Raw genomic sequence first — 55,753 nt, 5'->3', positions numbered from 1 at the left:
CCCGTCCGGTTACCGGCCGCAGTTGCGACGTGCCCACGCGCCCCTACACAGCGGCTACCGCACCCAGTCCAGGTCGGCACGTATCCTGATGGGCGTGTCGAAACAGAAGACGATCGCCTGGCTCATCGGGTGCTGCCTGTTGGCGGGCCTCCTGGTGGCCGGAGTCCTCTTCCCATTCATCGGTGGGGCGGGCCTGGTATCCAACCGCGCTGCGGACACCGTCGACAACATCTCGTCCGAGTTGCTCCAGGGCCAGGTGCCCGAGGTGACGACGGTGACCGACAGCACCGGTGCACCGATCGCGTACCTCTACGACCAGCGGCGCGTGCAGGTTCCGTTCGATCAGATCTCGCCCAACATGGTGCGCTCGATCATCTCGATCGAGGACAAGCGGTTCATGGACCACGACGGTGTCGACTGGCAGGGCACCGTCCGCGCGTTCCTGAAGAACTCGTCGGCGGGCGAGGTACAGCAGGGCGCGTCGACGCTCGACCAGCAGTACATCAAGAACTACCAGCTGTTGGTGCTGGCGCGGTCGGATGCCGACCGGCGCGCGGCGACCGAGACGACGCCCGCACGCAAACTGCGCGAGGTGCGCATGGCGCTCACGCTCGAGCGGACACTCGAGGAGCAGGCCAAGCAGGAGAAGCACGTCGACGACGCGCAGGCCAAGGTGATCGCCAAGGAACAGATCCTGGCCCGCTACCTGAACCTGGTGCCGTTCGGCAACGGCGCCTACGGCGTCGAGGTCGCAGCGCAGACCTACTTCGGCAAGCACGCGTCGCAGCTGACCATCCCCGAGGCGGCGATGCTCGCCGGCATGGTGCAGTCGAGCTCCGCGCTCGACCCGTACACGAATCCGCAGGGCGTGATGACACGCCGCAACACGGTGCTCGACACGCTGATCCAGAACTTCCCCGACAAGGCCGCCGAGTACGAGCAGGCCAAGTCGACCCCGCTCGGCGTGCTGCCCCATCCGAACACGCTGCCCAACGGCTGCATCTCGGCGTCCGGCAACCGGGGCTACTTCTGCGACTACGTGCTCCAGTACCTGGCCCAGGCCGGGCTGTCGCAGGACCAGGTCATGCGCGGCGGGTACACCATCCGCACGACGTTGGATCCTCGGGTCCAGAACTCCGTCCAGGCCAGCGTGGTGGACGCAGCGAGCCCCACCCTGCCGAACGTCGCCGAAGTGCTGAACATCATCAAGCCCGGCTCGAAGTCCCACGACGTGCTCGCCATGGTCTCCAGTCGCACCTACGGTCTGGACGCCGACAAGTACCAGACAGTCCAACCCGAGCCGTTCTCCCAGGTCGGTGACGGCGCGGGATCGACCTTCAAGATCTTCACCGTGGCGGCGGCATTGGAGAAGGGCATGGCCGCCGACACGACGCTGGACGTCCCCTCGTACTTCTCGGTCAAGGGGTTCGGAAACGGTGGCGCCGAGGGCTGCCCTGCCGACTACTACTGCGTGCACAACGCCGGCAACTACGCGTCGTCGATGTCCCTGACGCAGGCACTGGCGACGTCGCCCAACACGGCCTTCGTCAAGCTGATCACGCAGGTCGGTGTCACCCCCGCCGTCGACATGGCCGTGCGGTTGGGACTCCGGTCCTACACCGAGCCGGGTAGCTCCGGCTACGGCTCCACGAGCCTCGCCGACATGTTCAAGAAGCAGAACCTCGCGTCGTTCACGCTGGGCCCGACCGCCGTGAACGACCTCGAGCTGTCGAACGTGGCGGCCACCCTCGCATCGCACGGGGTCTGGTGCCCCGCCAACCCGATCCAGTCGATCACGCAGGTCAAGCGCAACGGTGACGGCTCGCCGGTCCTGGACAAGAACGGCGTGCCGGACACGACACCGGTACCGTTCCAGTCGCAGCCGTGTGAGCAGGTGATACCCAGGGGCCTCGCCGACACGCTGGCGAACATCTTGAGCCAGGACCACCTGGGCGGCGGCACGTCGGCCGGCTCCGCGAGCCGGGCCGGATGGACGCTCCCGGTCTCGAGCAAGACCGGCACCACGGAGACCTACCGCTCCGCCACCTTCCTCGGCTTCACCAACACCATGGCCGGCGCGAGCTACGTGTACAACGACGGCAACTCCCCCGGCCCGGTCTGCACGTCGCCGCTCCGTTCCTGCGCAGACGGCAACGTCTACGGCGGCAACGAGCCGGCGCTCGCATGGTACGAGGGGATCAAGCCGATCGCGACGATCTTCGGCCCCGTGGCCCTGCCGCCCGCCGATCCGCGCTACATGAACGGCTTCGGGCCCGGCAAGATCCCCAACGTCGTCGGCCTCGATGTCGCTAGCGCCACACGGACGCTGGCCGCCGCCGGTTTCAAAACCACCACGAACTACACCGACAGTTCGTCGGCCGCCGATACCGTCGTCTCCACGACCCCGTCGGGCTTCACAGTCCCGGGCGCGACGGTGACGTTGACGCTGTCGAACGGGATCGCGCCGTACACGCCGCCGCCGTCGCCGCCGGTCGTGTCGGCACCGTCGGGCCCCGCTATCCACACCAACCCGCGGGGCGGCACCACGTTCACGATCCCCGGGATCGGGCAGTTCACGGTGCCCGGGCGGCCGCAGCACCGCTGACGGTAGCGTGTCTCGGGACGAGCGCCCGTCGCCTGGTTGAGCGCGATCGGTAAGGCGCGCAACGCAGGTCCGGAGGGAGCAGACAAGACATGCAGGCCTACTTCGTACGCACCGGCCGCGACACGTTCCGCGCCACCGAGCACGTGGGCGGAGCCTGGAACACCGATGAGCAGCACATCGCTCCGGCGCTCGGCCTGCTGGCACACGCGGTCGAGACCGATCGGGACGCGCGGCGCGACGACGGCCTGGTGCTCGCCCGGCTCTCCTACGACATACTCGGCACGCTCCCCGTCGACGAGGTGGCCACGACGGTGACGGTGCTCCGCCCGGGCCGGACGATCGAGCTGGTGGAGGCGACGCTGGCACACGGGGGCCGCGACACGGTGCGGTTGCGTGCGTGGCTGATGCAGCCCCGCGACACCGCCGCCGTGGCGGGCACCGCGCTCGCCCCGATCCCCGGGCCGGCCGGCGTGCCCGAGTGGGACGGATCGACTCTCTGGCCCGGTGGCTTCATCGCGTCTGCGCACATCCGGCGACAGCAGGACGAGCCGGGTCGCGCCGTCTTCTGGGTCCGCACCGACCTACCGTTGATCGCAGACGAGGCGGTGAGCGGAACCGCCACCGCCGCAGGGCTGTTCGACATCGCGAATGGGATGACGGTGCGCGCCGACCCACGCGCCGTCGCCTTCCCGAACGTCGATCTGACAGCGCATCTGTTCACGCCACCGCGCGCCGGATGGTTGGGCTTCGACACGCGCGTCTCGTTCGGCCCCGACGGCCTGGGGTTGACGCAGTCGGTCCTGCACGACGAGGCCGGGCCGATCGGGTCGCTCGCGCAGACCCTGACGGTCCGTCCGTGACTACTTGGGCGGCATCCTGATTCCGCCGTCGACGCGCACGACCTCGGCATTCATGTACGAGTTGAGCAGCAGCTCGAGCACCATCGAGGCCAATTCCTCGGGCTGCCCGAGGCGGTGCGGATACAGGACGCTCTGGCCGAGCTTGGCCTTGAACGCCTCAGCCACGTCACCCTGGCCGTAGATCGGGGTGTCGATCAGGCCGGGTGCCACGGTATTGACGCGGATGCCCGCGGCGGCGAGGTCCCGAGCCACCGGCAGCGTCATCCCGACGATGCCACCCTTCGAGGCCGAGTACGCCGCCTGCCCGATCTGACCGTCGAAGGCTGCGACGCTCGCCATCGACACGATCGCACCCTTCTCGCCCGTGCTGGTGGGCTCTCCGCGCGACATCGCAGTGGCGGCGATTCGGATCGCGTCGAAGGTGCCGATCAGGTTGATGGCGATCACTTTCGAGAACGCGGCCAGGTCGTGCGCCGACGAGTATCGGCCGCCGCGGCCGATGGTCCGTTGGGCCGAGCCGATGCCGGCCGAGTTGACCAGCACGCGCAACGGGCCGAGCTCGAGGGCACGCTCGACCGCGTCCTCGATCTGCTCGGTCTTGGTCACGTCGACGGTGGCGAATACGCCGCCGATCTCCTCGGCGAGCGCCTGGCCCTTGTCCTCCTGCAGGTCCGCGATCACCACGTGGGCACCCTTCGCGGCCAGCCCGCGAGCCACCGCAGCCCCGATGCCCGATGCCCCACCCGTGACCACGGCGCTGCCGCCAGCAATATCCATGCGGCGGATGTTACTCGACGTTCTCTTACTGACAACAGGATCGAGGCGATCCGTGGCGGTGTCGGGAGGAGCCGCGCACCTGGCCCACGCCGCCGAGGGGGCCTAGGCTCGTCACATGACCGGTCTTGCGAACCCGTTCTTCTCCTGGGTGTGGCCGAAGCTCGTGCGGCACGAGCCGGATTCGCTCGTAGCGCTGCGGGTGCGCAACCTGGCCGGGCTCTCCGGGCGGGTACTGGAGGTCGGCGCGGGGACGGGGTCGAACTTCCCGCACTACCCACCGGAGGTCGCCGAGGTCGTCGCACTCGAACCCGAGGCGGCGTTGCACGAGCTCGCGGCCGCGGCCGCCGCTGCGGACTCGCGGATCGCGGTGCGGCACGAGACGCTCGCGGAGTTCCAACCCGAGACCCCGTTCGACGCGGTGGTCTTCTCCCTGGTCCTATGCTCGCTTCCCGACCCCGCCGAGGCTCTCGGACAGGTGCGACGGTGCCTCAGCCCCGACGGTGAGCTGCGCTTCCTCGAGCACGTCGCCGCGCCGGGGCCGATGGGGGCGGCCCAGCGGGTCGCGGACGCCACGCTGTGGCCGCGGGTGTTCGGCAACTGCCACACCCACCGCGACGCGGCCGCCCTGGTGAGCAGCGCCGGGTTCGAGGTGCGCACGCGCACGGAATCGTGGCTGTATCCGCAGTGGGTGCCGATCCCGACATCGTTCGTGGTGCTCGGGCGCGCCGGCGCCGCGTGACCCGACCGGGGTACGACGTCCTCGCCGATCGGTACGCGGAAACCTTCCCCGACGCGTACTCGACGACGCTGGAGCGCCATGCGGTGTATGCGTTCGTCGACACGATCCGCGCGTCCGGCCGGACCGGCCCCGTGGTCGACGTCGGGTGCGGGCTCGGACATGTGGCTGCCGACCTGGCCGAGCACGGTATCGATGTCGTGGGTGTAGAGCCCAGCGCAGGCATGCTCGAGCTGGCGAAATCCGCGCATCCCGACCTGCGCCTGATCCGCGGCGATGCATTGCTCGACGGTGTCGATCTGGGTGCCGCATCGGGAATCCTGGCCCGGTACAGCCTGATCCACCTCCCGCCCGATGAGGTGTCGACGGTGCTGCACGACTGGAGCACGCGCCTTCGGCCGGGTACACCGGTGCTGCTGGCCGGGCAGGCACGGGACGCGCCCGGCGTTCAGGAGTTCGACCACGCCGTCACACGCGCGTGGCGCTGGCACCCGTCGACTCTGGCCGAGGCCATGCGCGACGCCGGCCTGACGGAGCTGTGGCGCACCGTTTCCCGTCCCGACGAGACCCACCGCTTCCCGGACTACCACCTACTCGCCGTCGCATCCGGTTCCGGGTAGCGCCGCCGGACCGCACCGGTGTCGGCCGGCCCGTCGATGCGTCGCTCAGTCGTCGCGGCGGCGTCACTCGCCGACTACCAGCACCAACCTACCTCGCACGTGGCCGCCCTCGCTGACGCGATGTGCGTCTGCGATCTCGGCGAGCGGGAAGACCCTGTCGACCGGAAGCCAGAACCTCCCCGCCTCGATCAGGTCGCCCACCTCTGCGAGAGCGTGGAAGCCGTGACCATCGGTGAATCCGTTGCTGAACCGCACACCGTGCTCATGAGAGCCCTCGAAGTCAGCGAGCGTCACCACATTCGCGGAGTCCCCGGAGAGTTCGATCAGCTGGGGCAGGACGCCGCTACCCGCGACATCGAGCGCTACATCGACACCGTCGGGGGCGAGCGCGCGCACCTGCTCGACCATGCCTGGACCGTAGGTCACGGGCTCCGCGCCCAACGAGCCGAGGTAGGTCTGGTTGGCGGCACTGGCGACGCCGATCACGCGCGCACCGCGCGCGACCGCGAGTTGGACTGCCGTACTGCCGATCCCGCCGGTGGCGCCGTTGACCAGCAACGTGCTTCCGCCCGCGACCCCGAGCTGGTCGAGCGCACGGGTTGCGGTTTCGAGGGCGACTGGCAGTGCCGCGGCATCCACGAACCCCAGCGACGGGGGGATGTGCGCGCGGTGGGTCAGCAGGGCCAGCTCGGCTGCTCCCGCGCCGTCGTCGGAGACCCCGAACACTCGATCGCCGACGGCTGCGTCTGTCACGCCCTCGCCCACCTCGTCGACCACACCTGCGACATCGCGACCCGTCGTCTGCGGGAGCCCTGCACCGAATTTCAGTGCGCCCGAGCGGATCTTGGGATCCGTTGCACTGATCCCGACCGCGCGCACGGTGATCCGCACCTGACCGGGACCCGGGTGGGGGTCGGGAAGATCCACGATCCCCAGGACCTCGGGACCACCGAACCGGCTGAACTGTACTGCTTTCATCATGATCCTCACTTCACGACGCGGGCGTCTGCCCGTCGACTCGAATCTGGGGCGACCGCCAACGGGCCGCTGCGGAACAGGAGGCCGGTCAGCACGGCGCCCCCGAGGAAGAGCGCTGCGGCGACCCAGAAGACCAAGTGGTAGCTGACGAGGGTCGCGTCGACGATCGTGGCCGGGTCTGGGCGAGCCGGCGTCGCGGCGTGCGTGTCGACGTAGTCCGCGATCGTCGTCACGCTCAGGGAGCTGAACACGGCCAGTCCGATCGAACCACCGATCTGTTGGGCGATGTTCACCATCGCCGAGGCGACGCCCGCCTCGTGGGACCAGACCCCGCTGGTCGCCGCGTTCTGTCCCGGGCCGAAGATCGATCCCAGCCCGAGACCGATCATGAGGAGCGCAGGCAGTACGCCTCCCGAATAGCTGGATGCTGCTCCGATACCGGTGAGCATCGCCATCCCGATCGCCGCGAAGAGACATCCTGCGGGCACCAGCGGACGCGGTCCGACGCGTGGCAGAAGCACCGTTCCGGAGACCACCGCACCGACCATCACCAGGCCGACCATGGGAAGGAATGCCACGCCGGTCTGCAGCGGCGAGAACCGCAACGTCTCCTCGAGGTAGTAGGTCAGGAACAGGAACACCGCGAAGCCGCCGATTCCCGAGATGCCGATCGCCAGATATGCCGCGCCTCGGTCACGGTCGAGGATCACCGGGAGCGGGAGCAGCGGATTCCCCACGCGCCGCTCGATCAGCACGAAGACGATCACGAGCGCGACTCCGGCGATCACCGGCCCCAGCGTCCAGAGGTCGTTCCAGCCCTTCGACGCGGCGTTGCCGAGTCCGTATGCGATGCCGACCAGGCCGAGGACCGCCGTGACCGTCCCCGTGATGTCGAGTCGCGTGTGCTCCCGACGACCATCGTCGGAGAGGAAGGTCAGTGCTCCGATGAACGCCACTACGGCGATGATCAGGTTCACGTAGAGACACCACCGCCACGACAGATCCTGGGTGAGGACTCCGCCGAGCAACAGCCCCAACGCACCACCGGCGCCTGAGACCGCGCCGAAGACTCCGAAGGCACGACCGCGCTCGTCGGCGTCGTCGGCGAAGGTCACCGAGACCATCGACAGCGCCGCCGGTGCGAGGATCGCGGCGAACGCCCCCTGGGCGACACGCGCGATCAGCAGCATCTCGAACCCGCTTGCGGCCCCGCCGGCCGCCGAGGCGGCCGCGAACCCGGCGAGCCCGATGATGAACAGCCGCTTCCGTCCGAAGAGGTCCGCGAGCCGTCCGCCGAGCAGAAGCAGGCTGCCGAACGCCAGCGCGTACCCGGTCACCACCCACTGCCTGTCGTCGGTTGAGAACCCCAGTTCGCGTTGGGCGGTCGGCAGCGCGATGTTCACGATCGTCGAATCCAGGATGACCATCAGCTGCGCGAGACTCAGAACGACGAGGGCGATCCATCGGTTCGCGACACGAGGCCCACCGCCTCCTGCGCCGGCGTCCAGTGCGCCGAGGGCGAGTCGCCGATCGGCTGCTTCCGATGAGGCCACCGTCCCCACCTCCTCACCATCGATACATTTATTGACTGCTGACACATTGACTTATCGTCGGTAAGTTACCGTACCACTGATATGTACGAACGTCACGCGGGTAAGCTCTACTTTCATGACCACCGGACGACCCCACACGGGCGGAACCCGACCACCGTCGGCCGACGCGGGCGCCGACGACGTCCTGTGGCTTCGCAGTGGGGCGGAGCGGTCGCCGCGTCGCGTCGCGCCACTCACCCTCGAGCGGATCGTCACCGCGGCGGTCGCCGAGCTCGATGCGCACGGCGCGGAACGGTTGACGATGCGTCGGCTCGCCCAGCGTCTGGGCGTGACCTCGACGGCGCTCTACTGGCACGTCGCGACCAAGGAGGACCTGCTGGACCTCGCGGTCGACAACATCGTCGGCGAGGTATCGATCCCCCAGCCCGGCCCCGATCCGCGCTCTGCGGTTCGTTCGTTGCTGGTCGGATGGCGCGCTGCGATGCTCGCGCACCCGTGGTCGCCCAACCTGCTCGGTCGTCCCCTTCTCGGTCCGAACGTCTTGGCACGGACCGAATTCCTCCAGGCGACGCTGACCCGCACAGGTCTGTCCGGTGCCGACCTGGCGGCCACCTCGCGGCTGCTGTCCAACTTCGTCATCGGAGCCGCGATGACCGATGCCACCTGGCGCCGACTGGACGATCCCACCATCGCCGAGAAGGCGCAGGCACACATCGTCGGCCTACGGGACGTCTACCCCACGCTCAGCACGTCGGGCTTCGCCGAGGGGACCTGGTCCGACGACGACCTCTTCGGTCTCGGCCTCGAGCGAATTCTCAGCACGCTGCCCCGGCCCTGATCAGCTGCTGCGCTGACCGGGTGCCCGGCGCGGCGTCGAGCGCTATCCCTCCCCCCGGACTGTGCCCGTCACCGCTACGTAGCGGGTCCCTGATTCGACTCGTGAACCAGCCTGTCTTCCGCGAGGCTCTCGCGCGCCCGGCGCATCAGAACGCTCCGCTCAGCCGCATTGCGGGTGCGACTCGCCGCCTCGGTGAAGGCCTCGCCGGCCTCGGCGTACCGTCCGGCCCGGAAGAGGAGATCTCCGCGCACGCTCGGGATCAGCGGGGAATCGCCGAGCGCTGCGGGCTCGAGTTCCGCCAGTACCTGCAGGCCGGCGTCGGGGCCGAAGGCCCGCCCGTGCGCGACCGCACGGTTCACGTCGACCACCGGTCCCGGAGCGGCATCGGCCAGGATATCGTACAGAGCCGCGATCCGAGGCCAGTCGGTGTCCGCGGCGGTGGTGGCACGGACGTGCTGAGCCGCGATCGCCGCTTGCAGGTAGTACCGCCCGACCGGTTTGCCGCGGGCGGCGAGTTCCTCTGCGCTGCGCAGCGCTCCGAGGCCCCGACGGATGAGCAGTTGATCCCACCGGCCTCGGTCCTGGTCCGCCAGCAGGATCGGTCGGCCCTCGGCATCGGCGCGCGCGTCCATCCGCGATCCCTGGATCTCCAACAGCGCCTGCAGGCCGTGGATCTCGGGCTCGTCGGGGGCGAGGAGGGCAAGCATACGAGCCAACCGCATGGCCTCGTGAGCGAGCTCGGGTCGCATCCAGTCGTCGCCCGCGGTCGCGGAGTAGCCCTCGTTGAAGATCAGGTAGATCACAGCCATCACGTCGTCGAGGCGACGCTCCCGGTCCTCGCCGCTCGGCAGCTCGAACTCGGCGCGGGAGGTGGTGAGGGTCTTCTTGGCGCGGGAGATCCGCTGGCCCATGGCTTTTTCGGTGACCAGGAAGCCGCGAGCGATCTCGCCGGTGCTGAGTCCGCCGACTACCCGGAGCGTGAGTGCGGCGCGGGACTCCGGGGTCAGCGACGGATGGCAGGACAGGAAGATCAGACGAAGGGCGTCGTCCTCGATGTAGTCCACCTGCTCATCGAGGTCCGGCATAGCGTCCTCCTCCCGCAGGGTGTGCCCGATCTCCGCGGTCTTGCGGCGGAGCGTCTCGGCGCGACGGATCTGGTCGATACCGCGGCGCTGGGCAGTGGTCATCAGCCAGGCCGCGGGATTGTCCGGCACCCCCGAGGCAGGCCACTGCTCGAGAGCGGCGACCAGGGCGTCTTGAGCCAGATCCTCGGCGAGTTGGACGCTGCGGGTCATGCGAGTGAGAGCGCCCACGAGGCGGGCCGATTCGGCCCGCCACGCGGCGGTGATCGCGTCGGCGGCGGTCTGCGCTGGCACCAGGCCAGCGTAGGACCACCGCGCGAGCACCGTCAGGGTGCGGGCTGCTCGGGCCCGTCGGAGATCTGCCGCAGAGTCGCGACCATCGTGACCTCTGGCCAGTACTTCGCGTGCAGGTCGGCGAACTCCTGCTGCTCGGCGACGGCCTGCTCGACGGTGTCGTACTGGAGGATCGCCCACCCGCCGACGATCTCCTTCGCCTCGGCGTACGGACCGTCGACCCGGGTGATCTCGCCCTTACGGACCACGAAGTTCACCGCGTCCTCGGTGCCGTACAGGCCGCCGCCGTCGAGGAACACGCCCTTCGCGGCCTGCTGCCCGATGTAGGTGTCCATCGCGTCGAACAGCGCCTGCGGCGGCGTGCCGACGTTCTCTTCCATCCGTACGAAACCCATGAAACGCGGCATGTCGATCAGTCCTCCTGTAGGTGTGGATCCTCTGCTTGCACGTACGTCGATCGGGCGGCACTCATTTCGACACGCCCCCAGAATCTTTTTCTGTCACCTGGACCTTGCGGAGTGACGCGAATCGAGGCCGGGCAGGTCAGGCCGTCCGTCGTTCGGACCGCGTGGCCGTGCAGGCCGGCATCCCGTTGGGACGGCGAGTCGCATGCCCCGGGAGGCACGTACTCGGAGCGGGGCCACGTGTCGAGAAATCTGACACGTTCTGAAAACGTGTTAGGTTTTCCGATCAATCTTAACGCGTTGTCCGGATGGGTTGAAGGAGCTGACACGTGTCCTGGAATCCGGAAGTGTCCTTCAACGACTTGCCGCCGCTCCCGCCAACCGGACTCGATCTCGAGCCCAAGCCCGTGCTCAAGGCCACCGTCGAGGCCCGGACCGCGCTGGCCACACTTGCTCAGGCCGGCCAACTGCTACCGAATCCCAACATCCTCATCCACGCTGTCCCGCTGCTCGAGGCGCAGGCGAGCTCGGAGATCGAGAACATTGTGACCACGGCTGACGAGCTGTTCAAGCACGCCGAGTCGGGTGGAGGGGACCACGCCACCAAGGAGGCGCTTCGTTACCGGAGCGCGCTGTTGGTCGGCGTTGATTCGATCAGAAGCCGGCCGCTTACAGCCACCACTGCGGCTCGGATCTGCACGGCACTGCAGGGGCGTGAGATGGACGTTCGTGCGGTGCCCGGCACCCGGATCGCCAACCCGACGACCAGGGATATCGTCTACTCGCCGCCGGAAGGGGCCGACCTCATCCGTGAGAAGCTCTCGGCGTGGGAGCGATTCGTCCATGCCGAAGATGACTCGATCCGCTGGTGCGGATGGCTGTGAGCCACTATCAGTTCGAGGCGATCCACCCATTCCACGATGGCAACGGGCGCGCCGGCCGTGTGATCAACATCCTGATGCTGATCGAGGCCGGCCTGCTGCGCGACCCGATCCTGTACCTCTCACGCGCCATCATTGCTCATAAGAACGACTACTACCGACTGTTGCGAGCGGTGACGGCCGAAGACGCTTGGGTCGAGTGGATCCTGTACATCCTGGAGGTTGTCCGCGAGTCGGCCACGTCCACGACGAGGAAGATCAGCTCCATTCGGACGTGTCAGAACGACATCGCCGACCGAGCTCGCGACGCGACAGCGGGGGGTCGCGACGCCCGATTCCTAGCGGTGCTCTTCGAGCAGCCCTACTGCCGCATCAGCACGGTCGTCGAGCGCTGTGAGGTGTCGCGCCAAACTGCGTCGGGCTGGCTGCACTCGCTGGTCTCGGCCGGCCTGCTCCGTGACGTCAAAGTCGGCAGAGAGATTCTCTTCGTCAACCACGAGTTCCTGCACGTCCTGACACGGTCCGAGTGATCGGCTCGCGCGATCTAGGCGTAGAGGCCTGACGCGAGACTGAATCTACTGCGGACCAGCTGCGGACTGGCTCCTCCGGAGCAGCCGCCGGCCCCGGGCACGAGTAAGGCCCCTGACCAGCATCTCTGCTGACCAGGGGCCCTGCCGTCGTCTCGACCAACGAGTCGGGGTGGCGGGATTCGAACCCACGACCTCTTCGTCCCGAACGAAGCGCGCTACCAAGCTGCGCCACACCCCGTTTTGCAACCTGGATGAGCTTACTACAGCGCTCGCATCGACCTGAAATCGCCAGGTCAGGACACCAGGTCGGAACACGGGGTCAGGACAGCGAGGCCGGCGCGGCGAGCTCGGGGCCGACCTCCGCTGCGACGTCCTTGACGGGCGCGCCGATCAGCGTCAACAGGGATGCCTCGGGCCGGCAGAAGGTGCGGAACGGCGCCCACGGGCTGGTGCCCAGACCGGCGCTCACATGCAATCGCATGTGCGAGCCCCAGGCCGACGCGCCCTTGACCCGCGAGCGGTCGAGCCCGCAGTTCGTCACCAACGCGCCGTACACCGGGAGACACAGCTGCCCGCCGTGCGTATGCCCGGCGAGCACGAGGTCGTAACCGTCCTCGGCGAACCGGTCGAGGACCCGCGGCTCGGGCGAATGCGTCAGTCCCAGGCGCAGGTCGACGCTGGCGTCGGCCCGGCCGGCGACGGTGTCGTATCGGTCACGCTCGATGTGCGGGTCGTCGACCCCGGCGACGGCGATCGTGACCCCGCCCACCGTCAGCCTGCGTCGCGCATGGGTGGCGTCCAACCAGCCCCGCTCTGCGAACGCCGCGCGCAGGTCCTGCCAGGGCAGCGGCTCGCCGTGTACCCGCTCGTGGTTCTTGTCGAAGTACTTCGCCGGGTTCTTGGGGGTGGGCCCGAAGTAGTCGTTGGAGCCGAACACGAACAATCCGGGCACGCTCAGCAGCCCATCGAGCGCCTGCACGACCGACGGCACCGCGCGCGGGTGCGAGAGGTTGTCGCCGGTGTCGACCACCAGGTCGGGCTCGAGCTTCGCGAGTTCCTGGACCCAGGCCTGCTTGAGGCGCTGCCCGGGCGTCATGTGCAGGTCCGAGATGTGCAGGATCCGCAGAGTGGGCGAGCCGGGCGGCAGGATCGGCATCGTCTGTTCCCGCAGGGTGAACGCGTTGCGCTCGAATACCGTCGCATAGGCGACGGCGCCCAGACCGGCACCGACGAGACCCGCGCCCGCCCGGGCCACGCCGGCCGGGAGTCCAGGAAGCGGGAGACTGCGCACAGAAACTGCCATTGCCCCAGGATACGCAGCCGGGCGCCACGCCACACCTGCTGCAGCGCCCGCGTACGGTTGAACCCATGTCTGAAGTGAAGACCGCGATCCGTGCCGACCTCAAAGAGGCCATGAAGGCCAAGGACACGCTGGTCACCGGCACGCTCCGGATGCTGCTGTCCGCGATCCAGACCGAGGAGACCTCGGGTACGGCCCACGCGCTCACCGACGACGAGTTCCTCAAGGTGGTGGCCCGGGAGGTCAAGAAGCGCGGCGAGGCGGCCGAGCTGTTCGAGACGAACGGTCGTCCGGAGCTGGCTCATCAGGAGCGCGCCGAGGCCGACGTGATGTCCCGCTACCTACCCACGCAGCTGGGTGACGACGAGGTGGCCGCCTTGGCCGACGAGGCCGTCGCGCAGGTGCGCGCGGAGCTCGGCGCCGAGCCGACGGTGCGCAACATGGGCCAGGTCATGAAGGTCGCGACGGCGAAGGCCGCTGGCGCCGCCGACGGCAAGCGGCTGTCTGCGGCTGTCAAGGCACGGCTGGGCTGATCCGTGGCCCGGACCCGACGGGGACCCGCCGTCCTGCTCTGGGTGCTCGTGTCGCTGGCATGCGGCGCAGGCTCGGCCGCGCTGGCCGTCGCCGGGATCGTGCAGACGTCGGCGCTGCTGGCGGCCGGCGGGCCCGACGGTGCCGCCGGGCTCGTCTCGTCGCCGCTGGGGGTGCGGACGGCCGCGGTGCTCGCGGTATGCATCGCGTCGCTCGTCGTATGTGCGGCGCTCGCCGTGCTGGGGCTACCCGGCCTGTTCGGCGTCCGCTGGGCGGCGGCACTGTTCTGGGCTGCGGCATTCGTGGAGTTCGCGCTGTCGGCCGGCCTGGTACTGCTGGGGTTGCGCCGCAGCTACACGGACGCGACGAGTGTGTACGCGATCGACCACAACGGCCAGCCGATGGCCGGGCTGCTCGCGGTGGCGGCGGCCGCGCTGATGGTGGGCTACGTGCTGGTGCTGGCGCTGACGCGGCGCCTGTACGCGTGGACCCTGACCCGCTGACACCGTACGACACACAGCGAGCCGCCCACCGGAGGGTGAGCGGCTCGACTCGTCGAGCGGACTAGACCGACGTGGTCAGATCGACGTCGATGTTCCCGCGGGTGGCGTTGGAGTACGGGCACAGCTCGTGTGCCTTGGCGACGAGCGCCTCGGCGGCGGCCTGATCGAGGCCGGGCAGCGATGCGGCGATGGCCGCGTTGATGCCGAAGCCCGTGTCGGTCTTGCCGAAGCCGACGGTGACCGACACCGTCGTGTCCGCGGGCACGGCGACCTTCTCGCCCCGCGCGACGGCATGGATCGCACCCAGGAAGCAGGCCGCGTAACCGGCCGAGAACAGCTCCTCGGGGTTGGTCCCCTCGCCGCTGCCGCCCATCTCCTTGGGTGGGCGCGTGTCGAGGTCGAGGCGGCCGCTGGCCGACTTCACGTGTCCGTCGCGGCCGCCACCGGTCGCGGTCGAGGAGATGGTGTAGACGACGTCCAGGCTCATGAAGGACTCCTTGTGGGTCGATGGTTCTCGATGGCTCAACTGATGCTCGGTTATCCGGCCCGTGGCGTGATGGCCCCGGCCGGCGCCTCCACCGTACCGCCGCCGTCGCCCACGGTCCGTCGGTTCGGGTCGGCCTGCGCTGCTTGGCATTCCGGGCACACTCCCCAGAACGTCACCTCGGCCTCGTCGATCACGAAACCGTGGTCGTCGCTGGGCGTCAGGCAGGGTGCCGCGCCGACGCTGCAGTCGACGTCCACCACGGCCGCGCATTGTCGGCACACCAGGTGGTGGTGGTTGTCGCCCACCCGCACCTCGTACCGGACGGCCGACCCTGCGGGCTCGATGCGCCGCAGCAGGCCACGCTCCGAGCAGGCCCGGAGCACGTCGTACACCGTCTGCGTCGCTACCGCACCGAGACCTGCCCGCAGGCCCTCGGCGACATCGTCGGCCGTGGCGTGCGGGTGCTCGTCCAGGAAGGTCAATGCGGCGACCCGCGGCGCGGTGATCCGCAGCCCGACAGCGCGCAGACGCTCCTCGGGGGAGCCGCCGGCTGCCGCGTCCTGCATGCGGCCACCATACGCCCCGGTCGCGCTACCTGGAATCGTTCCAGAGAATCCGATCCGATCCTGCGCCGCTGCAACACGGTTCACACGAAGGCGCTGAGGCCGGTGATCGCCTTGCCGACGATCAGGGTGTTCATCTCCCGGGTGCCCTCGTAGGAGTAGATGGCCTCGGCGTCGGCGACGAACCGCCCGACGTTGTAGTCCAGCAGGATCCCGTTGCCGCCCATCAGCTCGCGCGCCCAGCCGACCGTCTCGCGCATGCGCACGGTACACACGGCCTTCGCCAGGGACGAGTGCCGGTCCTCAGCCTCGCCGCTGTCCTGCAGCTGCGACAGCTGCGCGCACATGCCCCACGACGTGGTGATGTTGCCCAGCATGCGCACGAGCAGGTCCTGGACCAGCTGGAAGCCGGCGATCGGCCGGCCGAACTGCTCGCGCTCGACGGCGTAGCGGAGAGCGTTCTCGTACGCGCCGCGGGCGCAGCCGACCGCCATCCACGCGACGCCGGCACGTGTCAACCGCAGCACGGCGGCGGTATCGGCGAACGAGTCGGCGCCCTGCAACCGGTCGGCCTCGGTCACCCGCACACCGTCGAGCGTGATCAACCCGTTCTGCACGATGCGCAGCGCGAACTTGTGCTCCTGCTTCTCCACCGTGAAGCCCGGCGAGTCGTTGGCGACCACGAAGCCCTTGACCCGGTCGTCCTCGACGTCGCGCGCCCAGATCACGGTGATGTCCCCGATCGGCGCGTTGCCGATCCACTTCTTGGCGCCGTCGAGCACCCACGCGTCGCCGTCGCGGCGCGCCGTGGTCGTCAGGCCGCCCGCGGTGCCGGAGCCGACGGCCGGCTCCGTCAGGCCGAACGAGCCGATGAGCTCGAGCCGCGCCATCCGCGGAAGATACCGCTCACGCTGCTCCGGCGACCCACACAACGCGATCGAACCCATCGCCAGCCCGCTGTGCACGCCGTGGAAGGTCGCGATCGACGGGTCGGTGCGGGCGATCTCCATCGCGATCATGCCGTCGAGGAGATATCTGCCGCCGGGACAGCCGGGCTCCCGGTACGGCAGCCCGGCGATCCCCAACTGTGCGAATCCCGGCACGATCTCGGACGGAAAGGTCGCCTTCGACCAGTTCTCGAGCAACAGCGGCTGCACCTGCGTGGTCATGAACTCGCGGACGCGATGCAGCAGGTCCCGCTCCGTGGGGTGCAGGAGCGATTCGAAGTGGTAGAAGTCCTCGGCGTCGACGCCGATCCGCGGGGTGCGGCGGGCCGTTGTGGTCATGGGTCAGTCTCCTGGGGTGAGGCGGCCGCCGGCGAGCGGTCCACGGCGGTTCGCGGTACGTGGTGGTCCGAGGAACTCGTCGATCACGGGGGCGAGTTCGTCGGCGTCGGTGATGAGGTGGATGTGGCCGCCCCGGTGGCGGTGCAGCACGGATCGCGGCAGCAGACGATTCATGATGCGGCCGTTGATCATCGGAACGATCGGGTCGTCCTCGCCGAACACGAGGAGCGTGCGCTGGCGGATCGCCGGCAGCGCGAAGAGCGACGTCCACACCGCACCGGCCATGAGCTGATGCAGGTAGCCCGCCTTCGATCCCGCATGCATCTGGCGGACCAGCAGCGAGGTGAGCTCGCCCTTGTCCTTACGCGCGGTGCCCCCGTACAGCTGCCCTGCGATCGATGCGCCGTAGCCGGGATCACGGAACCGCCTGGGAGTCACCATCTTCGCCAGCACAGCTGGATTCCCCGGCACCATCACGGCGCCGGTGCCGGTGGAGACCAGGACGAGGCGCCGGCAGCGCAGCGGATTCTGGAACGCGAACTGCTGCGCCAGCGCTCCGCCCCAGGACAGCCCCAGGACGTCGACCACACCGATGTCCATGCGATCCAATACCCGGCCGAGAACCCATGCAAGGTAAGGGAATCCGTAGGGCAGCGCCGACGCCGGCGAGGCGCCGGTCCCGGGTACGTCGAACCGGAGCACCGGCCGCTCGGGGTCCAGTGCCTCCACGAGCGGATCCAACACCTCGAGGCTCGCGCCGATGCCGTTGCACAGCACCAGCGGAACGCCTACGCCGCGCCGATACCGCACGCGGATGCGCTGCCCGCCGGTAGCGATGTAACTGTCGGCGGGATCCGATTCGGTCACGTCAGCTCTCCAGAACGTAGGTGCCGGGCGCGGGCGCGAGCGGCTCGAATCCCGCGGCGCCGAGGGCCGTGGGGGCGGGCACCAGGTCCCCGCCGTGTGCGTCCAGCCAGGCCAGATGGTCGGGCCACCAGGAACCGGCCTGCTTCTCGGCGGACTCCATCCACTCCTCGGGCGTCAGCTCGGCGTCGACGGGGGCCGTGCGGTACGACGCCTTCCGGTTCCCCGGCGGGTTCACCAGCGACGCGATGTGCCCGCTCGACGACAGTACATAGCGATTGTCCTTGCCGCCCAACAGCGCCGCGCTGCGGTAGGTCGCCTGCCACGGGCAGATGTGGTCGGCGATCCCGCCGATCACGTACGAGTCGCAGGTGACCGCACCGAGGTCGACGGGGGTGCCGAGCATCTTCGCGGCGCCGGGTGTCACGAGCTCGTTGTGCAGCCCCATCATCACCATGTCGCGGTGCAGCGCGGCGGTCATCCGGGTGGTGTCGGCATTCCAGTAGAGCACGTCGAAGGGCGCCGGCGAGCGGCCCTGGATGTAGTTGTTCACCCAGTACCGCCACACGAGGTCGGTGGGCCGCAGCCAGGCGAACATCTCGGCCATCGCGCGTCCGTCGAGGTAGCCCTTGTGCGCCGAGGTGCGGATCGCGGCCGCCGCCGCGCGCTCGTCGGCAAGGGCCGAGGCGAACCCCGCGTGATGCTGGTCCAGGACGGTGACGCCGAGGGTGAGGCTGCCGACCCGGTCGCCGCGCCCACTGGCCGCCAGATGGGCGAGCGTCATGGCGGTGAGGATTCCCCCGGAACAGGTGGCGAACACGTTGACCTTCTCGCTGCCGGTCACCGTCGCCGCCGTGTCGAGCGCCTCCACGATCGCCTCGCCGTACTTGTCCATTCCCCAATCACGGTGCCGCGCCTGTGGATTGCGCCACGAGACGGCGAACACCTGCTGTCCGCCGCGCAGGTAGTACTCGACGAGGCTCCGGTCCGGGGCGAGGTCCATGATGTAGTACTTGTTGATCACCGGCGGCACCAGCAGCAGCGGCGCCTGCCGCACCTCCGTCGTCTGCGGCGCGTACTGGATGAGCTCGAAGACCCGGGTCCTGAGGATGACGGTGCCGCGCGTGGTGGCCACCGTCTCGCCCACGGAGTATGCGCCCGGGTCGACCATCGCGGGCACGCGCGGCCTACTCGCCATGTCACGGACGAACGCCCTGGCACCGCGCACCGCCGACAGACCGCCCGTGTCGATCATCGCCTTCCAACCGAGCGGGCTGAGCAGCGGGTTGTTGGTGGGAGCGAGACCCTCGACGAGGTTGTCGAGGGCGAACTTCATCTTCTCCGCGTCCTTGTAGCCGAGGTCGGCGTCGATGAAGAGCTGCTCGGCGACGTCGGACGTGGCCAAGTAGCTCTGCATGACCCGGCGCAGCAGCGGGTTGCCCTGCCAAGCGGGGTCGCTGAATCGGCGGTCGCCGCGGCCCGGCGCACGGTCGCTGCGCCCTGCGACGATCCGGGCGAGCTCGCCGGCCAGGCCCGCGCCACGCTCGGCGACGGTGACGGGCTGCCCGGCGAGTGCGAGCGTGAACCGTGCCAGGGCGCCGTTCGGCAGCATGCGCCGGGCGAACGACTTCGTGGAGTTGACCAGCAGCAGATCGAGCGGGGCGGCGATCTCGCCGTCGTCGGTGTCGGCGGTCGGCTGGGTGGTTGTCACTTCGATGCTCCTTCGGGAATCACGATGTCGCGCTTCAGGATCTTTCCGGTGGGCCCCTTCGGCAGGTCCTCGGTGACCCAGACGATCCGGGGGTACTTGTAGGCGGCGACGCGGTCTTTGACGTAGGCGCGCAGCTCGTCGGCGGTCGCCTGCGCGCCAGGCCTGAGCTCGACGGCTGCGGCCACCTCTTCACCGAGCGTGTCGTGCGGGACGCCGACGACGGCGGCCATCGCCACGTCCGGGTGCTCGTAGAGCACCTCTTCGATCTCCCGCGGGTAGATGTTCAGGCCGCCGCGGATGATCATCTCCTTCTTGCGGTCGACGATCGAGAAGTAGCCGTCCGCGTCGACGATGCCGATGTCGCCGGTCGAGAACCAGCCCTCCGGCGAGATCGCCGCGGCGGTGGCCTCGGGCAGGTTCCAGTAGCCCTTCATGACGTTGGGGCCGCGCACCTGGATCTCGCCGCGCTCGCCCGGCAGGACGGGCTGCCCGGCACCGTCGACCACCCGCATCTCGACGCCCTCGATGGGAGTGCCGATGGTGCCGGGCTTACGGATGCGGTGCGGGTGGTTGAACGCCGCGATCGGCGACGTCTCGGAGAGCCCGTATCCCTCGAGGATCGCCGCGCCGAAGGCCGCCTCGAAATCGTGCAGCACCTGCACGGGCAGAGCGGCACCGCCCGACACGCAGAGCCGCAGCGTGGGGTGAGCCGCCGCGCCACCCGCCTCCGCGGCTGCGGCGAGGAGCGCGGAGTACATCGTCGGCACCCCCTCGAAGACGGTGACGCCGTCGCGGCGCACGATCTCGAGCGCCTTCACCGCGTCGAAACGGGGCAGCAGAGTGATCGTGGAGCGGGACAGGACGGCCACGTCGAGACCTGCCGTCAGCCCGAACACGTGGAACAGCGGCAGGCATCCCATGATGACGTCGTCGCCGTCGGCCTCGAGCAGCGTGCGCGCCGCGATCTCGGCGTTGCTCCCCAGGCCGCTGTGCGTCAGCTCGGCCCCCTTGGGCTTCCCCGTGGTACCCGAGGTGTGCAGGATGACGGCGGTGTCGTCCGCCGCCCGGGCGACCGGTCCGGCCTGCGGCGCGACACCGTCCAGGAGGTCCGCGAGCAGGGCGTCGTCGATCAGGGCGCACGCAGCACCGACGGCCGCCGCGCCGGCCTGGGCGGCGCCGGCGAACGCAGGGGTCGCCAGCAGCCGGGCGGCGCCGGTGTTCCCGAGGTAGTAGGCCACCTCGCGCTCCTTGAGCAGCGGGTTCATCGGGACGGCGACCGCGCCGGCACGCAACACGCCATAGAACGCGACCGCGAACGCCGGGACGTTCGGGAGCATGATGCCCACCCGATCTCCCGGGCGGATCCCGGTGTCGGCGAGGAGGCTGGCGACGCCGGCCGCGGCACGGTCGAACTCGGCGTATGTGTAGACGAGGTCGCCGCACTTCAGGGCGACGCGGTCGGGAACCGCCGCCGCCGCGGCGACGAGGTTCTCCGCGAGGTTGGCGCTGGTGGGGATCTGCTCGGGTTCGATCATCGTGTTCTCCAGGATCTGCCGGGGCCTTCTTGGTGCCTACATCCAGAGTGGGCGCCGACACGGCGAAATCCGATGGTGACCGGAACAACGTCCGGCGCTCATGGGTGTCACGGAGCACAACCGAGCCGGACGCCGCTCCCGCGCGGGCTGTGCGCTCAGTCCCGGCGCAGGCGGAATCGGGTGGCCGCCTCGAACGCCACGCAGAGCTCCGCCACCTCGCGCGGCGCCGACGTCGACCGGCCGGTGAGTTGCTCGATGCGCCGCAGACGGTGCCGCACGGTGTTCGGGTGGCAGAACAGTCCCGCCGCGGTCGCGGCGACGTTTCCGCCGTTGGCCTCCCACGCCCGGAACGTCTCGAACAGCGGGCCCGCGTCGTCCTCGGCCAGATCGAGCAGTCCACCCAGCATGTTCCGCGCGAGCTCGATGACTGCTTCGGGCGCCGAGGCCACCGTGACCCCCAGCGCCGAACCGTCGAACACCGTGACAGCCTCACCCGGGCCGGCGAGCGCGACCCGCGCGAAGCGCAACGCCTGCGGCGTGGACTGCAGTTCCGAGAACGGCGCGCTGACCCCGACGCGGGTGGTCGCCGTGCGCCGCAGGAGGTCGATCACCTGCGACCGGACGGCCTCGCTGGGCGTGTACACGATCCCGATCTGCTGGTCGGGCAGCAGCCGCCACGCGGAGTGCACACCGAGGGCACGGAGCCGGTTGTCGATTCCCGGGAGCGGCGCGCGCCCCACCGTAGGGACCGTCGCCGCGATCACGAGATATGGTCCCCGCGTGGGGATGCGGAGTAGCTCCGCGATCTCCCACAGACTCTGGTCCGTGTCGATCCGGCCCTGCAACAGGTGCTCGGTGAGCGCCGCCCGTTCGGTCTCCTGGTCGAGCACCATCTGGGTGACCTGTTCGCGATGAGCTGCGGCCATGGCGTCGGTGAACACGTCGTTCGCATCCCACAGGCGGCGCGTCGCCGCAATCAGCGCAGCGCGGCTCACCGGCGGGTCCGCCTCCGTGAACGCGATGATCTCGCGCCACACCAGTGCCATCGTCACGCGGTAGGCGTGCATCACGGCCGGCAGCGGAACTCCGACCTGCGCGCGCGACGCTCCGGTCTCCACCGCAGGCGTCACATCGAAGGGCGACGAGGACCGCAGCGCGTCCGCCACGAACCGGACGTTGCGCTCGATGGTCAGCGTGGTCTGCTCCTCGCTGACGACGTCTGTCGTTGCGTAGAAAGGGATCTCGCGTCGGATCACCGCCGCCGCCTGGCGGGCGAGCGCACCGATCCGCTCGGCGAGTGCGTCGCCCACTCGCCCGACCTCGGCGTCGACCGCATCGGAATCCATCGTCGTCATTGTCACCCGGGCGCCGAAGGTTAGGCCTGCCAATCCGAAATACGTTCCCTTGCCCTATATTTCACTACATTCAGGTTGGGCTTACCAACGTTGCGGACCACCCGAATCGGACCTACGCTGAGCCGTATGAAGATGCCGGAAGCACTCGAAACGAAGTTCAACGACCAGATCACGCTCGAGTTCGAGGCGTCGCTGGTGTATCGCCAGCTGTCCATCGAGATGGAGTTGCGCGACCTGCCGGGGATCGCCAACTGGCTGCGAACGCAGGCCGAAGAGGAGATCACCCACGCGAACAAGTGGATCGACCACCTCACCGATCGTGACAACCACCCGAAGATCGGCGCCGTCCCGGCCCCGAAGGTCGAGGTCGACTCCGTGCTCGACGCGTTCGAGATCGCCCTCAAGCACGAGGAGCGGGTGTCGGAAGCGATCCGCGAGCTCTACCGCGCGGCGATCGACGACATCGACTCGAAGCAGCTGATCCAGTGGTTCTCCAACGAGCAGGTCGAGGAGGAGTCCACCGTCAGCGAGATCGTCGGCCGGCTGAAGCTGATCGACAACGACGGCCCGGGCCTACTCCGCATGGACACGGAGCTCGGCTCCCGCGCAACCGGCAACTGACGCGGCGGGCGGTGACGCGGACGGTACGCGGCAACACTCAGGTTGTTGTGTTAGCTTCCGGAAATGCCGTCCGTCACCACCGCCGACGGCCGAACCGCATCTCCGGCGCCGGCCCTCGCCGCACCGCCCGCCCCCGTCGCGTGGCGCTGGATCCTTCCAATCGTCGCGGTGGGAGCCGCCGTCGCCTGCTTCTCGTCCAGCCGATACCACCTGTTCGGTGACGAGCTCTACTTCATCGGAGCCGGGCATCGCCCGTCCGTGAGCTATGCCGACCAGGGGCCCGCGCTCCCTCTCCTGGCCCGTGTCGGGGTGTCGTGGTGGGGCGGGCACCTCGTACTGTTCCGGCTGCCGGGCATCGTCCTCGGGTTGGCCTCCGTCGTCCTCGCTGCGCTGACCGCGCGCGAGCTGGGGGGTGGCCGCGGCGCTCAGATCCTGACGACGGTGGCGGCGTGCCTCTCCCCGTTCGTCCTGCTGCAGTCGCAGCTGCTGGCCACCAACGCCGTCGACGCACCGTTCTGGTCGGCCATCACCCTCCTGCTGGTGCGGTGGGTACGCACCCGCCGCGATCGGTTGTTGCTGACCGCCGGCGTGCTCACGGCGATCGACATGCAAGTCAAGTGGCTGATTCCCGGGTTCTGGGTGGCGCTCGCCATCGCCGTGGCCGCGGCGGGCCCGCGTGAGCTACTCCGCCGACCCGCGCTGTGGCTGGGCGGGCTCGTCACCGTCGTCACGACACTGCCGGCCGTGCTCTGGCAGAACTCGCAGGGTTGGCCGTACTTCCACCTCACCGAGCAGGTCGCCGCCGAGGGGGCGCTCACCGGCGGCCGCCTGCTGTACCTGCCTCTGTTGCTGCTGTACGCGGGACCGCTCGGCGCAGTGCTGACGTGCTGCGCCCTCTGGTGGCTGCTGCGGGCCCCGGATTGGCGCCCATACCGATTCCTCGCAGTGACCTTCCTGCTGCTCGCGGCGGCGGTGTGGCTGGTCGCCGGGAGACCCTACTATGCGGGTGGTCTGTACATCGTCCTCATCGCGGTCGGCTCGGTGGAACTCGCCCGACGGTGGCAGGGCGAGCGCAGCGACGGGGGATCGACAGAGCAGGGCGAGCGCAGCGACGGGGGCGCGGGTGTGCCGGTCGTGCTCCGCGCGCTGCTGGCGGTCGGCGCGGTGCTGGGCGTCGCGACGATCGTGGTGTTCCTACCTCTGGCACGCCAGTCCCACATCACGCCGCCCAAGGATCTCGCATCCGCCACGCTGCGGACCACGCCGTACGGCCAATTCGGTTGGCCCGAGCTGACCCGCGACGTGGAACAGGCGGTTGCCGCCCTGCCACCGGATCGCAAGCCCGACGCGATCATCACCGAGATGTACTGGCAGGCAGGGTCTCTCGACTACTACGGCGACTCCGGTCTGCCGGTGTACAGCTACTCGCGCGGCTACGGCTGGCTGGGCACGCCGCCGGACAGCGCACGCCGCGTCGTGTGGGTGGGTGTCGACGACGATGCCGCGAAGTACTGCGCCCGCAGCACCCTGCTGCGGCACATCGGCACGGACCGAATCGGATTCCCCACCGCCTCCACGGATGTCGACATCCGCTATTGCGAGATGAGCACCCCGTGGTCACGCATCTGGGGGCAGATGCGCCGGATGTAGGCGCTAGACCAGCAGTTCCGCGATCTGCACCGTGTTCAGCGCCGCCCCCTTGCGCAGGTTGTCACCGCTGACGAACAGCGCGAGTCCACGACCATCGGGCACGCCCGGATCCTGGCGGATACGCCCGACGAACGACTCGTCGGCGCCCGCGGCGGCCAGCGGCGTCGGGACGTCGACCAGCTTCACGCCGGGTGCGCTCGCGAGCAACTCCTGCGCCCGCCGTACCGACAGCGGACGGTCGAACTCGGCGTTGATCGAGAGCGAGTGGCCCGTGAACACCGGGACCCGCACGCACGTGCCACTCACCAACAGGTCGGGCAGCCCCAGGATCTTGCGGGACTCGTTGCGCAGCTTCTGGTCCTCGTCGGTCTCGCCCGAGCCGTCGTCCACCAGCGAACCGGCTAGCGGCAGAACGTTGAACGCGATGGGCGCGACGTACTGGTTCGGCACGGGGAACTCGACCGCCGAACCGTCGTGCACCAGCTTCTCGCCGTCCGCCGCCACGGCGCGGATCTGGGTCGCCAACTCCTCGACGCCGGCGAGTCCCGAACCCGAGACCGCCTGGTACGACGACACGACCAGCCGCCGCAGCCCGGCCTCGTCGTGCAGCACCTTGAGCACCGGCATCGCCGCCATCGTGGTGCAGTTGGGATTCGCGATGATCCCCTTCTTGAGGTCCCGCACCTGCTCGGGGTTGACCTCGGACACCACCAGCGGCACATCGGGGTCCTTGCGCCACGCGCTGGAGTTGTCGATGACGGTGACCCCGGCCTCCGCGAACCGCGGCGCCTGCACCCGGGACATCGTCGCCCCGGCGCTGAACAGCGCGATATCGAGGCCCGTCGGGTCGGCCGTCGCGGCGTCCTCGACGACGATCTCACGATCACCGAACGGCAGCGTCCTCCCGGCCGAGCGTGCAGACGCGAAGAAACGCACCTCGTCGGCGGGAAAGTTCCGCTCCAGCAACAGCTTCCGCATCACGGCGCCGACCTGCCCGGTCGCGCCGACGACACCTACCCGTACGCCCATGACTATCGCCCCGTTCCGCCGTAGACGGTGGCCTCTTCGTCGCCACCCAGTTCGAAGGCGGCGTGCAGCGCCTTGACCGCCTCGTCCAGCTCGGTGTCGCGGCACAGCACCGAGATCCGGATCTCCGATGTGGAGATGAGCTCGATGTTGATGCCGGCCTCCGACAGCGCCTCGCAGAACGTCGCGGTGACGCCGGGATGCGACTTCATCCCCGCACCGATCAGCGACACCTTGCCGATGTGATCGTCGTAGAGCACCTGCTCGAACCCGATCTGGGCGCGCAGGGCCTCGAGCTTCTCGACACCCAGCGGGCCCAGCTCACGCGGCAGCGTGAAGGTGATGTCGGTCTTGCCGGTGTCCACCTTGGACACATTCTGCAGCACCATGTCGATGTTGATCTCGGCGTCGGCGATCGCACGGAACACCTTGCCCGCGTAGCCCGGCTTGTCGTCGAGGCCGACGACGGTGATCTTGGCCTCGCTGCGGTCGTGGGCGACTCCGGTGAGAATGGCCTCTTCCACGGGGATGTCCTCCATCGATCCGGACACGATGGTGCCCGGCTTGGTCGAGTACGACGAGCGCACATGAACGGGAACGTTGTAACGACGGGCGTATTCCACGCACCGCAGCATGAGGACCTTGGCCCCGCAGGCCGCCATCTCGAGCATCTCCTCGAACGAGACGGTCTCGAGGTGCCGCGCATCGGGCACGATCCGCGGATCGGCCGTATAGATGCCGTCGACGTCGGTGTAGATCTCGCACACATCGGCCTTCAGCGCCGCCGCCAGCGCGACGGCGGTGGTGTCGGAGCCGCCGCGGCCCAGCGTGGTGACGTCCTTGGTGTCCTGCGAGACGCCCTGGAAGCCCGCGACCAGCACGATCTTCCCCTCGTCGATCGCGGCCTGCACCCGGCCCGGCGTGACGTCGATGATCTTCGCCGCACCGTGCTTGCTGGTGGTGATCACGCCGGCCTGCGACCCGGTGAACGACTGCGCCTCGGCACCCAGCGAGTGGATCGCCATCGCGACCAGGGCGTTGGAGATCCGCTCACCCGAGGTCAGCAGCATGTCCATCTCACGCGCCGGCGGCGCCGGGCAGACCTGGTTGGCGAGATCCAGCAGCTCATCGGTCGTATCTCCCATCGCGGAGACCACGACCACGACGTCGTTGCCCGCCCGCTTGGTCTCGACGATGCGTTCTGCCACCCGGCGGATGCGTTCAGCGGAGGCGACCGAACTGCCGCCGTACTTCTGGACGACGAGTGCCACGCGGCAGTCCTCTCCCTCGTAGTGTCCCAGTGCGTATTCCTGCGGGTCTCATCGTACCGACGGTGCCGCGCCCTGATTCCCGGCAGGGCCCGGCCGCCTTGCAGCGGGCACCGCCCGACGGGACCATGGAAAGCAAGCAGCGCGACCCGGTCGGACCGGAGTTCCCGCCAAGCCTGCGCCAAGCGAACCACCCGGTACGCTCTGCGAGCCTGGGGACCGAGACAGTAGTGGAGGCGCCGATGAACCAGTACCACCCCGGTCACGATCCCGGGCGTCGCGGCGGCTACCCCCAGGGGGGCGGTCCCCGAGGTGGGTACCCGAACGGCGGCTACCCCCGGGGCGGTACCGGCTACCAGCAGGGCGCCCCCGGCTATCAGCAAGGCACCCCCGGCTTCCAGCAGCTCGGCCCTCGGAGCGGGTACGGGCAGCCTCCGTCGCCGAGCTACCCGCAGCCCGGCGGGCCCGGCGGATTCGGCCCGAAGCCTCCGAATCGCAACCGCGGCCTCCTCATCGGGATCGGCTCGTTCGTCGTGATCCTGGTGATCGCCCTCGGGATCCTCGCGGCGGTCGTCATCGGTGACCACGACTCGTCCGACACCGCGGCACCGTCCACCGCCCTCAGCGAGGCTGCGGCACCGTCGACCACGACCACGCCGAACGCCGCCACGGCTTCCACCGACACCGCAGCGCCGGGACAGGCCACCGTCTCAGACGGCTTCGCCACCCCGAGCGCCACCCCCAGCGCGGTCCCGGACGGCTCCCTCGTCTCGCTCACCCTGACGGCGGGCGGCTCCGGGAGCGCGCAGGTGACGGTGTCCGGGCTGGCCGGGACGTCGGTGCCCACGACAGGCTCGGTGCCCTGGAGTTGGAGCGGCTCCGGCACGATCCCCGACGGCACGCTGTCGCTCGTGGTGGTGGGGCAGGGCACCGTGACCTGCTCGATCGCCGTCGACGACCAGGTCCTCAGCAAGCACTCCGGCGACGGTCAGGTGCAATGCGGCATCAAGCGGGTGGAACAGTAGCCGTTTTCGGGCCGTCCCGGCCCGACGCCGACACTCGGCCCGTCGGTACTATGCGGTCCGTGTCGAACCGGGGCGAGCAGGCGCACAGCGGGGAGATCGCGGCCAGATACCGGGAGGTGTGGCTGCCGGTCGCCGTATTCCTCGTCGTCCGAGCCCTCGGCCTGGCGGTTCTCGCGCGGTTCGCGCAGCTGCGGCACCAGAACCTTCCCGACCTGCTCGATGCGTGGGACGGCAAGTGGATGATCGGGCTGGCGACGTTCGGCTACGACCACATGCCGTGGCGGTTCGTGGACGCGCGCGGCATCCATACCAGCGACACCGCGTACGCCTTCTTCCCCGGCTACCCGATCCTCGTGCACTACGTCGCGCTGGCGCCCGGCCTCAACGCCTTCCGCGCCGGGCTGCTCGTCAATATCGTCCTCGGGGCCGCAGCCGCCGTCGCCGCGTACCGGCTGGGGCGGCTGTGCGCGCACGCCATGCCGCAGGTGCCCGACCACTACGCGGACCGCGTCGGCCTGCTGACCACCGTGCTGTTCGTCGCCGCCCCGATGGGGATCGTGATGTCGATGGTCTACACGGAGGCGCTGTACTGCGCGCTCGCCGGCTGGGCGCTGGTCGGGCTCCTCGAACGACGGTGGCTGTTGGCCGGCGGCTGCACGCTGGTCGCCGGGTTGTGCCGCCCCACCGCGGTCGTACTCATCGGCGTGGTCATGCTCGCGGCGCTGCTCACCGTCTTCGCGAGCGAGCGCCTGCTCGCCGGGCGGAACGTTGGGCCGGCGCCCGCACCCGAGGCCGGTGCGCGCGTGCGGGCCGCTGTCTGTCTCCTGCTCGCGCCGGTGGGCTGGCTGACGTGGCTCCTGGTGGTCGCGCGGCACACCGGGATGCTGACCGGGTGGTTCCAGGTGCAGACCGACGGCTGGGGCACTACCTTCGACCTCGGGAAGCAGACGTTCCAGTTCGTCAACTACACCCTGATCAACGGGTCGGACATCGCGGACCTGTCCACCGTGGGCCTACTCGGCCTGTCGGTGGTCCTCATGGTGGTCACGTGGCGGTCGGGGATGCCGTGGCAGGTGATGCTCTACGGCTCGCTCGTCCTGATCTCACTGCTCGGCTCCGGCGGACTGATGATCTCGCGTCCCCGTCTGTTACTGCCCGCGTTCGTGCTACTCATCCCGATCGCCGTGGCCCTGGCCCGGCGGTCCCGGGCTGCGCAGGCATGGACGTGCGCGGCGGTCGTCGTGATCACCTGTTGGTACGGCGCCCACATGGTGAGCGTGTATCCACACGCCATCTGACCGAGAGGATTCACCATGCACGAGCTGTTCGAACGGCGTGCCAGCACCCGATCCCTGGATCCGACGGCCGAGGTGACCCGTGCACAGCTGCGGGACATCCTCGATGCCGCCCGCTGGGCGCCCACGTGGGGCGGGATGCAGCCCATCCGGTTCGTGGCCGGGCGCCGCGGGGACGGGGTCTTCGAGCGCCTCGCCGAGACGCTACGCCGCGGCAATACGTGGGCGAAGGACGCGGGCGCACTGGTGCTCGTGTGTACCGAGGTCCGGGAGGAGGGCCGCCCCGACAGGTACGCCGACGTCGACGCGGGGCTGGCCACCGCGCAGTTGATTCTGCAGGCCGTGGCGCACGGGCTCGTCGCACACCCGATGGCCGGCTTCTACCCCGACCGGGCCCGGGACGCGTTCGCCATACCCGAGGGGTACCGGCCGATGGCCATGATCGCGATCGGCGCCGCCGCAGCGCCCGACACCGTCGCACCCGAGGTCGCCGAGCGTGATGCCGCGCCCCGGACCCGTCTCCCACTCGACGAGATCGTGTTCGGTGAGCGGTTCGGCGAGCCGGCAGACCTCGGGTGAGCGAATGAAACCGACAGGATAATCGGCACTCCACCGCCCGATCGTGGCCGTTTCGCAATTCCTCCGTCTGTTTCCATGCGAATCGAGGACAGGCCGGACTCAGCGCGCGGCGCGCGCGGCGAAGCCGTCACACAGCGCGTCGACCCCCCTGGTCAGCAGCAGGCTCGGGTCGCTCAGTTCGGCCCGGGTCGCCACCCTGAGTGCTGCGAGCCGCGGTAGCTGGGTCGCCGGCTCGTTGTCGCGCAGGCCCGCCACGAATCCCGACTCGGCCGCGGCGCCCGGGACCAGGAGCTGCGCACCGACGGCTCCGAGGCCTGCGCCCTGCACGTACGTCCATATGTGGAGCGCGAATTCGGCGGCGACCGGCACGTCCCGGGTGAGGTGGGTGAACGCCTCGACGAGCCAGTCGAAGCACCGCACACTCGGCTCGCCCGCAGCGGCACGTGGGGCGGCATGGGCGAGCAGTACCCACGGGTGGCTCGTGTAGAGGTCCATGTCGATCGCGGCGGCGATATGCACGCGGGCGCGCCAGTCGGGATCACCGAGAAGCTCCGGCGGGTACGGGAACTGGTGACCGATGGCGGAGGCCATCTCGGCGAGTAGCGCGTCCTTGTCGGGCACGTGCCGGTACAGGGACATCACCCCCGCACCGAGTGCGTCGGCGATCTTACGCATCGACACCCCGTCCAGCCCACCCGCATCGGCAAGGGCGATCGCCTCGGTGACGATCGTGTCACGCGTGAGTCGCGCCATGCCCCTCCTCGGTTGACCTGCGGGAATCGCCGTGCGTACAGTGTACTCATCGCATCGCCGCGTACGCCGTACGCAGGCGTGGACAAGAGAGGCGTTCGTTGCAGCACCACACCGAGCCGCGCCCGGCTGCCGCGGACGCGCCGCGCGCGCAGCGGCGGCAGTGGTTCGGCCTGGCCTCCCTACTGCTGCCCGTGTTCCTCGTATCGATGGACGCCTCGGTGCTGTACCTGGCACTCCCCCGGATCACCGATTCCCTCCGCCCATCGGCGGCCCAGCAGCTGTGGATCCTCGACATCTACCCGTTCCTCCTCGCCGGACTGCTCATCACGATGGGCAACCTGGGCGACCGGTGGGGCCGACGGCGGCTGATGCTATGCGGCGCTTCGCTGTTCGGCGTGGCATCAGTGCTCGCGGCGTTCGCGCCCAGCGCGGGCACGATGATCGCGGCCCGCGCGTTGATGGGCGTCGGCGGCGCGACCCTGTTGCCCGCGAGTCTCGCGCTGATCGGCAACATGTTCGCCGGCAACCGCGCCCGGGACCGTTCGCTCGCGATCGGTATCTGGTCGGCGGCGTTCTCGTTCGGCACAGCCGTCGGGCCCGTGATCGGCGGCCTTCTGCTGCACCACTTCTGGTGGGGCTCGGTGTTTCTCATCAATGTGCCGGTGTTCGTTCTGCTACTCCTCACGGGTCCGGTACTCATCCCCGAGTTCCGGGCCCGCACCTCGGCACCGTTCGACGTGCTCGGTGTGATCCTCTCTCTGGGATCGATCCTGCCGCTGGTGTACGCCGTCAAGACGGTTGCAGCACATGGCCTGTCGATTTCGATGGCGGCGGTGGCCGCCGTCGGATCGATGGTCCTCGTCGCATTCGTGGTGCAGCAGCGGCGGAGTCGGCATCCACTGCTCGCACTGGACCTGTTCCGGAACCGCACGTTCGCGGTGGCGATCGTCGGCACCGTCTGCGCCATGGCGACATTCGGCGCAATGAGCTACCTGACGGGGATCTACCTGCAGTCCGTGCTCGGGTTCGACGTGCTCGCGGCGGCTCTACTCGGGATTCCGACCTCCGTGGTGGTGGCCTACTTCTCCATGCGCGCCCCGTGGATCGAGACACGGCTCGGGCGGCGCGCGACGTTCGTCGCCGCATTGCTCGCGGCCGCCGCGGGGCAGCTGCTCCTGCTGATACTCGGCTCGGGCGGGCCCGCCTGGGGGTACATCGTCGGCACCGTCGTCGCGGGCGCCGGCTACGGCACTCTGTTCACCTTCACGTCGGCGGTTGCACTGGACGCTGCACCGCCCGAGCGGGCCGGGCAGGCCACCGCCATATCCGAGATGAGCTTCGAGCTGGGCATGGCGCTCGGCGTCGGCGTCCTCGGTTCGGTGGCCACCGCCGTGTTCCGGGCCGCAGGCCCGGTCGACGACACGCTCGGCGAGACCCTGGAACGCGCCGCAGTGCACGGAGACCCGAGCCTGGCGGCGGTTGCGACGCAGGCCTGGGTGGACGGTATCCACGTCACCGTCGGCGTGGCCGCCGCGATCCTCGCGGCGACCGCGGCGATCGCCTGGGCGGCCCTACGCAAGCGGTGACCCCTCCCGCCCTGGGGCGATTGCAGGCCGCGCGGCGCGCGGTGTAACGTGCATCGCATGCAGCGTGTGCTCCTTCTCGGGTGCCGCGGCGGGGCCTGATCTGGGCTGGCTCCCCGTCGCGGGGTTCAGCCGTGAAATGGCGTCGCCGGTCCGAACATCCCCTTTCCGGCCCGACGCACACACCGAGCGCATCGGGCCACTCATCGACAAAGGAACCCCGATGACCCCCGCAGCCGATTCCTTCACCTCCGGCGTCTCGCGCATCGTCACCCCCTCGGGCGCGGCCCCTGCCGGCCAGCCCGCGTGGAACACCCAGCGCGGCTCCGCGATGCCCGCCCATCGCTACCGCTCGTTCGCCGACGAGGTCGAGAAGGTCACCCTGCCCGACCGCACGTGGCCCGACACCGTGATCGGCCACGCCCCGCTGTGGTGCGCCGTCGACCTGCGGGACGGCAACCAGGCGCTGATCGACCCCATGAGCCCGGCACGCAAGCGCCGCATGTTCGATCTGCTGGTCCGCATGGGCTACAAGGAGATCGAGGTCGGCTTCCCCTCGGCGAGCCAGACCGACTACGACTTCGTCCGCGAGATCATCGAGGACGGCGCGATCCCCGACGACGTCACGATCCAGGTACTGACCCAGTGCCGCGACGAGCTGATCACGCGCACCTTCGAGGCGTGCCGCGGCGCGAACAAGGTGATCGTGCACTTCTACAACTCCACGTCGGTGCTGCAGCGGCGCGTGGTGTTCCGCGCAGACAAGGGGGCGATCAAGGGGATCGCCACCCACGCCGCGCACAAGGTGCTGGAGGAGCAGAAGCGCTACCCCGACACACAGTGGCGCTACGAGTACTCCCCCGAGTCGTACACCGGCACCGAGCTGAGCTTCGCCAAGGAGGTCTGCGACGCGGTCACCGAGATCATCGCGCCCACCCCCGAGAACCCGATGATCCTCAACCTGCCCGCCACCGTCGAGATGGCGACGCCCAACGTATACGCCGACTCGATCGAGTGGATGCACCGCAACCTGGCCCGTCGCGACTCGATCATCCTGTCGCTGCACCCGCACAACGACCGCGGCGAGGGTGTCGCGGCCGCCGAGCTGGGCTATCAGGCCGGCGCGGATCGCATCGAGGGCTGTCTGTTCGGCAACGGCGAGCGCACCGGCAACGTATGTCTGGTGACGCTGGGGCTCAACCTGTTCAGCCGCGGTGTGGACCCGCAGATCAACTTCTCCGACATCGACGAGATCCGGCGCACCGTCGAGTACTGCAACCAGCTGCCCGTGCCCGAGCGGCACCCGTACGGCGGCGACCTGGTGTACACCGCGTTCTCCGGTAGTCATCAGGACGCCATCAACAAGGGCCTGGACCAGATGAAGGCCGACGCCGACGCCTCGGATTCGGATGTCGACGACATCCTGTGGCAGGTCCCGTACCTGCCGATCGACCCCAAGGATGTGGGCCGCACCTACGAGGCCGTGATCCGGGTCAACAGCCAGTCCGGCAAGGGCGGCGTCACCTACATCATGAAGGCCGACCACGGCCTGGCGCTGCCGCGGCGGCTGCAGATCGAGTTCAGCAAGTCCGTGCAGTCGATCACCGACGGTGAGGGCGGTGAGGTCACGCCCAAGGAGATGTGGGACGTCTTCGCGAGCGAGTACATCGATCCGATCCTGCCGCTGGAGCGGATCCGCCAGCGCGTGACCGCGTCCGAGACCGACGGGGGCATCGACCACATCGACGCCGTCGTGAAGGTCGACGGCAAGGAGGAGGAGATCTCCGGTAACGGCAACGGACCGCTGGCCGCGTTCGTCGACGCGATCGCCGCCGTCGGCTTCGACGTGCGCGTGCTCGACTACAGCGAGCACGCCATGTCCGCGGGCGACGACGCCCAGGCCGCCGCCTACGTCGAGGCGGTCGTGACGGTGGACGGTCGCGACACGACCGTGTGGGGCGTGGGCATCGCGCCGTCGATCACCACCGCATCGCTGCGCGCCGTGGTCTCCGCGGTGAACCGTGCGCATGGATCGGTACGTGGGGCCGTCGAACCGGCTGGCGCCGCGTCGACGCGTACGTGGGCTCCGTAGATCTCCCTGTGCGTCAATAGATTCCATAGCGCGCCCGGCGTCGTGCCGGGCGCGCTATGTCACGCGTCCTGAATCGGGAGCCGGAATGCCGTCTTACCCGGCGTGAGCGGCGCGGCGGTGCGGAAGTGGCGTTCATCGAGCGTCAGGATGTCGACGATGCCGTACCTCGCGGCGAGGACGACCGACACCGCATCCGTGAGATCCAAGCGCAGGTCGCGATAGCGGGCGATCACGTCCCGTGCCATGCCGAGATCGTCGCGGTCTACCGCGGGGATGAGGATTACCCGGTCGGTCACCTTCTCGATGATGTCATCGAAGACCAGATTCGCGATCACTCGGTCCCGACCGAATCTCGCGATCAACAGGTGGTCTACCTCGTCTAAGACCAACGGCGACACGACCATGGTCAATGTGTTCCACAGCGAGTAGGCGCGATGATGCCAGTCGGTCGCACTGTCGTAGGCCGCGATGATTGCCGACGTATCGGCGACGACCAGCGTCACTCGTAGGCGTCCCGAAGCAGTTCATCCGCATTCTGTGCAAAGTTCGGATCACCGGAATCGAACGTCGGCGATAGACGCCTTCGCTTAGGAATCAGTGTCCGCAGCAACACGATGTCGATCCCCTCACGGATGAGGTCGGCCTCCGACCGGCCGCTCTCCTCGGCCGCGAGCTTCAGCCTGACCGCCTGATCGGGGTCGAGGTACACGCTCGTCTTGGTCTTCATAGACGTATGGGTACTACGTAGGGCGACCCCGGCGTGGGTCCCGGGAGCGGCCGGCGACCCGCCCACGGAGGAAGGCACCGAGTTCGGCGGCGACGCGCTCGGGCCGGTCGAGCATGGAGAGGACGTAGGCGTCGTCGATCTCCACGAGCCGGGCACCAGGCACGAGGTCGGCCAGTCGGCGGCCGTGGTCGCGGGGCATAACCTTCCCGGCGGACGACCACAGGACCAGCGTGTCGCCCCGGAAACGGCTGAGCGCGTTCGTATTCGCGATCGTCTCCGCCTTCGTGAATTGCGACCGCAGATACTTCAGCACATCCCTGCGGACGGCCGCGCTACCGATACCGGGCTCGGTCCAGCCCCACACCAGCGCATCGGGAAGCGGCAGCCGCGCCATTGCGCCGAACATCAGCGGCGTCCGGCGCAGCCACGGGACCCGCAGCTGCCGCAGCCCGATTGCCAAGCCGCCCGGCACGCGGGCCGCAAGCATCGACACCACCCCCGGCAACCCCGGCGGGAAGTTGTCGAACGCCTCGCACGGCAGGGCGACGACGGCGCCCACGCGCTCGTCGAGGCCGTACGCGGTGAGGAACAACGCACCACCCCAGTCGCTGTGCACCACGGTGACGTCGGTCAGGTCCAGCGCCGCGAGGAGATCCGCAACCAGGACGTTCAGCCCGCGCAGGCTCAGGTCGGCGTCCGGATCCAGCGGCTCGGGGTGCGCCCCGAGTGGCAGATCAGGGCGGATGTACCGGAATCCGCTGGGGAGCATATCGATCACGCCGTCCCACACAGTGCGGTTCATGAGCAGGCCGTGGAGAAGGACTACGGGCGGACCGGTGCCGGTCTCGGCGTAGTGGATCCGCCCGGCAGGCAGGTCGACGGTCGGCATGGCGTTCACCCTTCCACTAGAGCAATCACTCTAGAGTGATTGCTCTAGGGTAGATCCATGGCCGATGGACCGTCAACCACCCGCCGGCGTCTCGTCACTGCCATGGCCGAGCTGATGCGACACCAGGGCTACAGCGCGACTTCCGTGAAGCAACTGACCGCCGCTGCATCGGCCCCGATGGGGTCGCTCTACCACCACTTCCCTGAGGGCAAGGTGCAGGTCGCCGCTGCGGCGTTGCGCGACTCGGGCGCGGCGTACATCGAGTTGCTCCCACTCCTGATGGATCCGCACGCCGACCTCGCCGCGGCGGTGACCGGCGCGTTCGACGCGGCGGCGGACCGGATCGAGGAGACCGGCTGGCTCAACATGTGCCCGGTGGGCACCATCGCCGGGGAGATCGCCGAGTCCGAGCCCGACCTCCGTGCGGTCGCCGCCGAGGTGATGACGCTGTGGATCGAGCGCGGCACGACGTACTTCATCGCGCGGGGACTCGCTCCCGACGCTGCACGCGAACTGACCCTGGCCCTGCTGTCGGCTCTCGAGGGTGCGTTCATCCTGAGCCGCACGCTCCGGACCGCAGAGCCGGTGCGCGCAGCCGGGCGGGCGCTGGCCGCGCGCGCCGCCGCATTGGCGGTGACCTGACCTCGCGACGCCGTATCCATCGGCGGGTCACCGGGTCTACGCTTCGAAGGTGCCACGGCGGGCGGCACAGGAACAGCAAGCAGTGGAGGCGGCCGTGCGCATCGGTCGAAGCGGCGTTGTCGGAATCCTCGGCGTCGGGGTCGCTGCGGCACTCGTCGCCTGCTCCTCCGGCCCGCCGGCGAGCGAGTCGACCACCGTGCCCGGACCCCCGTCCGCCGGAGCGCAGCCGCCCGACGCGGTGCCGGGCGTCGCGATCCCTGCAGGCCGGATCGACTCGGCGGTGACGGATGTCGACGGGCTGGCCCGGGACCTGATGCGCACCTCGCACATCCCGGGTATGGCTATCGCGGTGGTACATGACGGGAAGATCGTGTACGCCAAGGGGTTCGGCGTCCGCAGCGTCGACACCCGGCAGCCGGTCGACGCCGACACCGTCTTCCCCCTCGCATCACTGTCCAAGCCGATCGCCGCCACCGTCGTCGCTGCTCGGATGGCGACGGGGGGCTTCACCTGGGCGACGCCGGTGCACACGCTGATGCCGTCGTTCGCGCTCGCCGACCCGTACGTCACCGAGCACGTGACCGTCGGAGACCTGTTCGCCCACCGCTCCGGACTCCCCGACCACGCCGGCGACCTGCTCGAGGATCTGGGGTACGACCGCGCCGCGGTGCTGTCACGGCTGCGTCAGCTGCCCCTGAATCCGTTTCGGGACTCTTACGCGTACACCAACTTCGGACTGACTGCCGCCGCGGAGGCGGTAGCCGAGCACCTCGGGACCGACTGGGCGACGCTGGCGCGGCAGGCGGTGTTCGGACCGCTGGGGATGACGTCGACGAGTTCGCGATACGCCGACTTCACCGCCCGCCCCGACCGGACCGTGGGTCACGTCCTGGTCGGCGGCGTGTACCGGGTGTCGCCGCAGCAACGCGACCCGGACGCGCAGTCGCCCGCGGGCGGGGTCAGCTCGTCGGCCACGGACGTGGCCAAGTGGATGGAGATGGTGCTCGCCGGGGGATCCGCGGGCGGACGCCTCCTGATCCCACCGGACGATCTGCTGGCCGCGACGTCGCCGCAGTCGATGTCGGCGCCGCCGTCGACCGCCGAGGCGCGGGGCGGGTTCTACGGCTTCGGCTTCAACGTCACCAGCTCGGCCGCGGGTCGGGTGGTGCTCAGCCATTCGGGCGCCTTCAGCCTCGGGGCCGCCACCGCGTTCACGCTGATCCCGTCCGCCGATGTCGGGATCGTGACGCTCACCAACGCGGCACCGATCGGCGTCCCGGAGACGCTCGACGCCGAGTTCGCCGACCTGGTGCAGTTCGGCGCCGTCCAGCAGGACTGGAAGATGCTGTACCGGAACGTCTTCGCTAAGATGGACCAACCCAGCGGGATGCTGGTCGGCGTCACCGCTCCCGCCCACCCGGCGCCCGCGGGGCCACTGTCGACGTACACGGGAAGGTACGACAACGCCTACTACGGCCCGGCGACGGTCACCGCCTCAGGCGATTCCTTGACGCTGAGGCTCGGACCGAAGAACATGGCCTTCCCGCTACGGCACTGGGACGGAGACACCTTCGTGTTCACCCCGCCGGGCGAGAACGCAGAGGCCGGCACGATCTCCAAGGCGACCTTCGACGGCGACCGCCTCGTCCTCGAGTACTACGACGGCGACCACCTCGGCACTTTCACCCGGCCAGCGGGGTGAACGCCTCGAAGTAGACCCGATCACGCGTGACGCCCGAGTCAACGAGCTGCCGGGTGGCCGACTCCATGAACGGCCCCGGCCCACACAGGAAGATGTCGCCGTGATCCGGGATTCCGACGGCACCCAGGTCGATCCGACCACGGCGCTCCCCCTCGGCGAGCCGATACCCGTCGGGCAGCTGTCGTCGACGGTGACCATGCGAGGGCGCGTTCATCCTCAGTCGTACACTGCGCTCGGCGGAGCCGCTCCGCACCGTCGGTCGGGCACTGGCCACCCATGCGGCGGACTCGGTCGCAACGCCCAGAGCCTGATGTGCAACCCGGTACGTACGCATCACTACGCCTGATAGGGTTTGCCGCATTGAACTTCGCGTGTGGTGCCATCATCACTGATCGGCCTGCAGACCGAAAGGGACGGCAATGCGTGGTCCTCGCATCTTCGTGTTCGGATACCACGGCTGGAAGAACATCGGCGCCGAGACGCGACTGGTGGCGATCGTCGAGAACCTACGCCGGCTGATCCCGGATGCATCGATCACCGCTTCCACGTTCGACCGCCACAACCTCGACTACCTGACCACCGTCGACCGCAGGGCCTACTTCAATCCCGGATTCCACCAGCGGCATGTCCGGCGGCTCCTCGGCGACGCCGACCTCTTGCTGTTGTCCGAGGGCAACATGTTCAGCGAGCGGTTCAGCCCGCTCATGATCGAGGGCTCCGCCAACGCCGTCGAGGAGGCCGCGCGCCAGGGCGTGAAATCCGTGGGTCTCGCCCTGGACTCCGGCACCGTCCACCCGAAGCGCCGCGAACGTCTCGTCGCCGCCATCGAAGCCCTCGATCGGCTCACACTGCGCGCCCCGCAGGCGTTGGACACCCTACGCGGGCTCGGTGTCCGACGCGAGATCGAGGTGACGGCCGACTGTGCTCTGTCGATGAGCACCCCCGCACCCGAGCTCACCGGACTACTGTGCGCGCGTTACGGAATCGGCGGCGGAGCGGTGCACGCGATCGCTCCTGTCGACTTCTACATGTGGCCCGCCACCGTCGCACTGATCGGACGCCCCAGCGAGTATCTCCGCTGGCCGGTGAAGGCGACCGGCGGCGCGGAGGTACGCCGGCAGACCGGCGAGCTGATCGACGACTGGGTGCGGTACACGGGCCATCTCCTCCGGTCCGCACCCGACGTGCAGGTACCGCTGGTGGTCATGGACCCGTCCGACCAGCGGATCGCAGGTGCCATCGCGGCGCGCGTCGGCCGACCGGACCGGACGCCGATCCTCGACGGCCACGATCTGACCCCACACGAGATGTCTGCGCTGATCAGGCGGTTCGACTCGCTGACCACCTCCCGCTATCACGCACTGGTGCTGTCGCTCGCCTACGCGACGCCGTTCGTCGCGCTCGGACACGACACCCGCACCCGGTTCGTCGCGGAGCAGGTCGGCGCTGGAGACGCCTTCGTCGCCCACGACGACCCGCATCGCGTGGACCGCATGATCGAACTGCACGGGCGGGTCACCGCCGCTGCCGACGAGGTGCGGCGCACGCTCGTGGTGAGCGTCGCTCCCCTGCAGGCCGCCGACAAGCACAACTACGAACTGGTCCGCGACCTGCTGGATTCGTGAGCCCCTACCGCCGGAGCCCGTGCCGCCGCGCGATCATGCTCGAGACGACCTCGATCGGGAGCAGCCTCTTGAGCAGGAACACCAGCGGTGCGTTGGAGCCTACGGCGTAGAACTCGCGCGGCTTGTCGGCCTCGATCGCCTTGACGATCACGTCCGCGACCTGGGCCGGTCTGATCCCGGCCCGCTCATTCGCGTCGAGGTTGGAGATCATCGTGTCGAAGTCGGTGCGGTAGACCGAGTCGTCGGCGACGTATCTGGTGCGTCGCTGCCCGATCCCGGTCGCGATGGAGCCGGGCTCCACGGTGGCGACCCACACACCGAACGGTGACAGTTCCTGCCGCGCCGCGGACGCGAAGCCCTTGAGGGCCGCCTTCGCTGCCACGTACGAACCGCGGTAAGCCAGAGGGAAACTCGCGAGCATCGAGCCGACCATGATGACGCGGCCGTAGCCCCGGGCCCGCATCCCCGGCAACAGCTTCTGGGTCAGCTGCACGGCGCCGAAGACGTTGGTCTGGAACAGACGGTCGACGGCCTCGGCGGGCAGCTCCTCGAGCGGTCCGGACTGCGACTCGCCCGCGTTGTTGACCACGATGTCCACCTCGCCCGCCGCGGCGGCACACGCGGCGACCGAGGCGCGGTCGGCGAGATCGAGGGCCAGGTACTCGACACCGGGGATCGGGTGGGCGACGGCACCGGGGTCGCGGCTCGTGCCGAGGACGCGGTATCCCTTGTCCACCAATAGCTTCGCGACCTCGAGGCCGATACCCGAGCTGGCGCCGGTGACCAGCGCAGTGCGGCTCATCGCGCCGCCCGCGCCGTCGCGGCGGCCGCGGCCCGGCCGGCCGTCATCCCCGAGAAGATGCAGCCGCCGAGGAAGGTGCCCTCCAGCGCGTTGTAGCCGTGCACCCCGCCGCCGCCGAAGCCGGCGACCTCGCCGGCCGCATACAGGCCGGGCACCGCGTCACCGTCGGCTCCCAGCACGCGCGCGGACAGGTCGGTCTCGAGGCCACCCAATGTCTTGCGGGACAGGATGTTCAGTCGCACCGCGATGAGCGGGCCGTGGGCAGGGTCGAGGATCTTGTGCGGCTTGGCCACGCGAACGATCTTGTCGCCGAGGTACTTCCGAGCGTTGGTGATCGCTTGCAGCTGAGCGTCCTTGCTGAACGCGTTGTCGATCTCCCGGTCTCGGGCGGTGATCTCCGCGCGCAGCGCGTCGTGGTCGATGTGCCCGCCACGCCCGAGCCTGTTCATGCCGTCGACCAGGGTGCGCAGGTCGTCAGCGACCACGAAGTCCACCCCGTGCTGCTTGAATGCCTCCACGGGGCCGGGCGCGCCCTTCGACTTCACCCGGCCCAGAGCGAGTTTCAGGTCCTTCTGGGTGATATCCGGGTTCTGCTCCGATCCCGAGAGTGCGAATTCCTTCTCGATGATCGTCTCCGTCAGCACGAACCACGAGTAGTCGTACCCGGTCTGCAGGATCGCGCGCATCGTCGAGTTGGTGTCGAAACCAGGGAAGTTGGGCGCGGCGAGCCGGTTGCCGTTCGCGTCGAACCACATCGATGACGGCCCGGGGATGATCCGGATGGCATGGTTCGGCCAGATCGGGTCCCAGTTGTGGATTCCCTCCGTGTAGGCCCACACCCGGTCTCGATTGACGATGTTGCCGCCGGCGCGCTCGGCGATCTCCAGCATCCGCCCGTCGACGTGAGCCGGTACACCGGCGATCATCGTGTCGGGGAACGGGCCGACCCGCTCCGTGGGCCAGTACTTCCGCATCAGGTCGAAGTTGTGCCCGATGCCGCCCGACGTGACCAGCACCGTCGGCGCGCGGAACTCGAAGTCACCCGTCACGTCCCGGTCCGTCGCGACGCCCCGCTCGGCATCGGTCGGGGACAGTACCGCGCCGCTCACGCCGACCACGGCACCGTCCTCGGTGATCAGCTCGTCCACGCGGTGCCGGAATGCGAAGGTCACCAGACCGCCGACCTCCGCCCGCTCCACCGGCTCCCGGAACACCCGGACCACCTCGGGACCGGTGCCCCACGTGAGGTGGAACCGCGGCACCGAGTTGCCGTGCCCGGAGGCCAAGCCGCCGCCGCGCTCGGCCCAGCCGACCACCGGCGTCACACTCAGCCCCAGTTCCTTGAGGTAGTCCCGCTTGCGGTAGGTGGCGAACTCGACATAGGCGCGGGCCCACTTGCGCGGCCAGCGGTCCTCGTCCTCGCGATCGAACGCCGCCGACCCGAGCCAGTCCTGATACGCCAGGTCGAACGAGTCCTTGATCCCCAACCGCCGCTGCTCCGGCGAATCGACGAAGAACAGCCCGCCGAGCGACCAGAACGCCTGGCCGCCGAGGTTGTTGCGGTTCTCCTGGTCGATGATCAGGACCCTGCGCCCCGCCTTGGTGAGTTCGTGCGCGGCGACCAGGCCCGCCAGGCCGGCGCCGACGATGATCGCATCGGGTGCGGTATCCGTCATGACCACACCCTACGACCCGAGACCCACGCTATGGTCCCAGTGCCGCCACCGCCGCATCGAGGGCGGACAGCACAGCCGCGATCGCCGGCCGTCGATGCGCCCCAGGCCTGGTCGCGACCTCGACGATCCGAGCCGCACGCACATCGGCGATCTCGATGCCCACCACCCCCGGGTGGGTCACCGCGTGCCGGGCCACCAGTGCGACCCCGAGGCCGGCGGCGACCATGGCCTGCATGGTGTGGAAGTCGTTGATGCGCTGCACGATCCTGGGTTGTACGCCGGTGATGGTGGCGAAGGAGCGGAGCACGTCGTCGACGGGGAAGCCGTCGCGGACGCTGATCCAGTCGAGCTCACCCAGAGCGGCGGGATCGACGCGTGGCACCGACTCGGCCCGCTCACTCCGTTCCCGGCGCCCCACCGACTCAGCCCGCTCACTCCGTTCCCGGCGCCCCACCGACTCAGCCCGCTCACTCCGTTCCCGGCGCCCCACCGACTCGGCCCGCTCACTCCGTTCCCGGCGCCCCACCGACTCGGCCCGCTCACTCCGTTCCCGGCGCCCCACCGACTCGGCCCGCTCACTCCGTTCCCGGCGCCCCACCGACTCGGCCCGCTCACTCCGTTCCCGGCGCCGGGCACGCTCCGCGAGGGGGTGGCCGACGGGGACGACGAGGTCGATCGGCTCCCGCATGAGCTCGCGGGAGGCGATGCGGGGGCCACCCAGCGGCGCAGCCCGTTCGTCTCGGTGGGTGACGACGACGTCCGCGTCGGCGAGCATCGCGGGTAGCTCGGTCCCTGGAAGGTCGACGTCGGCGGCCCGCACCGCGAACCCGGCGCCCGCGACCCGCCGCAGCACGTCGGGAAGCAGCAGCTCGGCCGCCGACGGGAACATGGTCAGTCGCACCACCCCCATCGGCGTGCTGCGATAGCGGTCCATCTCGGCGCGCGCCCGGTCGAGCTCGGCGAGGACGGATTCGGCCCGCGCCACCAGCGCGAGCCCCGCGTCGGTGAGCCGGATCCGCCTCCCGTCGGGCTCGAGCAGTTCCACGCCGGCCTCCCGCGCAAGCACCTTGAGCTGCTGGGAGACGGCCGACGGTGTCATGGCGAGCGCGTCGGCCGTCGCCGCGACGGTGCCGCGATCGGCGAACTCTCGCAGGATCCGCAGGCGGTGCACGTCCATGAACACGAGAATAACTTAAGCGCAACTTCACGAAGGGTGAAGAAACAGTCGCTTGAGTCGAATGGTCCGGTCCGCGAAGCTGGTGTCCATGATCCCCCGTGACCGCCTCGTCGCCCTGTCCGTGGTCGTGCTGTGGGGCCTCAACTTCCTCGCGATCCACTACTCACTCGACTACTTCCCGCCGTTCTTCCTCGGGGCGCTGCGGTTCCTCGTCATCGCCGTGCCCGTGGTGCTGTTCGTGCCCCGGCCCCAGGTGCCCGTGCGCTGGCTGGTGCTGTACGGCGTCGGCTTCGGGACTCTGCAGTTCGTGTGCCTGTTCCTCGCCATGCACCTCGGCATGCCCACGGGGCTCGCCTCGCTGGTGCTGCAGAGCTCGGCGCCGTTCACCGTGGTGCTGGGCGCGCTGCTGCTGCACGAACGTATGACGGTCCGCCAGATCGTCGGGATCTGCGTCGCGGTGGGTGGCATGGCACTGATCGTGATCGACCGGGCCGGGCACTCCGCGGCAGCCGGCGTGGTCCCCGTGCTGCTGACCGTGGCGGGCGGGCTCGGCTGGGCGTTCGGCAACCTCGGCAATCGGCTCGCCAAGCCCGCCGATCCACTGAGCTTCACCCTGTGGATGTCCGTGGTCCCGCCGCTGCCGATGCTGGTCCTCAGTGCCGCCGTCGAGGGTCCGACGACAGGCTGGGTCGCGCTCTGGCACAGCCCGTCGTCCACCGCCGGCCTCGTCGCACTCGGCGGCCTGGCGTACACGGTGCTACTCGGCACCATCGCCGGCTCGGGGCTGTGGAGCCATCTGATGACGCGATACCCGTCGTCGACCGTCGCGCCCGTGTCCCTGCTGGTCCCGGTGGTCGGAATCGCGGCCAGCGCCGTCGTGCTGGGGGAGCGCCCCACCGCCCTGGCGCTGGCCGGTGCCGTCGTTGTGCTGGGCGGTTGCCTGGCCGGGCTCACCGGTGCGCGGCGTACGCCGTCCGCCGCGCCCGCCGGCGAGTCGGTGCAGCTCCCGCCACCGTCGGCGCCCGCGCGGGCCTGACGGCGAACGGCACCGAGACCGGCGCACACCGAGCGATCCGCGACGGGTGGCCTATCCTTTCGCACATGTCGCAACGTCTGCCGCTGCGCGCCCGGACCGCGCTGCTCGCCGCCCGCGCCGCCGCCTGGGCCTCCCAGCGCGCCGGGCGGGGCAAGGGCTCGATGATCGGTGGCCTCGTGGCCTTGAAGATCGAACCGAACCTCATGGCGCGGCTCGCAGCCGGCCACCGGACCGCGGTGATCACGGGGACGAACGGCAAGTCCACGACCACCCGCATGACCGCCACCGCGCTGGCCACGCTCGGGCAGCGGGTCGCCACCCAGGCCGACGGCGCCAACATGGACGCTGGCATCGTCGCCGCCCTCACCGCCCACCAGGGCGCGCCCCTGGCCGCGCTCGAGGTGGACGAGCTGCACGTGCCGCACGTCCTCGACGCCGTGCGCGCCGAGGCGCTGGTGCTGCTCAACCTCTCCCGCGACCAGCTCGACCGCGTCGGCGAGATCAACGCCATCGAGCGCAAGCAGCGCGCCGCGGTGGCCGCGCACCCGGAGACCACGGTGATCGCCAACTGCGACGACGTGCTGGTGACCTCCGTGGCGTACGACGCGAAGAGGGTCGTGTGGGTGGCCGCCGGCGGCGGGTGGGTGAGCGACTCGGTGTCGTGCCCACGGTCGGGCGAGCCGATCGCGCGCGACGGCGACCACTGGTACTCGACGGGTGCGGATTTCTCTCGCCCCCAGCCGGATTGGCGAGTGGACGACGAGAACCTCTACGGCCCTGGCGATCTCGTGCTTCCGATGAAACTGAAGCTGCCGGGACGCGCCAACCGCGGCAACGCGGCGCAGGCGGTCGCGGCGGCGGTCGCGATGGGTGCCGACCCGCGCGCCGCGGTCCAGGCCGTGAGCTCCGTCGGGGAGATCGCCGGCCGCTACTCGAGCGTGCGGGTGGGCGGGCACACCGTGCGAATGCTGTTGGCCAAGAACCCCGCCGGGTGGCAGGAGGCGATGTCGATGGTCGACGGCCGTGCTGGCGGACTGGTGATCGCCGTCAACGGCCAGGTGCCCGACGGGGAGGACCTGTCGTGGCTGTGGGACGTGCAGTTCGAGCGGTTCGACAACGCGCAGGTGGTGGCCTCGGGCGAGCGGGCCGCCGATCTGGCGGTGCGGCTCACCTACGCGGGCGCCGAGCACACCCTGATCGCAGACCCGCTGTCCGCCATCGCATCCTGTCCGCCCGGACGGGTAGAGGTGCTCGCCAACTACACCGCGTTCCGAGACCTGAACCGAGCGCTCGAGGCACAGGTGACCAAGTGATCGACTTCTCCGGGTCCGCAGAGCGGATCACCGAGTCCACGTTGGTGATCGGGCTCGTGCTGCCCGACGTGATGGGCACGTACGGCGACGGTGGCAACGCGCTGATCCTGCGCCAGCGGGCGCGGCTGCGCGGCTACGACGCCGAGGTGCTCCCCATCACGCTGGCCGACCCCGTCCCCGCCACGTGCGACGTGTACACCCTCGGCGGTGCCGAGGACTACGCGCAGCGCCTGGCGACCCGCCACCTCGCCCGCTACCCCGGGCTGCAGGAGGCCGCGGGGCGCGGCGCGCCCGTGCTGGCGATCTGCGCCGCTATCCAGGTGCTCGGCCACTGGTACGAGACCTCGGAAGGCGAACGCGTGGAGGGTATCTCACTGTTCGACCTGACGACATCCCCGCAGGCCACGCGGTCCATCGGCGAGATCGCGGGCGAGCCGCTCGTCGAAGGATTGACACAGTCGCTCACCGGCTTCGAGAACCACCGGGGCGGGAGCGCACTCGGTCCCGACGCCCGGCCGCTGCAGCGCGTCACGCGCGGCACCGGCAACGGCGCCGGCGCGGCGGTCGACGGTGTCGTACAGGGCAGCGTGATCGGCACGTACATGCACGGCCCCGCGCTGGCCCGTAACCCCGAGCTCGCGGACCTGCTGCTGGCCCGCGCCACCGGGGACGAGCAGAAGGACATCGACCTGCCCGACGTCGACCTGCTCCGTCGCGAACGGCTCGGCCGAGCCGCCCGCGAGGGCGCCATCCCCCGCCGATGACGGTGTCCGGGGGCGACCCGGGATCGTTCGGGCAGGAGGAGGCCGACGCCCGCGCGACGATCGAGCGGCTGCAGGCTGCGCACCCCGCATCGCGTGGCCGGGCGTTCAACATCGTCGTCACGCTGATCGAGGTCGGCGGTGCCCTCGTACTGTTCAAGCTCGCCCGCCACCTCGGCTGGAGCGATGTCGCCGCCTACCTCCTGGGTTGCCTCGCGCCGATCGTCGGCGCGGCGGCGGTGTGGATCCGTTCACGCCGGTTGAGCGGAGCGTCGGCGGCGATCTTCGCCTTCACCGCACTCTCGGCCGTCGTGGCCGTGATCGGCAGCACCACTCCGAAGGTGTTGCTGTACAAGGACTGCGCCACCACCGCGGTCGTCGGGCTGATCTTCGCAGGGTCCTGCGTGATCGGGCGGCCACTGATCTTCTACTTCGCGCAGCGGTACGGCACCGACGGCAGCGCGGAGGGGATGCGCTCGTTCGACCTGATGTGGCGGGCGTTCCCGCCGTTCCGGCGGGTGATGTACCGGATGAGCATCACGTGGGCGGTCGCCTACCTGGTGCAGGCGGCCGTGACGGCCTATCTCGTCGCGGTGAGTCCCTTCGACACCGGTTACACGTGGGACCAGGTCCTGCCGATCGTCGCGACGGTGATCGCGATCGCCGTCACCGTGGTGATCAGCCGGCGCGCCCAGGCCGAGGGGCGGCGCCGGGCAGAGGCCGAAGGCCAGTCACCGGCTCGGGGTCGCGAGCACTCGGACTCCGCGGTCCACGACGAGCGGGAGCCGTAAGAGGGCACAATCGGCCGCATGAGTGTCGCGTTCCTGGTCACCTCGCTGGCCATCGTCGCAACCCCCGGCACCGGTGCCATCCTCACGATCACGGCCGGCCTCCGCGCCGGACGGCGCGCCTCGGTGGTCACGGCGTTCGGGTGCACGCTCGGGATCGTGCCGCATCTCGTCGCGGCGATCACGGGGACCGCCGCGCTACTGCGCGCGGGCGCACTCGCGTTCGATGTGCTGAAGTTCGCCGGTGTCCTCTACCTGCTGTACATGGCGTGGTCGACCTGGCGGGACACGGGGGTACTCGCCGTCGGCGACGGCTCGTCCCCCAGGGCGTGGCGGGCGATCGGCAACGCCGTCGTCGCGAACGTCTTGAACCCGAAGCTGACGTTGTTCTTCTTCGCGTTCCTACCGCAGTTCATCAATGCGCAGCAGGCCGCGCTGCCGCAGATGCTCACATTGAGTGGGGTGTTCATGGCGCTGACATTCGTCGTGTTCGTCGGATACGGATTGTTCGCCAGCGCGATGCGCCACCACGTGATCGCGAAGCCGCTCGTGGTCCGGCGGATCCAGCGACTCTTCTCGCTCAGCTACATCGGGATCGGCGCAAAACTGGCGACAGCCCACCGTTGAGGAGACCGCTACAGCGTCACGCGAGCTGAACCCGACATCGAAATCGCCACTCCAGGATCGTGGGTCGACTGCCGATCCTCTCGTCGGTTTCGTTCCCGCCGGTCGGCGGAGCGCATCACCAGAGTCCGAGCACCGCCTGTTCGCGCGCCAGCAGACGCATCTTGGTGGCGACGCCACCGCCGGCGGAGAACCCGCCGGACCGGCCACCCGCTGCGAGCACCCGGTGACACGGCACGACGATCGCATAGGGATTGGCGCCCAGCGCCCGTCCGACCGCCCGTGCCGATCCCGGCCGCCCGATCTGCGCGGCGATCTCACCGTACGTGGCGGTGGAGCCGACGGGAATCCGCCGGGCCGCCGTGTAGACGTCGCATGCGAAGGCCGCGACACCACTCATGTCCAACGCGATACCGGACAGGTCACCCTCGCCCGTCCCGACCAGGTCGGTGATGGCGGCGATCGCGGCCCGGGCATGCGCGGGCGGCCGTCCTTCGACAGCCCCCGGGTGCAGCCGGCGCGCCCGCTCCCGAAGGGCGTCGACGGCGGCCTCGGGGAGTTGCACGCCGGTCAGCGCGGCATCGTTCCACGCGAGCGCGCAGGTCCCGATGTCGGTGTCGAACACGACGAATCCCTCCACCAGACCTGGATACCACCGAAACAGTGCTCAGGCCTCGACGACGGTGCAGCGTTCACGGGTGCGGTCCACCTCGAACCAGCCGCGTTCCCACTCCTGCCAGGCCCGCAGATGCTCTCGTTCGGACTCGCCGTCGCGGGCGACGGCCCGCTCCAGCCGGGCCGCAGGATCACCACCGTCGAGCCACAGCGCGAGATCGGTGCGCGACGCGAACGATCGGCGCCCACTCGACACGCCCTCGAGCACCACCAGCGGCGCCCACGACATGCGGGTCTCCGGGCCGGGACGCGGCACCCCGTCGCGCCACTGCATCGGCCGGTACCTCGCGTCCCAACCCCGCGCGAAGGGGTCGATGATCTCGCGCAGCATCCGCGGCCACCACGCGGCCGGGTTGTCCCACGTCGCGTAGTCGTCGGTGCGCACGAGCGCCACCCGGTGGCCCGCGGCGGAAAGGTCGTCGACCAGCGCCGCAGCGTACGTCGACTTACCCGCACCCGACGGGCCGTCGACGGTGACGATGCCGCGCGCTCCGCCGAGGCGCGCGAGTACCTCATCGGCTCTCACACGTCGGCCCGCATGCGAGCGCTGCTGTAACCCGGGTCGGGCGGAAGCATGTCCTCGGGCATGTCGTCCGGTTCGGCGGGAAGGTCGTCGAAGTGCGGCGCGGCCGGGCGAGGTGTGGGGGCATCACCCACCGCCGGCACGAGCGTCTCGTCGAGCGGCCTGCGCACCTCGGCGACCACCCGCGGGGGCTCCGACAGCGCACGCCGGCCGGTCATCGCACGCCCGAGCGTGAGCTCGTCGGCGAACTCGAGCTCGGCACCCATGGGCAGGCCCGATGCGGGCCGCGTCACCGTCAGGCCCGGGAAGTCGCGGAGCATGCGGACGAGGAACGCAGCCGTCGCCTCCCCCTCGGTGTTGGGGTCGGTCGCGATGATCACCTCAGACACGTCGACACCATCGGTGGCCGTGCCGAGCCGCACGAGCAGCTCGCGGATGCGCAGCTTGTCGGGGCCGATCGATTTGATCGGGTTGAGCGCCCCGCCGAGCACGTGGTACAGACCGTCGAACTCACGGGTCCGCTCCACGGCCTGCACGTCCTTGGCCTCCTCGACCACACATATCGTGGACCGATCCCGTCGGGCGTCCGAGCAGATCCGGCACCGTATCTCGGCGGAGACGTTGCCGCACACCTCGCAGTAGCGCACGTCGTTTCGCACTCGATCGAGCGCGCGGGTGAGCCTGTCGATGTCCCCCGGCTGCACTCCGAGCAGGTGGAACGCGATGCGCTGCGCACCGCGCGGGCCCACGCCCGGCAGCTTCGCGAGCTCGTCGATCAGTTCCTGGACCGGTCCCTCGTACACGTGCCTCCCGTCAGAAGCCGGGCAGGCCGGGCATACCGCCCGCGAGCGGACCCATCTTCTGCTGCGCGACCGCGGAGGTGTTGTTCGCCAGGTCCTCGAGCGCACCCAGGACCAGGTCCTGCAGCGTGTCGACGTCCTCGGGGTCGACCACCTTGGGGTCGATCGACACGGACGTCACCTGCCCGTCGCCGGTGGCTGTGATCCGCACCAGACCCCCGCCGGCCTGCCCCTCCACCGCCGTCGCGGCGATCTCGGCCTGCGCCGCGAGCAGCTGCTGCTGCATCGCGCCGACCTGAGCCATCAAATCCTCCATCGAGCCACCGGGCTGCATGGTTTCCTCCGTAGTCCCCGGACGAGTCCGTCCAGTATGCCGATCTGAAGTGACGCCTGTCAGCTGCTGCGATTGATGCGTCCGTACAGCTGAGCCGTGAAGGCCCAGCGCATCGCCCTGCTGGCCGCCAGCACGGTCCCGGCCGTCGTTCTCACCGGCTGCACCATAAGCGATGCCACCGACAGGTCGCAGCCCGCCACGCACACCACCCTATCGCTCGCGGCGCCCAGTCCCGTCGCAGCCGACGCGACGCTGAGTAGACAGGTGCCCACCGGGCGCGGCGGCACGAGGGACTGCAACACCACCGGCACCGCGGGCGATGACGGCTTCCCCGAGCACACCCTCGACTGGAACGTCGCCGACCGCCTGTACAAGCTGCTCGAGACGCAAGGCGTTCAGGTCGCCTTCTCCCGGCCCGACGACGCCTCCGTAGGCCCGTGTGTGGACGTCCGCGCCCAGACCGCCGACTCCTGGGACGCCGATGCGGCCGTCTCCATCCACGCCGACGGTACGGCCGCCACCGACCACGGCTTCCACGTGAACCTCTCGTCGCCGCCTACGGTGCTGGTCGAATGCGGCAACATGAGGAACTCCGCCGACGAGGCCGTGCTGAATTCGGCCGACGGCCAGCAGCGGACCGCGCAGGCACTCGCTGACGGGCTCGCCGCGTTCCTGTCGAGGCGATAGGCGCCTGTCGAGGCGATAGGCGCGGACATGTCCGCAACTCGACCCCGACACCGCCGCGAGGTCGACTATCCGGTCGGCGGTGGCCACAGGGACGTCCTGCGGATCACACCGCGAGTACCCGCGCGCTGACGTACTCCCGCTCCGTGCCGTCCACGGGATCGATGAACGCCAGCCGCCGGGCCAGCAGCCGCAGCGGGTCGGTGAAGTCGTCGTCGGCGACCACGCGCTGCTCGGGATAGAGCGGGTCTCCCAGGATCGGCACGCCCAAGCCGGCCATGTGCAGGCGCAACTGATGGGTCTTGCCGGTGCGCGGGGTGAGCCGGTAACGGCCGGCCGCTCCCAGCCAGTCCGCGAGCTCCACCCGCGACTCGGCGTTGGGCTCGCCCGCCACCTCGTACGCGCGCATGATGCCCGGGGTCTTCTCGATGCGCGAGCGCACCACCGCCGGCAGCTCCAGCCCGTCGCGGAGCGGTGCCAGCGCCTCGTATTCCTTCCGCGCGCTGCCAGCCGCGAACAACTGCTGATACGCGCCCCGCACCGAGGGGTCGACGGTGAACAGCAGCACGCCGGCGGTCAGCCGGTCCAGCCGGTGCGCCGGCGCGATATGTGGCTCGCCGAGCCCCAGGCGCAGCCGCACCAGCGCGCTCTGCACGACGCGCGCACCTCGCGGCATGGTCGCCAGGAAGTGCGGCTTGTCCACCACCACGATCCGCTCGTCGCGGTACAGGACGGGCTGGTCGAACGGCACCTCGACCTCGTCGGGCAGCTGCCGGTACATCCACACCGGCTGCCGCGCGGCCACCGTCGTCCCGGCGCCGAGCCGGGCACCGTCGGCACCCATCACGGCGCCGGCCGCGAACTCCCCTGCCACGTACGCGGCGGTCCCGGGGAAGCGTGTCTCGAGGACGTCGGCGAGCGCGTGGCCGGCCTCCTCCGCCGCGATCACCAGGCGCGTCGGGTCGACGCCGTCGCGCAGCGGCAGGGGCGCGACGGGGGCACCGCGATGGCGCCGCCGCGACCCGCCTGTCAGGACGCCTCGACCAGGTTCTTCAGGTTGCCGAGCAGCGCGGCCTGGATCCGGTTCAGGCCCTTCGGCGCGAACGTCTTCTCGAAGAAGCCGCCGATGCCGCCGGCACCCTTCCACGAGGTGGTGGTGGTCACGATGGAGGACGCGGGCCCGGCGGGCGCCACGGTGTAGGTGGTCACCATCGAGGAGTTGGCATCGGTCTCGGTGATCGTCGACCCCACGACGGCGACGGTAGCCGCGACGCTGCGGGAGCGCTTGGCGGTCGCCTGCAGTGTCCAGGAGGCAACGGTGCCGGCCCCCTGGCCGCCCTCGACGACCTTGTAGTCGAGGTACTGCTCGGGGAGGATCTGCGGGCGGGTGGTGAAGTAGTCGCTGAGCGCGGCGAGGACCTTCTCAGGCGCGGCGGCGACGGTGACGGACTGGGTGGCGGTTACCTGGGCCATGATGTGTCCTCCGATAGGCGTGCCCGCCGCAGGGAACGGGCCGGGGCACGCACCCAGGACGGACCGGGTCGATGCCGACCCTATCGAATCCATCACGAGCAGCCGACTCCGGTGGCCGCCGTCGGAGCCGGGGTATAGCGTCACTGGATGTGAGCCTACGACCTGAATCGCCGCGACGCGCCCGGTCCGCCGTGCCGATCGCGGGCGAGGCGGCCTTCGCGGACGGGGTGGAACGGCTCCTGGCCAGCTATCGCGCGATACCGGAGACGGCATCGGTGCGGCTGGCGAAGAAGACGTCCAACCTGTTCCGAGCCCGCGCCGTGACCACGGCCCCCGGCCTCGACGTGTCCGGGCTGGGCATCGTGGTGTCGATCGACCCACAGGCCCGCACGGCCGACGTCGCGGGTATGTGCACCTACGAGGACCTGGTCGCCGCGACGCTGCCCTTCGGCCTGGCGCCGACGGTGGTGCCGCAGCTGAAGACCATCACGCTGGGCGGGGCGGTGACGGGGCTCGGAATCGAGTCGACGTCGTTCCGCGGCGGCCTGCCCCACGAGGCGGTGCGCTCGATGGACATCCTCACGGGTGCCGGCGAGATCGTCACCGCGGCGCCTGGCGGCCCCAACGAGGACCTCTTCTTCGGATTCCCCAATTCCTATGGGACATTGGGCTACTCGGTGCGACTGACGATCGAGCTCGAGCCGGTGAAGCGGTTCGTGGAGCTGCGGCACGTTCGCTTCCACGCCCTCGCCGAGCTGCAGGACGCGATGGATCGCATCATCGGGGCCGGCGAATTCGACGGCGAGGAGGTGCACTACCTCGACGGCGTGGTGTTCAGCGCCGACGAGGCCTACCTGTGTCTGGGTAGGCAGACCGACGAGGACGGGCCCGTCAGCGACTACACCGGTGGCGACATCTTCTATCGGTCGATCCAGCACCCGGACGGGGTCACGCGCGACCGGCTGACCACGCACGACTACCTCTGGCGCTGGGACACCGACTGGTTCTGGTGCTCGCGCGCATTCGGGGCGCAGAACCCGACGATCCGGCGGCTTTGGCCGAAGTCGATGCTACGCAGCAGCTTCTACTGGAAGCTCGTGGCTCTCGATCGCCGGTTCGACATCGGCGACCGGCTCGCGGCCCGGCGCGGCGACCCGCCCGGCGAGCGCGTCGTGCAGGACGTCGAGGTGCCCATCGAGAACACCACCGCCTTCCTCGAGTGGTTCCTCACCGAGATCCCCATCGAGCCGATCTGGCTGTGTCCCTTGCGTCTCCGCGAGCCGGCCCCCGTCGGTGCCGACCCCGTGCGGCCCTGGCCGCTGTACCCGCTGGAGCCGAAGCGGACGTACGTCAACATCGGCTTCTGGTCGGCGGTGCCCATGCAGCCGGGGCAGATCGAGGGCCGGGCGAACCGACTCATCGAGACACGGGTGTCCGAGTTGGACGGACACAAGTCCCTCTACTCGGACGCCTTCTACACCCCCGAGCAGTTCGACGAACTGTACGGCGGTGCAAGATTTCGGGAATTGAAGGCCGCGTACGACCCGCAGGGTCGCCTGCTGGACATGTACGCCAAAGCAGTTCGGAGGCAATAGATTGCAGAACACAAGCGATTACCTGGCTAAATTGACTCTCGCCGAGATCATCGAGAAGCTGGCCGGCGGCGACCTCGCGATCCGCGTCACGGCGTACGACGGCAGCACCGCCGGGCCCGCCGACGCACCGTACGGACTCGAGCTCAAGAACGCACGCGGCACCAGCTATCTGGCCCAGGCACCGTCGGACATGGGACTGGCACGGGCGTACATCGCGGGAGACCTTGAGCTGCACGGCTCCCATCCCGGTGACCCGTACGGGCCGCTGAAGGCGCTCTCGGACAACCTCGAATTCGCCCGCCCCACCCCGCTTCTGCTGGCCCAGATCGCGCGGTCGATCGGCGTCGAGCACTTCAAGCCGGTCGCCCCGCCGCCGCAGGAGGCGCTGCCCCGCTGGCGCCGGTACGCGGAGGGGCTGCGGCACAGCAAGACCCGCGATGCCGAGGCCATCCATCACCACTACGACGTCTCCAACCGGTTCTACGAGCTGGTGTTGGGACCGTCTATGACGTACACCTGCGCATGCTTCCCCGACGCCGACGCCACCCTCGAGGAGGCACAGGAGAACAAGTACCGGCTCGTCTTCGAGAAGCTGCGGCTGCAGGAGGGCGACCGCCTGCTGGACGTGGGCTGCGGCTGGGGCGGCATGGTGCGATACGCCGCCCGGCGAGGCGTGCGCGTTATCGGCGCGACCCTGTCCCGGCAGCAGGCGGAGTGGGCGCAGAAGGCGATCGCCGAGGAGGGGCTGAGCGACCTCGCCGAGGTCCGGTTCAGCGACTACCGCGACGTGCCCGAGTCGGGCTTCGACGCCATCAGCTCGATCGGCCTCACCGAGCACATCGGCGTCAAGAACTACCCCGCCTACTTCACGTCGTTGCGGGACAAGCTCAGGACCGGCGGCCTGCTGCTCAACCACACCATCACCCGACCAGACAACCAGATCTCCGGCAAGGCAGGGCAGTTCATCGACCGATACGTCTTCCCCGATGGGGAGCTGACCGGCTCCGGCCGGGTGATCACCGCCATCCAGGACATCGGCGGCATGGAGGTCCTGCACGAGGAGAACCTGCGGCCGCATTACGCGATGACCCTTCGGGACTGGAACCGCAACCTCGTCGCCAACTGGGACGACGCCGTGGCTGAGGTCGGTATCGGCACCGCCCGCGTCTGGGGCCTCTACATGGCCGGGTCGCGGCTCGGCTTCGACCGCAACGTAATTCAGCTGCACCAGGTCCTGGGCGTGAAGCTGGACGAGAAGGGCGGCGCCGGCGACCTGCCGCTGCGCCCCTGGTGGAACGCCTGACCAAGACTGCTCCGGTGCCCGGGCACCGTCACCGTCGGTGGCGGGTCCCGGGCACTGCCGTATCCCCCGACGGCGTCAGTCGATCGGCCGCGCGCCGAGCTCCGTCTTGAGCAACTCCAGCGCCACCTCGTCGGGGTCGCGCCGCGGCGCCGACGACGACACACCCGCGGCGTCCTCCGCCGCGGCGTCGGCCATCATCTGTTCCTCGCTGATCTCCGGGGCCGGCTCGGGGTCCGGTTCGGGGGGCAGTGGGATGTCGTCGTCCGGCCGGTAGCCCCCGCCCGCGGGGCGCGCCGACGGCGTCTGCCCGCTCGGCTCCTGCTGCGGCGGACGGCGGTACGACTGACCGCCCGGTTGGCTGCCCGGAGGTTGCTGGGCGCCCGGGGCCTGCTGGCCGGTCGGGGGCTGCTGGCCGGCGC

Annotated in this window: 54 protein-coding genes, 1 tRNA gene and 4 pseudogenes; 27 read left to right on the top strand and 32 right to left on the bottom strand. The window is 69.6% G+C overall.

Annotated features, from left to right (window positions below):
- Positions 1–88: 88 nt before the first annotated feature.
- Positions 89–2,605, top strand: coding sequence for a penicillin-binding protein (locus ABD908_RS05165; RefSeq protein WP_344991846.1), 2,517 nt, complete (start codon positions 89–91; stop codon positions 2,603–2,605).
- A gap of 89 nt (positions 2,606–2,694) precedes the next feature.
- Positions 2,695–3,465: a thioesterase family protein gene (locus ABD908_RS05160; protein WP_344991843.1), complete on the top strand. Its 771-nt coding sequence runs from the start codon at positions 2,695–2,697 to the stop codon at positions 3,463–3,465.
- Here ABD908_RS05160 and ABD908_RS05155 read toward each other — a convergent pair whose 3' ends face one another.
- Positions 3,466–4,242 (bottom strand): SDR family NAD(P)-dependent oxidoreductase, encoded by a 777-nt coding sequence (locus ABD908_RS05155; protein ID WP_344991840.1) that lies wholly within the window; start codon positions 4,240–4,242, stop codon positions 3,466–3,468.
- Between the two features lie 115 nt (positions 4,243–4,357).
- Between ABD908_RS05155 and ABD908_RS05150 the strand changes: the two genes are divergently transcribed.
- Together ABD908_RS05150 and ABD908_RS05145 are read left to right on the top strand one after the other, a co-directional pair.
- Complete coding sequence (locus tag ABD908_RS05150; RefSeq protein ID WP_344991837.1) at positions 4,358–4,981, top strand: class I SAM-dependent methyltransferase; 624 nt, start codon at positions 4,358–4,360, stop codon at positions 4,979–4,981.
- Positions 4,978–5,598: a class I SAM-dependent methyltransferase gene (locus ABD908_RS05145; protein WP_344991834.1), complete on the top strand. Its 621-nt coding sequence runs from the start codon at positions 4,978–4,980 to the stop codon at positions 5,596–5,598. The genes ABD908_RS05150 and ABD908_RS05145 overlap by 4 nt, the downstream gene beginning before the upstream one ends.
- Positions 5,599–5,661: 63 nt before the next feature.
- On the opposite strand, the gene ABD908_RS05140 is transcribed toward ABD908_RS05145, so the two are convergent.
- Together ABD908_RS05140 and ABD908_RS05135 are read right to left on the bottom strand one after the other, a co-directional pair.
- Positions 5,662–6,576 carry an NADP-dependent oxidoreductase gene (locus tag ABD908_RS05140; RefSeq protein ID WP_344991925.1) on the bottom strand — a complete coding sequence of 305 codons (915 nt, stop codon included), beginning with the start codon at positions 6,574–6,576 and terminating at the stop codon, positions 5,662–5,664.
- 8 nt (positions 6,577–6,584) lie between these two features.
- Positions 6,585–8,129 (bottom strand): MFS transporter, encoded by a 1,545-nt coding sequence (locus ABD908_RS05135; protein WP_344991832.1) that lies wholly within the window; start codon positions 8,127–8,129, stop codon positions 6,585–6,587.
- Between the two features lie 115 nt (positions 8,130–8,244).
- On the opposite strand from ABD908_RS05135, the gene ABD908_RS05130 reads away from it, so the two are divergent.
- Positions 8,245–8,967, top strand: coding sequence for a TetR/AcrR family transcriptional regulator (locus ABD908_RS05130; protein WP_344991829.1), 723 nt, complete (start codon positions 8,245–8,247; stop codon positions 8,965–8,967).
- A gap of 74 nt (positions 8,968–9,041) precedes the next feature.
- On the opposite strand, the gene ABD908_RS05125 is transcribed toward ABD908_RS05130, so the two are convergent.
- Together ABD908_RS05125 and ABD908_RS05120 are read right to left on the bottom strand one after the other, a co-directional pair.
- Positions 9,042–10,343, bottom strand: a complete 1,302-nt coding sequence (locus ABD908_RS05125; RefSeq protein ID WP_344991826.1) for an RNA polymerase sigma factor — start codon at positions 10,341–10,343, stop codon at positions 9,042–9,044.
- A 32-nt stretch (positions 10,344–10,375) separates the two neighbouring features.
- Complete coding sequence (locus ABD908_RS05120) at positions 10,376–10,723, bottom strand: YciI family protein (RefSeq protein ID WP_344991823.1); 348 nt, start codon at positions 10,721–10,723, stop codon at positions 10,376–10,378.
- Positions 10,724–11,094: 371 nt separating this feature from the next.
- Between ABD908_RS05120 and ABD908_RS05115 the strand changes: the two genes are divergently transcribed.
- Positions 11,095–11,631 (top strand): Fic/DOC family N-terminal domain-containing protein, encoded by a 537-nt coding sequence (locus tag ABD908_RS05115; protein WP_344991819.1) that lies wholly within the window; start codon positions 11,095–11,097, stop codon positions 11,629–11,631.
- A complete protein-coding gene (locus ABD908_RS05110; RefSeq protein WP_344991816.1) occupies positions 11,622–12,158 on the top strand; it encodes a Fic family protein in 537 nt (178 codons plus the stop codon). The genes ABD908_RS05115 and ABD908_RS05110 overlap by 10 nt, the downstream gene beginning before the upstream one ends.
- Positions 12,159–12,322: 164 nt before the next feature.
- Here the strand turns inward: ABD908_RS05110 and ABD908_RS05105 are convergent.
- Together ABD908_RS05105 and ABD908_RS05100 are read right to left on the bottom strand one after the other, a co-directional pair.
- A tRNA-Pro gene (locus ABD908_RS05105) sits at positions 12,323–12,396 on the bottom strand.
- Between the two features lie 81 nt (positions 12,397–12,477).
- On the bottom strand, positions 12,478–13,461 hold the full coding sequence (locus ABD908_RS05100) for a metallophosphoesterase (RefSeq protein ID WP_344991813.1): 984 nt from the start codon (positions 13,459–13,461) through the stop codon (positions 12,478–12,480).
- Positions 13,462–13,526: 65 nt separating this feature from the next.
- Here ABD908_RS05100 and ABD908_RS05095 point away from each other — a divergent pair, with 65 nt between their 5' ends.
- Positions 13,527–13,991, top strand: a complete 465-nt coding sequence (locus ABD908_RS05095; protein ID WP_344991810.1) for a GatB/YqeY domain-containing protein — start codon at positions 13,527–13,529, stop codon at positions 13,989–13,991.
- Between the two features lie 3 nt (positions 13,992–13,994).
- A complete protein-coding gene (locus ABD908_RS05090; RefSeq protein WP_344991807.1) occupies positions 13,995–14,492 on the top strand; it encodes a hypothetical protein in 498 nt (165 codons plus the stop codon).
- A gap of 61 nt (positions 14,493–14,553) precedes the next feature.
- On the opposite strand, the gene ABD908_RS05085 is transcribed toward ABD908_RS05090, so the two are convergent.
- From ABD908_RS05085 to ABD908_RS05055, 7 genes are all read right to left on the bottom strand, one after another.
- On the bottom strand, positions 14,554–14,979 hold the full coding sequence (locus tag ABD908_RS05085; RefSeq protein ID WP_344991804.1) for an organic hydroperoxide resistance protein: 426 nt from the start codon (positions 14,977–14,979) through the stop codon (positions 14,554–14,556).
- 50 nt (positions 14,980–15,029) lie between these two features.
- Complete coding sequence (locus ABD908_RS05080) at positions 15,030–15,545, bottom strand: Fur family transcriptional regulator (RefSeq protein WP_344991801.1); 516 nt, start codon at positions 15,543–15,545, stop codon at positions 15,030–15,032.
- 80 nt (positions 15,546–15,625) lie between these two features.
- Positions 15,626–16,828, bottom strand: a complete 1,203-nt coding sequence (locus ABD908_RS05075) for an acyl-CoA dehydrogenase family protein (protein WP_344991798.1) — start codon at positions 16,826–16,828, stop codon at positions 15,626–15,628.
- Between the two features lie 3 nt (positions 16,829–16,831).
- Positions 16,832–17,695 (bottom strand): poly(3-hydroxyalkanoate) depolymerase, encoded by an 864-nt coding sequence (gene phaZ, locus ABD908_RS05070; RefSeq protein WP_344991795.1) that lies wholly within the window; start codon positions 17,693–17,695, stop codon positions 16,832–16,834.
- Position 17,696: 1 nt separating this feature from the next.
- A complete protein-coding gene (locus ABD908_RS05065; protein ID WP_344991792.1) occupies positions 17,697–19,403 on the bottom strand; it encodes a PHA/PHB synthase family protein in 1,707 nt (568 codons plus the stop codon).
- Positions 19,400–20,938: a long-chain-fatty-acid--CoA ligase gene (locus ABD908_RS05060; RefSeq protein ID WP_344991789.1), complete on the bottom strand. Its 1,539-nt coding sequence runs from the start codon at positions 20,936–20,938 to the stop codon at positions 19,400–19,402. Before ABD908_RS05060 ends, ABD908_RS05065 begins: the two co-directional genes overlap by 4 nt.
- 155 nt (positions 20,939–21,093) lie before the next feature.
- Complete coding sequence (locus ABD908_RS05055) at positions 21,094–22,284, bottom strand: PucR family transcriptional regulator (protein WP_344991787.1); 1,191 nt, start codon at positions 22,282–22,284, stop codon at positions 21,094–21,096.
- A 135-nt stretch (positions 22,285–22,419) separates the two neighbouring features.
- On the opposite strand from ABD908_RS05055, the gene ABD908_RS05050 reads away from it, so the two are divergent.
- A complete protein-coding gene (locus ABD908_RS05050; protein ID WP_344991784.1) occupies positions 22,420–22,914 on the top strand; it encodes a ferritin in 495 nt (164 codons plus the stop codon).
- 63 nt (positions 22,915–22,977) lie between these two features.
- Positions 22,978–24,564, top strand: coding sequence for an ArnT family glycosyltransferase (locus ABD908_RS05045; protein WP_344991781.1), 1,587 nt, complete (start codon positions 22,978–22,980; stop codon positions 24,562–24,564).
- 3 nt (positions 24,565–24,567) lie between these two features.
- On the opposite strand, the gene ABD908_RS05040 is transcribed toward ABD908_RS05045, so the two are convergent.
- Both ABD908_RS05040 and ABD908_RS05035 read right to left on the bottom strand, forming a co-directional pair.
- Positions 24,568–25,593, bottom strand: a complete 1,026-nt coding sequence (locus ABD908_RS05040; RefSeq protein ID WP_344991778.1) for an aspartate-semialdehyde dehydrogenase — start codon at positions 25,591–25,593, stop codon at positions 24,568–24,570.
- Positions 25,594–25,595: 2 nt separating this feature from the next.
- The gene (locus ABD908_RS05035) at positions 25,596–26,861 is read right to left on the bottom strand and encodes an aspartate kinase (RefSeq protein WP_344991775.1); all 1,266 of its coding nucleotides are present in this window, start codon (positions 26,859–26,861) and stop codon (positions 25,596–25,598) included.
- A gap of 239 nt (positions 26,862–27,100) precedes the next feature.
- Here ABD908_RS05035 and ABD908_RS05030 point away from each other — a divergent pair, with 239 nt between their 5' ends.
- From ABD908_RS05030 to ABD908_RS05020, 3 genes are read left to right on the top strand one after another with little or no spacing between them, the layout of a single operon-like run.
- Positions 27,101–27,883 carry a hypothetical protein gene (locus tag ABD908_RS05030; RefSeq protein ID WP_344991772.1) on the top strand — a complete coding sequence of 261 codons (783 nt, stop codon included), beginning with the start codon at positions 27,101–27,103 and terminating at the stop codon, positions 27,881–27,883.
- A 50-nt stretch (positions 27,884–27,933) separates the two neighbouring features.
- Complete coding sequence (locus tag ABD908_RS05025; protein WP_344991770.1) at positions 27,934–29,181, top strand: hypothetical protein; 1,248 nt, start codon at positions 27,934–27,936, stop codon at positions 29,179–29,181.
- Between the two features lie 15 nt (positions 29,182–29,196).
- A complete protein-coding gene (locus ABD908_RS05020) occupies positions 29,197–29,757 on the top strand; it encodes a nitroreductase family protein (protein ID WP_344991767.1) in 561 nt (186 codons plus the stop codon).
- Positions 29,758–29,856: 99 nt separating this feature from the next.
- Here ABD908_RS05020 and ABD908_RS05015 read toward each other — a convergent pair whose 3' ends face one another.
- Entirely contained in the window at positions 29,857–30,510 is a 654-nt protein-coding gene (locus tag ABD908_RS05015; protein WP_344991764.1) for a TetR/AcrR family transcriptional regulator, read from the bottom strand.
- A 98-nt stretch (positions 30,511–30,608) separates the two neighbouring features.
- Here ABD908_RS05015 and ABD908_RS05010 point away from each other — a divergent pair, with 98 nt between their 5' ends.
- Complete coding sequence (locus tag ABD908_RS05010; protein WP_344991761.1) at positions 30,609–32,096, top strand: MFS transporter; 1,488 nt, start codon at positions 30,609–30,611, stop codon at positions 32,094–32,096.
- A 220-nt stretch (positions 32,097–32,316) separates the two neighbouring features.
- The gene (gene leuA / locus ABD908_RS05005; RefSeq protein ID WP_344991758.1) at positions 32,317–34,185 is read left to right on the top strand and encodes a 2-isopropylmalate synthase; all 1,869 of its coding nucleotides are present in this window, start codon (positions 32,317–32,319) and stop codon (positions 34,183–34,185) included.
- A gap of 59 nt (positions 34,186–34,244) precedes the next feature.
- Here the strand turns inward: leuA and ABD908_RS05000 are convergent, their stop codons facing one another.
- From ABD908_RS05000 to ABD908_RS04990, 3 genes are read right to left on the bottom strand one after another with little or no spacing between them, the layout of a single operon-like run.
- Positions 34,245–34,688: a type II toxin-antitoxin system VapC family toxin gene (locus ABD908_RS05000; RefSeq protein ID WP_344991756.1), complete on the bottom strand. Its 444-nt coding sequence runs from the start codon at positions 34,686–34,688 to the stop codon at positions 34,245–34,247.
- Positions 34,685–34,912 (bottom strand): ribbon-helix-helix domain-containing protein, encoded by a 228-nt coding sequence (locus ABD908_RS04995; protein ID WP_344991753.1) that lies wholly within the window; start codon positions 34,910–34,912, stop codon positions 34,685–34,687. The genes ABD908_RS05000 and ABD908_RS04995 overlap by 4 nt, the downstream gene beginning before the upstream one ends.
- A gap of 13 nt (positions 34,913–34,925) precedes the next feature.
- Positions 34,926–35,801: an alpha/beta fold hydrolase gene (locus tag ABD908_RS04990; RefSeq protein ID WP_344991922.1), complete on the bottom strand. Its 876-nt coding sequence runs from the start codon at positions 35,799–35,801 to the stop codon at positions 34,926–34,928.
- A gap of 57 nt (positions 35,802–35,858) precedes the next feature.
- Between ABD908_RS04990 and ABD908_RS04985 the strand changes: the two genes are divergently transcribed.
- Complete coding sequence (locus ABD908_RS04985) at positions 35,859–36,443, top strand: TetR/AcrR family transcriptional regulator (RefSeq protein WP_344991750.1); 585 nt, start codon at positions 35,859–35,861, stop codon at positions 36,441–36,443.
- Between the two features lie 94 nt (positions 36,444–36,537).
- Positions 36,538–38,145 (top strand): serine hydrolase, encoded by a 1,608-nt coding sequence (locus tag ABD908_RS04980; protein WP_344991747.1) that lies wholly within the window; start codon positions 36,538–36,540, stop codon positions 38,143–38,145.
- On the opposite strand, the gene ABD908_RS04975 is transcribed toward ABD908_RS04980, so the two are convergent.
- The gene (locus ABD908_RS04975; protein WP_344991744.1) at positions 38,126–38,359 is read right to left on the bottom strand and encodes a ferredoxin reductase domain-containing protein; all 234 of its coding nucleotides are present in this window, start codon (positions 38,357–38,359) and stop codon (positions 38,126–38,128) included. The two genes, ABD908_RS04980 and ABD908_RS04975, sit on opposite strands and share 20 nt — an antisense overlap.
- A 205-nt stretch (positions 38,360–38,564) precedes the next feature.
- On the opposite strand from ABD908_RS04975, the gene ABD908_RS04970 reads away from it, so the two are divergent.
- Entirely contained in the window at positions 38,565–39,770 is a 1,206-nt protein-coding gene (locus tag ABD908_RS04970; protein WP_344991741.1) for a polysaccharide pyruvyl transferase family protein, read from the top strand.
- Positions 39,771–39,774: 4 nt separating this feature from the next.
- On the opposite strand, the gene ABD908_RS04965 is transcribed toward ABD908_RS04970, so the two are convergent.
- From ABD908_RS04965 to ABD908_RS27580, 4 genes and pseudogenes are all read right to left on the bottom strand, one after another.
- Positions 39,775–40,572, bottom strand: coding sequence for an SDR family oxidoreductase (locus ABD908_RS04965; protein WP_344991738.1), 798 nt, complete (start codon positions 40,570–40,572; stop codon positions 39,775–39,777).
- A complete protein-coding gene (locus ABD908_RS04960) occupies positions 40,569–42,248 on the bottom strand; it encodes an FAD-binding dehydrogenase (RefSeq protein ID WP_344991735.1) in 1,680 nt (559 codons plus the stop codon). Before ABD908_RS04960 ends, ABD908_RS04965 begins: the two co-directional genes overlap by 4 nt.
- 28 nt (positions 42,249–42,276) lie before the next feature.
- A pseudogene (locus tag ABD908_RS27585) lies at positions 42,277–42,618 on the bottom strand (LysR substrate-binding domain-containing protein); the annotation flags it as partial.
- A gap of 264 nt (positions 42,619–42,882) precedes the next feature.
- Positions 42,883–43,425, bottom strand: a pseudogene (locus ABD908_RS27580) (LysR family transcriptional regulator); the annotation flags it as partial.
- Positions 43,426–43,513: 88 nt separating this feature from the next.
- Between ABD908_RS27580 and ABD908_RS04950 the strand changes: the two are divergent.
- The 5 genes from ABD908_RS04950 (at position 43,514) to ABD908_RS04930 (ending at position 47,950) form a co-directional block, all read left to right on the top strand.
- Positions 43,514–44,461 (top strand): EamA family transporter, encoded by a 948-nt coding sequence (locus ABD908_RS04950; RefSeq protein ID WP_344991919.1) that lies wholly within the window; start codon positions 43,514–43,516, stop codon positions 44,459–44,461.
- A gap of 65 nt (positions 44,462–44,526) precedes the next feature.
- Positions 44,527–45,774 carry a MurT ligase domain-containing protein gene (locus ABD908_RS04945; protein ID WP_344991729.1) on the top strand — a complete coding sequence of 416 codons (1,248 nt, stop codon included), beginning with the start codon at positions 44,527–44,529 and terminating at the stop codon, positions 45,772–45,774.
- A 26-nt stretch (positions 45,775–45,800) separates the two neighbouring features.
- On the top strand, positions 45,801–46,538 hold the full coding sequence (locus ABD908_RS04940) for a type 1 glutamine amidotransferase (protein WP_344991916.1): 738 nt from the start codon (positions 45,801–45,803) through the stop codon (positions 46,536–46,538).
- The gene (locus tag ABD908_RS04935) at positions 46,535–47,326 is read left to right on the top strand and encodes a VC0807 family protein (RefSeq protein ID WP_344991726.1); all 792 of its coding nucleotides are present in this window, start codon (positions 46,535–46,537) and stop codon (positions 47,324–47,326) included. The genes ABD908_RS04940 and ABD908_RS04935 overlap by 4 nt, the downstream gene beginning before the upstream one ends.
- A gap of 18 nt (positions 47,327–47,344) precedes the next feature.
- Positions 47,345–47,950 carry a LysE family translocator gene (locus tag ABD908_RS04930; RefSeq protein ID WP_344991723.1) on the top strand — a complete coding sequence of 202 codons (606 nt, stop codon included), beginning with the start codon at positions 47,345–47,347 and terminating at the stop codon, positions 47,948–47,950.
- Positions 47,951–48,065: 115 nt separating this feature from the next.
- Here the strand turns inward: ABD908_RS04930 and ABD908_RS04925 are convergent, their stop codons facing one another.
- The 4 genes and pseudogenes from ABD908_RS04925 to ABD908_RS04910 form a co-directional block, all read right to left on the bottom strand.
- Positions 48,066–48,587, bottom strand: coding sequence for a methylated-DNA--[protein]-cysteine S-methyltransferase (locus tag ABD908_RS04925; RefSeq protein WP_344991720.1), 522 nt, complete (start codon positions 48,585–48,587; stop codon positions 48,066–48,068).
- 27 nt (positions 48,588–48,614) lie between these two features.
- Positions 48,615–49,148: a uridine kinase family protein gene (locus ABD908_RS04920; RefSeq protein ID WP_344991717.1), complete on the bottom strand. Its 534-nt coding sequence runs from the start codon at positions 49,146–49,148 to the stop codon at positions 48,615–48,617.
- Between the two features lie 194 nt (positions 49,149–49,342).
- Positions 49,343–49,948: pseudogene (gene recR, locus ABD908_RS04915) on the bottom strand (recombination mediator RecR); the annotation flags it as partial.
- A 10-nt stretch (positions 49,949–49,958) separates the two neighbouring features.
- A complete protein-coding gene (locus ABD908_RS04910) occupies positions 49,959–50,279 on the bottom strand; it encodes a YbaB/EbfC family nucleoid-associated protein (RefSeq protein WP_344991714.1) in 321 nt (106 codons plus the stop codon).
- Positions 50,280–50,375: 96 nt separating this feature from the next.
- On the opposite strand from ABD908_RS04910, the gene ABD908_RS04905 reads away from it, so the two are divergent.
- On the top strand, positions 50,376–50,966 hold the full coding sequence (locus ABD908_RS04905) for an N-acetylmuramoyl-L-alanine amidase (protein ID WP_344991711.1): 591 nt from the start codon (positions 50,376–50,378) through the stop codon (positions 50,964–50,966).
- Positions 50,967–51,069: 103 nt separating this feature from the next.
- Here ABD908_RS04905 and ABD908_RS04900 read toward each other — a convergent pair whose 3' ends face one another.
- Both ABD908_RS04900 and ABD908_RS04895 read right to left on the bottom strand, forming a co-directional pair.
- On the bottom strand, positions 51,070–51,912 hold the full coding sequence (locus ABD908_RS04900) for a pseudouridine synthase (RefSeq protein WP_344991707.1): 843 nt from the start codon (positions 51,910–51,912) through the stop codon (positions 51,070–51,072).
- Positions 51,913–51,992: 80 nt separating this feature from the next.
- On the bottom strand, positions 51,993–52,436 hold the full coding sequence (locus tag ABD908_RS04895; protein WP_344991704.1) for an SRPBCC family protein: 444 nt from the start codon (positions 52,434–52,436) through the stop codon (positions 51,993–51,995).
- 149 nt (positions 52,437–52,585) lie between these two features.
- Between ABD908_RS04895 and ABD908_RS04890 the strand changes: the two genes are divergently transcribed.
- Together ABD908_RS04890 and ABD908_RS04885 are read left to right on the top strand one after the other, a co-directional pair.
- Positions 52,586–54,031, top strand: coding sequence for an FAD-binding oxidoreductase (locus ABD908_RS04890; RefSeq protein ID WP_385922994.1), 1,446 nt, complete (start codon positions 52,586–52,588; stop codon positions 54,029–54,031).
- 1 nt (position 54,032) lies between these two features.
- The gene (locus ABD908_RS04885; protein ID WP_344991701.1) at positions 54,033–55,334 is read left to right on the top strand and encodes a class I SAM-dependent methyltransferase; all 1,302 of its coding nucleotides are present in this window, start codon (positions 54,033–54,035) and stop codon (positions 55,332–55,334) included.
- 75 nt (positions 55,335–55,409) lie between these two features.
- Here the strand turns inward: ABD908_RS04885 and ABD908_RS04880 are convergent.
- Positions 55,410–55,753: pseudogene (locus ABD908_RS04880) on the bottom strand (DNA polymerase III subunit gamma/tau); the annotation flags it as partial.

It is taken from the genome of Tsukamurella soli, from assembly GCF_039541155.1.
In the GTDB taxonomy this organism is placed as follows: domain Bacteria; phylum Actinomycetota; class Actinomycetes; order Mycobacteriales; family Mycobacteriaceae; genus Tsukamurella; species Tsukamurella soli.
Note: the sequence above shows the minus strand (reverse complement) of the source record. Positions and strands in the feature narration are given on the sequence as shown.

Coding starts and splice junctions, on each gene's coding strand:
- ABD908_RS05165 (WP_344991846.1), top strand. CDS start 89: ATGGGCGTGTCGAAACAGAAGACGATCGCCTGGCTCATCGGGTGCTGC.
- ABD908_RS05160 (WP_344991843.1), top strand. CDS start 2,695: ATGCAGGCCTACTTCGTACGCACCGGCCGCGACACGTTCCGCGCCACC.
- ABD908_RS05155 (WP_344991840.1), bottom strand. CDS start 4,242: ATGGATATTGCTGGCGGCAGCGCCGTGGTCACGGGTGGGGCATCGGGC.
- ABD908_RS05150 (WP_344991837.1), top strand. CDS start 4,358: ATGACCGGTCTTGCGAACCCGTTCTTCTCCTGGGTGTGGCCGAAGCTC.
- ABD908_RS05140 (WP_344991925.1), bottom strand. CDS start 6,576: ATGAAAGCAGTACAGTTCAGCCGGTTCGGTGGTCCCGAGGTCCTGGGG.
- ABD908_RS05130 (WP_344991829.1), top strand. CDS start 8,245: ATGACCACCGGACGACCCCACACGGGCGGAACCCGACCACCGTCGGCC.
- ABD908_RS05120 (WP_344991823.1), bottom strand. CDS start 10,723: ATGGAAGAGAACGTCGGCACGCCGCCGCAGGCGCTGTTCGACGCGATG.
- ABD908_RS05110 (WP_344991816.1), top strand. CDS start 11,622: ATGGCTGTGAGCCACTATCAGTTCGAGGCGATCCACCCATTCCACGAT.
- ABD908_RS05100 (WP_344991813.1), bottom strand. CDS start 13,461: ATGGCAGTTTCTGTGCGCAGTCTCCCGCTTCCTGGACTCCCGGCCGGC.
- ABD908_RS05095 (WP_344991810.1), top strand. CDS start 13,527: ATGTCTGAAGTGAAGACCGCGATCCGTGCCGACCTCAAAGAGGCCATG.
- ABD908_RS05085 (WP_344991804.1), bottom strand. CDS start 14,979: ATGAGCCTGGACGTCGTCTACACCATCTCCTCGACCGCGACCGGTGGC.
- ABD908_RS05080 (WP_344991801.1), bottom strand. CDS start 15,545: ATGCAGGACGCGGCAGCCGGCGGCTCCCCCGAGGAGCGTCTGCGCGCT.
- ABD908_RS05075 (WP_344991798.1), bottom strand. CDS start 16,828: ATGACCACAACGGCCCGCCGCACCCCGCGGATCGGCGTCGACGCCGAG.
- ABD908_RS05060 (WP_344991789.1), bottom strand. CDS start 20,938: ATGATCGAACCCGAGCAGATCCCCACCAGCGCCAACCTCGCGGAGAAC.
- ABD908_RS05055 (WP_344991787.1), bottom strand. CDS start 22,284: ATGGATTCCGATGCGGTCGACGCCGAGGTCGGGCGAGTGGGCGACGCA.
- ABD908_RS05050 (WP_344991784.1), top strand. CDS start 22,420: ATGAAGATGCCGGAAGCACTCGAAACGAAGTTCAACGACCAGATCACG.
- ABD908_RS05045 (WP_344991781.1), top strand. CDS start 22,978: ATGCCGTCCGTCACCACCGCCGACGGCCGAACCGCATCTCCGGCGCCG.
- ABD908_RS05040 (WP_344991778.1), bottom strand. CDS start 25,593: ATGGGCGTACGGGTAGGTGTCGTCGGCGCGACCGGGCAGGTCGGCGCC.
- ABD908_RS05030 (WP_344991772.1), top strand. CDS start 27,101: ATGAACCAGTACCACCCCGGTCACGATCCCGGGCGTCGCGGCGGCTAC.
- ABD908_RS05025 (WP_344991770.1), top strand. CDS start 27,934: ATGCGGTCCGTGTCGAACCGGGGCGAGCAGGCGCACAGCGGGGAGATC.
- ABD908_RS05020 (WP_344991767.1), top strand. CDS start 29,197: ATGCACGAGCTGTTCGAACGGCGTGCCAGCACCCGATCCCTGGATCCG.
- ABD908_RS05015 (WP_344991764.1), bottom strand. CDS start 30,510: ATGGCGCGACTCACGCGTGACACGATCGTCACCGAGGCGATCGCCCTT.
- leuA (WP_344991758.1), top strand. CDS start 32,317: ATGACCCCCGCAGCCGATTCCTTCACCTCCGGCGTCTCGCGCATCGTC.
- ABD908_RS04995 (WP_344991753.1), bottom strand. CDS start 34,912: ATGAAGACCAAGACGAGCGTGTACCTCGACCCCGATCAGGCGGTCAGG.
- ABD908_RS04990 (WP_344991922.1), bottom strand. CDS start 35,801: ATGCCGACCGTCGACCTGCCTGCCGGGCGGATCCACTACGCCGAGACC.
- ABD908_RS04985 (WP_344991750.1), top strand. CDS start 35,859: ATGGCCGATGGACCGTCAACCACCCGCCGGCGTCTCGTCACTGCCATG.
- ABD908_RS04975 (WP_344991744.1), bottom strand. CDS start 38,359: ATGAACGCGCCCTCGCATGGTCACCGTCGACGACAGCTGCCCGACGGG.
- ABD908_RS04970 (WP_344991741.1), top strand. CDS start 38,565: ATGCGTGGTCCTCGCATCTTCGTGTTCGGATACCACGGCTGGAAGAAC.
- ABD908_RS04965 (WP_344991738.1), bottom strand. CDS start 40,572: ATGAGCCGCACTGCGCTGGTCACCGGCGCCAGCTCGGGTATCGGCCTC.
- ABD908_RS04960 (WP_344991735.1), bottom strand. CDS start 42,248: ATGACGGATACCGCACCCGATGCGATCATCGTCGGCGCCGGCCTGGCG.
- ABD908_RS04950 (WP_344991919.1), top strand. CDS start 43,514: ATGATCCCCCGTGACCGCCTCGTCGCCCTGTCCGTGGTCGTGCTGTGG.
- ABD908_RS04945 (WP_344991729.1), top strand. CDS start 44,527: ATGTCGCAACGTCTGCCGCTGCGCGCCCGGACCGCGCTGCTCGCCGCC.
- ABD908_RS04935 (WP_344991726.1), top strand. CDS start 46,535: ATGACGGTGTCCGGGGGCGACCCGGGATCGTTCGGGCAGGAGGAGGCC.
- ABD908_RS04930 (WP_344991723.1), top strand. CDS start 47,345: ATGAGTGTCGCGTTCCTGGTCACCTCGCTGGCCATCGTCGCAACCCCC.
- ABD908_RS04910 (WP_344991714.1), bottom strand. CDS start 50,279: ATGCAGCCCGGTGGCTCGATGGAGGATTTGATGGCTCAGGTCGGCGCG.
- ABD908_RS04895 (WP_344991704.1), bottom strand. CDS start 52,436: ATGGCCCAGGTAACCGCCACCCAGTCCGTCACCGTCGCCGCCGCGCCT.